At 46.5% G+C, this 49,668-nt stretch carries 52 protein-coding genes; 31 read left to right on the forward strand and 21 right to left on the reverse strand.

Going from position 1 to position 49,668, the window contains the following annotated elements:
* Positions 1-140 precede the first annotated feature (140 nt).
* A complete protein-coding gene (locus O3C58_09825) occupies positions 141-1,892 on the reverse strand; it encodes an ABC transporter transmembrane domain-containing protein (GenBank protein MDA0692155.1) in 1,752 nt (583 codons plus the stop codon).
* Positions 1,893-1,973: 81 nt separating this feature from the next.
* Between O3C58_09825 and ubiA the strand changes: the two genes are divergently transcribed.
* Complete coding sequence (gene ubiA / locus O3C58_09830; protein ID MDA0692156.1) at positions 1,974-2,837, forward strand: putative 4-hydroxybenzoate polyprenyltransferase; 864 nt, start codon at positions 1,974-1,976, stop codon at positions 2,835-2,837.
* A 67-nt stretch (positions 2,838-2,904) separates the two neighbouring features.
* Here the strand turns inward: ubiA and O3C58_09835 are convergent, their stop codons facing one another.
* A complete protein-coding gene (locus O3C58_09835) occupies positions 2,905-3,333 on the reverse strand; it encodes a hypothetical protein (GenBank protein ID MDA0692157.1) in 429 nt (142 codons plus the stop codon).
* The gene (locus tag O3C58_09840; protein ID MDA0692158.1) at positions 3,308-3,571 is read right to left on the reverse strand and encodes a hypothetical protein; all 264 of its coding nucleotides are present in this window, start codon (positions 3,569-3,571) and stop codon (positions 3,308-3,310) included. The genes O3C58_09835 and O3C58_09840 overlap by 26 nt, the downstream gene beginning before the upstream one ends.
* A gap of 172 nt (positions 3,572-3,743) precedes the next feature.
* On the opposite strand from O3C58_09840, the gene mqnE reads away from it, so the two are divergent.
* The 5 genes from mqnE to O3C58_09865 all read left to right on the forward strand — a co-directional run bounded on the left by mqnE (position 3,744) and on the right by O3C58_09865 (position 9,454).
* Positions 3,744-4,844, forward strand: coding sequence for an aminofutalosine synthase MqnE (gene mqnE, locus O3C58_09845; GenBank protein ID MDA0692159.1), 1,101 nt, complete (start codon positions 3,744-3,746; stop codon positions 4,842-4,844).
* A gap of 453 nt (positions 4,845-5,297) precedes the next feature.
* Positions 5,298-5,675 (forward strand): response regulator, encoded by a 378-nt coding sequence (locus tag O3C58_09850; GenBank protein MDA0692160.1) that lies wholly within the window; start codon positions 5,298-5,300, stop codon positions 5,673-5,675.
* A gap of 279 nt (positions 5,676-5,954) precedes the next feature.
* Positions 5,955-6,473, forward strand: coding sequence for a chemotaxis protein CheX (locus O3C58_09855; protein MDA0692161.1), 519 nt, complete (start codon positions 5,955-5,957; stop codon positions 6,471-6,473).
* A 107-nt stretch (positions 6,474-6,580) separates the two neighbouring features.
* On the forward strand, positions 6,581-8,995 hold the full coding sequence (locus O3C58_09860; GenBank protein MDA0692162.1) for a chemotaxis protein CheA: 2,415 nt from the start codon (positions 6,581-6,583) through the stop codon (positions 8,993-8,995).
* A 3-nt stretch (positions 8,996-8,998) separates the two neighbouring features.
* Positions 8,999-9,454 (forward strand): chemotaxis protein CheW, encoded by a 456-nt coding sequence (locus tag O3C58_09865; protein MDA0692163.1) that lies wholly within the window; start codon positions 8,999-9,001, stop codon positions 9,452-9,454.
* A 49-nt stretch (positions 9,455-9,503) separates the two neighbouring features.
* Here the strand turns inward: O3C58_09865 and O3C58_09870 are convergent, their stop codons facing one another.
* Positions 9,504-10,598, reverse strand: coding sequence for a chemotaxis response regulator protein-glutamate methylesterase (locus O3C58_09870; protein ID MDA0692164.1), 1,095 nt, complete (start codon positions 10,596-10,598; stop codon positions 9,504-9,506).
* Between the two features lie 279 nt (positions 10,599-10,877).
* Here O3C58_09870 and O3C58_09875 point away from each other — a divergent pair, with 279 nt between their 5' ends.
* From O3C58_09875 to O3C58_09890, 4 genes are all read left to right on the forward strand, one after another.
* Positions 10,878-11,135, forward strand: a complete 258-nt coding sequence (locus tag O3C58_09875) for a hypothetical protein (GenBank protein ID MDA0692165.1) — start codon at positions 10,878-10,880, stop codon at positions 11,133-11,135.
* 61 nt (positions 11,136-11,196) lie between these two features.
* Positions 11,197-11,721 (forward strand): ACT domain-containing protein, encoded by a 525-nt coding sequence (locus O3C58_09880; GenBank protein MDA0692166.1) that lies wholly within the window; start codon positions 11,197-11,199, stop codon positions 11,719-11,721.
* A 5-nt stretch (positions 11,722-11,726) separates the two neighbouring features.
* Positions 11,727-12,236 carry a peptide deformylase gene (gene def / locus O3C58_09885; protein MDA0692167.1) on the forward strand — a complete coding sequence of 170 codons (510 nt, stop codon included), beginning with the start codon at positions 11,727-11,729 and terminating at the stop codon, positions 12,234-12,236.
* 89 nt (positions 12,237-12,325) lie between these two features.
* Positions 12,326-13,441: a hypothetical protein gene (locus O3C58_09890; GenBank protein ID MDA0692168.1), complete on the forward strand. Its 1,116-nt coding sequence runs from the start codon at positions 12,326-12,328 to the stop codon at positions 13,439-13,441.
* Between the two features lie 36 nt (positions 13,442-13,477).
* On the opposite strand, the gene O3C58_09895 is transcribed toward O3C58_09890, so the two are convergent.
* Entirely contained in the window at positions 13,478-14,581 is a 1,104-nt protein-coding gene (locus O3C58_09895) for a mechanosensitive ion channel family protein (protein MDA0692169.1), read from the reverse strand.
* 143 nt (positions 14,582-14,724) lie between these two features.
* On the opposite strand from O3C58_09895, the gene O3C58_09900 reads away from it, so the two are divergent.
* From O3C58_09900 to O3C58_09915, 4 genes are all read left to right on the forward strand, one after another.
* Positions 14,725-15,882, forward strand: a complete 1,158-nt coding sequence (locus O3C58_09900; GenBank protein MDA0692170.1) for a DegT/DnrJ/EryC1/StrS family aminotransferase — start codon at positions 14,725-14,727, stop codon at positions 15,880-15,882.
* Between the two features lie 30 nt (positions 15,883-15,912).
* Positions 15,913-16,107 carry a DUF2892 domain-containing protein gene (locus tag O3C58_09905; protein MDA0692171.1) on the forward strand — a complete coding sequence of 65 codons (195 nt, stop codon included), beginning with the start codon at positions 15,913-15,915 and terminating at the stop codon, positions 16,105-16,107.
* 41 nt (positions 16,108-16,148) lie between these two features.
* Positions 16,149-16,322, forward strand: a complete 174-nt coding sequence (locus O3C58_09910; protein MDA0692172.1) for a hypothetical protein — start codon at positions 16,149-16,151, stop codon at positions 16,320-16,322.
* A 158-nt stretch (positions 16,323-16,480) separates the two neighbouring features.
* Complete coding sequence (locus O3C58_09915; protein MDA0692173.1) at positions 16,481-17,221, forward strand: PP2C family protein-serine/threonine phosphatase; 741 nt, start codon at positions 16,481-16,483, stop codon at positions 17,219-17,221.
* Positions 17,222-17,253: 32 nt separating this feature from the next.
* On the opposite strand, the gene O3C58_09920 is transcribed toward O3C58_09915, so the two are convergent.
* The 8 genes from O3C58_09920 to O3C58_09955 form a co-directional block, all read right to left on the reverse strand.
* A complete protein-coding gene (locus O3C58_09920) occupies positions 17,254-18,174 on the reverse strand; it encodes an NAD-dependent epimerase/dehydratase family protein (GenBank protein MDA0692174.1) in 921 nt (306 codons plus the stop codon).
* A gap of 194 nt (positions 18,175-18,368) precedes the next feature.
* Positions 18,369-18,917 carry a hypothetical protein gene (locus tag O3C58_09925; GenBank protein MDA0692175.1) on the reverse strand — a complete coding sequence of 183 codons (549 nt, stop codon included), beginning with the start codon at positions 18,915-18,917 and terminating at the stop codon, positions 18,369-18,371.
* Between the two features lie 176 nt (positions 18,918-19,093).
* Entirely contained in the window at positions 19,094-19,222 is a 129-nt protein-coding gene (locus O3C58_09930) for a hypothetical protein (GenBank protein MDA0692176.1), read from the reverse strand.
* A gap of 37 nt (positions 19,223-19,259) precedes the next feature.
* Positions 19,260-20,288 carry an endolytic transglycosylase MltG gene (gene mltG, locus O3C58_09935; protein MDA0692177.1) on the reverse strand — a complete coding sequence of 343 codons (1,029 nt, stop codon included), beginning with the start codon at positions 20,286-20,288 and terminating at the stop codon, positions 19,260-19,262.
* Positions 20,289-20,310: 22 nt separating this feature from the next.
* Entirely contained in the window at positions 20,311-21,387 is a 1,077-nt protein-coding gene (gene hisC / locus O3C58_09940; protein ID MDA0692178.1) for a histidinol-phosphate transaminase, read from the reverse strand.
* Positions 21,388-21,392: 5 nt separating this feature from the next.
* Entirely contained in the window at positions 21,393-22,049 is a 657-nt protein-coding gene (gene gmk / locus O3C58_09945) for a guanylate kinase (protein ID MDA0692179.1), read from the reverse strand.
* A 31-nt stretch (positions 22,050-22,080) separates the two neighbouring features.
* Entirely contained in the window at positions 22,081-22,962 is an 882-nt protein-coding gene (locus tag O3C58_09950; GenBank protein MDA0692180.1) for a YicC family protein, read from the reverse strand.
* Positions 22,963-22,968: 6 nt separating this feature from the next.
* Entirely contained in the window at positions 22,969-25,362 is a 2,394-nt protein-coding gene (locus O3C58_09955) for a sulfurtransferase TusA family protein (protein MDA0692181.1), read from the reverse strand.
* 355 nt (positions 25,363-25,717) lie between these two features.
* Between O3C58_09955 and O3C58_09960 the strand changes: the two genes are divergently transcribed.
* From O3C58_09960 to O3C58_09970, 3 genes are all read left to right on the forward strand, one after another.
* The gene (locus O3C58_09960; protein MDA0692182.1) at positions 25,718-26,437 is read left to right on the forward strand and encodes an isoprenylcysteine carboxylmethyltransferase family protein; all 720 of its coding nucleotides are present in this window, start codon (positions 25,718-25,720) and stop codon (positions 26,435-26,437) included.
* A gap of 390 nt (positions 26,438-26,827) precedes the next feature.
* Positions 26,828-27,229 (forward strand): CBS domain-containing protein, encoded by a 402-nt coding sequence (locus O3C58_09965; GenBank protein ID MDA0692183.1) that lies wholly within the window; start codon positions 26,828-26,830, stop codon positions 27,227-27,229.
* Between the two features lie 164 nt (positions 27,230-27,393).
* Positions 27,394-28,596 (forward strand): cation:proton antiporter, encoded by a 1,203-nt coding sequence (locus O3C58_09970; protein ID MDA0692184.1) that lies wholly within the window; start codon positions 27,394-27,396, stop codon positions 28,594-28,596.
* A 45-nt stretch (positions 28,597-28,641) separates the two neighbouring features.
* Here O3C58_09970 and O3C58_09975 read toward each other — a convergent pair whose 3' ends face one another.
* Entirely contained in the window at positions 28,642-29,052 is a 411-nt protein-coding gene (locus O3C58_09975; GenBank protein MDA0692185.1) for a hypothetical protein, read from the reverse strand.
* Positions 29,053-29,105: 53 nt separating this feature from the next.
* On the opposite strand from O3C58_09975, the gene O3C58_09980 reads away from it, so the two are divergent.
* The 3 genes from O3C58_09980 to O3C58_09990 all read left to right on the forward strand — a co-directional run bounded on the left by O3C58_09980 (position 29,106) and on the right by O3C58_09990 (position 30,985).
* Positions 29,106-29,477 carry a YraN family protein gene (locus O3C58_09980; protein ID MDA0692186.1) on the forward strand — a complete coding sequence of 124 codons (372 nt, stop codon included), beginning with the start codon at positions 29,106-29,108 and terminating at the stop codon, positions 29,475-29,477.
* 263 nt (positions 29,478-29,740) lie between these two features.
* Complete coding sequence (locus tag O3C58_09985) at positions 29,741-30,538, forward strand: NifU family protein (protein ID MDA0692187.1); 798 nt, start codon at positions 29,741-29,743, stop codon at positions 30,536-30,538.
* A 102-nt stretch (positions 30,539-30,640) separates the two neighbouring features.
* The gene (locus O3C58_09990; protein MDA0692188.1) at positions 30,641-30,985 is read left to right on the forward strand and encodes a helicase; all 345 of its coding nucleotides are present in this window, start codon (positions 30,641-30,643) and stop codon (positions 30,983-30,985) included.
* A gap of 3 nt (positions 30,986-30,988) precedes the next feature.
* Here O3C58_09990 and O3C58_09995 read toward each other — a convergent pair whose 3' ends face one another.
* Positions 30,989-31,942: a DUF3108 domain-containing protein gene (locus tag O3C58_09995; protein ID MDA0692189.1), complete on the reverse strand. Its 954-nt coding sequence runs from the start codon at positions 31,940-31,942 to the stop codon at positions 30,989-30,991.
* 129 nt (positions 31,943-32,071) lie between these two features.
* Between O3C58_09995 and O3C58_10000 the strand changes: the two genes are divergently transcribed.
* Entirely contained in the window at positions 32,072-32,395 is a 324-nt protein-coding gene (locus tag O3C58_10000) for an ATP-dependent Clp protease adaptor ClpS (protein MDA0692190.1), read from the forward strand.
* 20 nt (positions 32,396-32,415) lie between these two features.
* Here the strand turns inward: O3C58_10000 and O3C58_10005 are convergent, their stop codons facing one another.
* Positions 32,416-33,705, reverse strand: coding sequence for a citrate synthase (locus tag O3C58_10005; GenBank protein ID MDA0692191.1), 1,290 nt, complete (start codon positions 33,703-33,705; stop codon positions 32,416-32,418).
* Positions 33,706-34,062: 357 nt separating this feature from the next.
* On the opposite strand from O3C58_10005, the gene O3C58_10010 reads away from it, so the two are divergent.
* Together O3C58_10010 and O3C58_10015 are read left to right on the forward strand one after the other, a co-directional pair.
* Positions 34,063-35,298 carry a dicarboxylate/amino acid:cation symporter gene (locus O3C58_10010; protein MDA0692192.1) on the forward strand — a complete coding sequence of 412 codons (1,236 nt, stop codon included), beginning with the start codon at positions 34,063-34,065 and terminating at the stop codon, positions 35,296-35,298.
* Positions 35,295-35,648: a sulfite exporter TauE/SafE family protein gene (locus tag O3C58_10015; protein ID MDA0692193.1), complete on the forward strand. Its 354-nt coding sequence runs from the start codon at positions 35,295-35,297 to the stop codon at positions 35,646-35,648. Before O3C58_10010 ends, O3C58_10015 begins: the two co-directional genes overlap by 4 nt.
* 120 nt (positions 35,649-35,768) lie before the next feature.
* Here the strand turns inward: O3C58_10015 and O3C58_10020 are convergent, their stop codons facing one another.
* The 3 genes from O3C58_10020 to O3C58_10030 form a co-directional block, all read right to left on the reverse strand.
* Positions 35,769-36,191 carry a DUF1566 domain-containing protein gene (locus O3C58_10020; GenBank protein MDA0692194.1) on the reverse strand — a complete coding sequence of 141 codons (423 nt, stop codon included), beginning with the start codon at positions 36,189-36,191 and terminating at the stop codon, positions 35,769-35,771.
* A 132-nt stretch (positions 36,192-36,323) separates the two neighbouring features.
* Positions 36,324-36,779, reverse strand: a complete 456-nt coding sequence (locus O3C58_10025) for a hypothetical protein (protein ID MDA0692195.1) — start codon at positions 36,777-36,779, stop codon at positions 36,324-36,326.
* Between the two features lie 323 nt (positions 36,780-37,102).
* Positions 37,103-37,549 carry a hypothetical protein gene (locus O3C58_10030; GenBank protein MDA0692196.1) on the reverse strand — a complete coding sequence of 149 codons (447 nt, stop codon included), beginning with the start codon at positions 37,547-37,549 and terminating at the stop codon, positions 37,103-37,105.
* Between the two features lie 562 nt (positions 37,550-38,111).
* On the opposite strand from O3C58_10030, the gene O3C58_10035 reads away from it, so the two are divergent.
* Positions 38,112-38,492, forward strand: a complete 381-nt coding sequence (locus O3C58_10035; protein ID MDA0692197.1) for a DUF2203 domain-containing protein — start codon at positions 38,112-38,114, stop codon at positions 38,490-38,492.
* Between the two features lie 3 nt (positions 38,493-38,495).
* On the opposite strand, the gene O3C58_10040 is transcribed toward O3C58_10035, so the two are convergent.
* A complete protein-coding gene (locus O3C58_10040) occupies positions 38,496-39,281 on the reverse strand; it encodes a hypothetical protein (GenBank protein MDA0692198.1) in 786 nt (261 codons plus the stop codon).
* Between the two features lie 227 nt (positions 39,282-39,508).
* Here O3C58_10040 and O3C58_10045 point away from each other — a divergent pair, with 227 nt between their 5' ends.
* From O3C58_10045 to O3C58_10075, 7 genes are all read left to right on the forward strand, one after another.
* Positions 39,509-40,405, forward strand: a complete 897-nt coding sequence (locus O3C58_10045; GenBank protein MDA0692199.1) for a formylglycine-generating enzyme family protein — start codon at positions 39,509-39,511, stop codon at positions 40,403-40,405.
* A 27-nt stretch (positions 40,406-40,432) separates the two neighbouring features.
* Positions 40,433-43,453, forward strand: coding sequence for a fused MFS/spermidine synthase (locus tag O3C58_10050; GenBank protein ID MDA0692200.1), 3,021 nt, complete (start codon positions 40,433-40,435; stop codon positions 43,451-43,453).
* Positions 43,454-43,617: 164 nt separating this feature from the next.
* Positions 43,618-44,397: a tetratricopeptide repeat protein gene (locus tag O3C58_10055; protein MDA0692201.1), complete on the forward strand. Its 780-nt coding sequence runs from the start codon at positions 43,618-43,620 to the stop codon at positions 44,395-44,397.
* A 277-nt stretch (positions 44,398-44,674) separates the two neighbouring features.
* Positions 44,675-45,640 (forward strand): VacJ family lipoprotein, encoded by a 966-nt coding sequence (locus tag O3C58_10060; protein MDA0692202.1) that lies wholly within the window; start codon positions 44,675-44,677, stop codon positions 45,638-45,640.
* 207 nt (positions 45,641-45,847) lie between these two features.
* Positions 45,848-48,037, forward strand: coding sequence for a thioredoxin domain-containing protein (locus O3C58_10065; protein ID MDA0692203.1), 2,190 nt, complete (start codon positions 45,848-45,850; stop codon positions 48,035-48,037).
* Between the two features lie 120 nt (positions 48,038-48,157).
* Positions 48,158-48,442: a hypothetical protein gene (locus O3C58_10070; GenBank protein MDA0692204.1), complete on the forward strand. Its 285-nt coding sequence runs from the start codon at positions 48,158-48,160 to the stop codon at positions 48,440-48,442.
* Entirely contained in the window at positions 48,421-48,720 is a 300-nt protein-coding gene (locus O3C58_10075) for a type II toxin-antitoxin system RelE/ParE family toxin (protein ID MDA0692205.1), read from the forward strand. Before O3C58_10070 ends, O3C58_10075 begins: the two co-directional genes overlap by 22 nt.
* A gap of 135 nt (positions 48,721-48,855) precedes the next feature.
* Here the strand turns inward: O3C58_10075 and O3C58_10080 are convergent, their stop codons facing one another.
* Positions 48,856-49,545, reverse strand: a complete 690-nt coding sequence (locus O3C58_10080) for a class I SAM-dependent methyltransferase (GenBank protein ID MDA0692206.1) — start codon at positions 49,543-49,545, stop codon at positions 48,856-48,858.
* Between the last annotated feature and the right edge of the window lie 123 nt (positions 49,546-49,668).

Below are 49,668 nucleotides of genomic sequence, written 5' to 3' on the forward strand. Positions count from 1 at the left end.
TGCTTCGGTCTCGTGTGAGACAATGTGAAATCAATATAGTTACTCCGATCGATAAGAGCAAGCTTTATTTCTAATAATTTTCAAATACTGCTCAAATATTCTCATAACATATTGAAAATATTTATTTAATAGATGGAAAATTAAACTTCTTGGGGCTTGTCCTGTTCTATCATTTGTAAACTCTTGAGAGTGTAGAGACGGTGATAGAGTCCTCTCTGCTCCATAAGCTCTTGATGATTACCGGTTTCCACGATTTTACCCTTATCCATAACTATGATTTTGTCTGCATTGTGTATGGTGGAAAGCCGATGGGCGATGACAAATGCGGTGCGGCCCTGCATCAGTCTCTCCAGGGCATCCTGTATCAATAATTCGGATTCATTATCCAGTGCTGAGGTGGCTTCATCTAGAATTAACAGCCTGGGGTTCTTTAAAATGGTGCGGGCGATGGCGATTCTTTGCCGTTGACCGGCTGAAAGGCGAATGCCTTTCTCACCGACAACTGTCTGGTACCCGTCCGGGCAGTCCATGATGAAGTTGTGGGCGTTGGCGGCTTTGGCCGCATCGATGATTTCTTCCTGGGTTGCGTTCAGGCGGGCGTATTCAATGTTTTCCTGAATGGTGCCGCCGAACAGAATGGTTTCCTGGGGAACCAGGCCGATCTGGCTCCAGTAGCTGTTGAGGCTGACTTCCCGGATCGGGATTCCATCCACACGGATTTCTCCTGAAACCGGGTCGTAAAAGCGGTGCAGGAGTTGGATGAGGGTGCTTTTTCCCGCTCCGCTGGGGCCTACCAGGGCGATGACTTGACCGGGTTCGGCTGAGAAACTGATGCCATGCAAAACTTCCTGGTCTTCCCGGTAATGGAAGCGGATCTGATCAAACTCGACTTTCCCGGAAATGACTGGCAAGTGTTTTGCGTCCGCCGAGTCGGCCACTTCGGCCTCTGTCTCCAGAATATCGAAAATCCGCTGGCTGGCGCCAATGCCCTCCTGTACACGGGTAAATAAACGCGCAAAACTGCCCATCGGCCCGGCTATGATGGTTGCGTATAATATGAAAGCAATCAGTTCTCCGGGGCTGATGCCACCGGTGATGACTTCCCGTCCTCCATACCAAAGCAAAACCAGGGAAGTGGAAAAGGCGATGAAGCCGATGGTCGGTCCGAAGAATGAGGATATAATCACGCGCTTTTTGGCGCTTTCAAAACTGTCTTCCACGGCACTGGAAAAGCGCTCGGTTTCCAAAGGGGCCCGGACAAACGATTTGACCACCTGGACGCAGGAAATATTTTCCTCCAGAATGGTGGTGGAGGTGGCCAGTTTGTCCTGAATTTCAGTGGAGAGGCGTTTTAATTTTCTGCCAAAGGTCTTTGCGAACAGGACCATGACGGGAGCCAGTATCAGAATCATGAACGTGAGTTTCCAGTTCATGTAGATTATGATAATAACGCCGCCAACCAATCGTATCGATTGCTGGAGGGCTGTGGCGGGTACGTCGGTGATGAGGTTTTCCAGGGTGGTCACGTCATTGGTCATGCGCGACATGATCTCGCCCGTGCGCCGCTTGGCAAAAAAGCTGAGCGACAGGGTTTGCAGGTGCTTGAAGATTCTTGTGCGAAAATCGGTGGTGATGCGTTTTTCGGTCAGGTCAAACAAATAATTGTGGGCCGTGGAAAATAGCAGTTGCAGAAGAAACAACCCGCCGATGTTCAAGGCGATGTTATTGAGCATCTGCAGATCTTTCTTGACCATGACCACATCGACCAGGTCCTTTATCAAAAGAGGGATCGCCAGGTTGGTCAGGGAAGCACCAATGAGGAACACACTGCCAATGATCAAAGCCTTTTTATGGGGCAGAAGTAATTTGAGAAGTCTTTTGTATTTATTCATTTTTTAAGGTATTGATTCAAAACCCCTATTATTGATAACTGTTTGGATGAATACAAGACCTTTCCTGTATATCGAGTTGAGATGACAAACTTTACCAATAAGCTCAAAATAATTTTTTCCGACATCAAACTCCAGCACACCATTTTTGCGTTGCCCTTTGCCATCATGAGCGCATTTCTGGCGGCGGAAGGGCTTCCTCAGGCTGAAAAGTTGTTCTGGATCGTTGTCTGCATGGTGACGGCGAGAAGCGCGGCGATGTCCTTCAATCGCATCGTGGACGCCCGTTTTGACGCTTCCAATCCACGCACCGAGGGTAGGGCGCTGCCTTCCGGAAAAATCCACGCCGGGACGTATATTATATTTCTAATAGCCTCATCCTTAGCCTTCATATTTGCCAGCGCCATGCTGAATAAACTGGCTTTGTATCTTTCCCCACTGGCACTGGCGATCGTGTTCTTTTATTCCCTGACCAAGCGTTTCACGGCGTGGTCGCATTTCTGGCTGGGGATTGCTCTTTCCGTCGCGCCGGTGGGAGCGTGGGTGGCCATCCGCGAAGAAATTTCCCTGATTTCCCTGATCCTCGGTGCGGCGGTGGTGTTCTGGCTGATCGGTTTCGATATCATCTATTCCTGTATGGATGTCAGGGTGGACTCCAAATTGGGCCTTCATTCCATTCCCCAACGATATGGAGTCGAACGGGCCTTAATGCTGGCAAAAGCCGCGCATGGCGTGATGATAGTCTTTCTGCTGGCCTTATTGTGGTCCCCGTTCTTGGGAGGGCTTTATTTTGCAGGGGTGGCGGGGGTGGCAGGATTGCTGTGGTACGAGCATTCCCTGGTCAGCCCTGACGATCTTTCCAAGGTGAACGTTGCCTTTTTCAACGTCAACGGTTGGATCAGCCTGCTGTTGATGGCGTTGATGATTGGGGACTGTTTGTGGGTGTAGGGGAGGGGAACCAAATGAACACCGATAGGACCACGCCTGGCGGGAGTAAAAAAAGTTGAAATCACACTCAGCCCTCTATTGAGGGACTCTCTTTCCTCTTTATTTCACGATAAGCAAGCATGCTCATTAAACCTTCTTCATCAGAAAAAAGCGAAAAAGCATTAATATTCATGAGGTCAAGTTTTGCCAATACCTTATTTCTCTCCTTGCCAGGAATAATATATTTCTTTAATAGATCTTGGTCATTTCCATATTTAACAGATTCATGGTTCCCGTAAATATGGTTTTCACCAGGATCTTTCTTCCCTGTAATAGAATAGGTGTATCGGCTCTGTTGTTGATAATGCCTTTTGTGAGTACGGATGTATGGTCCTAACCCCCAAATAAACGGTTCGCTCAGTGAACTATTTTTCCCATTTCCTAGATATTCCCTGAAGGTGTAAATTGCAACTTCTTTGTCTTCTTTAGCTTCATTGAGGGCGAAAAAAGCGGCCACATATGGTGATACTGTCCAATCTAATATAGTATTGTTTGCATGACCATTCTTTTTTGGACATTCTTTCCAAGGAGGTTAATAATTTCCAATCTGCATCCCCTTGGCCACGAAAAAGAAGATCATCTACGAAAGTCGAATTCTCCTTTTTTTTAAGTTTCTCGCATTCGCTTCGTTCTTCTTCAATTATTTTTTCAAATTCTTCCCAATTTTGTAATTTTTTGGTCCCTGAATCGCTCATTTTAAATCCAACCCAATGAAAATAATATTTATGGAAATGATTATACCAAATTGATATAAAGGAAAAAAATCAAGTTCTGTTCTAACTATTTCAATCCCCCCATCCCCTCCTTGCACCTGAACCGGACCTTCAGGTATAATTACCACTTACAATTTTTACATGGGAATTTTTTATGCTGTTTGAATTTGAAGATAAAGCGTTGGCCCCTTTGGAAGAGAAAGTTCGCGCTCAGGAGCGCCTGTCTTTTGAGGACGGGGTGTTGCTGTGGAATTCGTTTGATCTGTTGGGGGTGGGGTATCTGGCCAACATCGTCCGGGAACGCCTGCACGGCGATAAAACTTATTTCATTCACAACCGTCACATCAATCCAACCAATATCTGTGTCAACAGCTGCCGGTTTTGCGCTTTTGGCGTGAAGGCGGACGATCCCACGGCCTACGAAAAATCTTTGGATGAAATTTTTTCCGATGCGGAAAAATACATGAACGGCAAGGTCAGCGAGTTTCATATCGTCGGTGGCCTGCATCCCGACTGGTCGTTTCAGTACTATATCGATTTACTGCGCGGCTTGAAGGAACGCTTTCCCACGGTGCATATCCAGGCCTTCACCGCGGTGGAAGTGCAATACCTGGCGCAACTTGCGGGGCTTCCCTTAAGGGAGACTTTGATCCAGCTCAAGGAAGCGGGGCTGGGCTCCAACCCCGGCGGCGGTGCGGAAATTTTTGCTCCCCGCGTGCGTAAAAAAATCTGCGGCGAAAAAACCACGGGTGAGGATTGGCTGAACGTGCATCGGACAATCCACGAGGTGGGTTTGCAAAGCAACGCCACCATGCTGTACGGACACATTGAAAATGCCGAGGACCGCACCGATCATCTGATTCGCTTGCGCGAGTTGCAGGACGAGACCGGAGGATTCCTCACTTTCATCCCGCTCGCTTTTCATCCTGAGAATACCCGTCTCGACCACCTGCACACCACTCCGGGGCAGTTGGACTTGCGGGCGCTGGCGGTTTCCCGCTTGATGCTGGATAATTTTCCGCACATCAAGGCGTTCTGGATCATGATCACCCCCAATATCGCGCAACTCTCGCAATCGTTCGGGACCGATGATATGGATGGCACGGTGGTGGAGGAGAAGATCATCCATGCGGCAGGTGCGGCCACGGAGCAAATTTTTCGTAAGAACTCCATCATCGACATGATTTGCGAATCTGGAAGACAGCCCGTCGAGCGGGACACGCTTTATGAACAGGTTCAGGAGTGTCACGTATAAAAAAAATTTCTCCTCCCTCCCCAGAAAAAATCCCCTATCGCATTGAAGTGTTTTTCTCATTTTCCCACTATTTTTATCCCCAGTCCGTAACTTATAACGAAAAATAATCGGTAGTTTTTCAAATGTTTTCCGCCTTTTGGAGGAGGAAAATGAGTTTCGGGGTGAGGGTGGGGGAGCAAAAAATCCTTCCAATTACCATCTAGTCTTTATATAATATCCATATTATAACCTTTAAAAACAAATAGATATTTTCGTTGACAATATTACATTACCAGTTTATTTATAGAGTATGCTTTGGTGAAATTTGGGGGAATCAAGAGTGCTATTTCTTTGAGTAAAAAGAAAGCGCATGATTGCTAAATTCGGCATAAGAAATTTATTTTAATAGTATTTTGTTTAAGGCAAGAATTAATCTTTTTCTAACCATGTGACTTGAAACTGGAGGGGAGAAATATGGCGTACGAAGGCAAGAAGGTTTTAGTGGTAGACGACTCAAACGTAATGCGACAAATCATCAAAAAGACTCTGAAGGAATTGGGATTTGCCGATATTACCGATGCTGAAGATGGAGCCGCAGGTTTTAAGAAGTTGGGGGAGGGATCTTTTGATTTGGTGGTGTCTGATTGGAATATGCCCAAAATAACTGGTATAGAGTTTTTGAAGGCCGTGAGGGCGGATGCTGGGCTGAAGGCTACAAATTTTCTCATGGTTACTTCGGAAGCGGATAAAGAAAAAATTATGGAAGCAGTTACGGCGGGTGTGAGCCAGTATATTGTCAAACCCTTTAATGCCAATCAATTGGAAGAAAAGATTAAGGCAATTTTTAAATAACCAAAATTCCAAGGCATCTGGTTTTTCGACAGGATCGCGGGAATTTTTGATCAATACCTTGATTAAAAACCATTTCGTCCGTTAAGCAACCCAGAAAGAACCGGGATATCAAATAATGCGGGATGAATTTTGTTATTTTAAATTTACATTGACTGTATGTTGATTGTCTGTATAATTATAGGGAATTTGTTTAAGTTTACTTAAATAAATCGATTTTGAAGCCCTAAACCGTTCAATTAAATTATGGATATTAACTGAACAGGAAGAAAAGGATTCGATATGGCCACGAGTGATATCAAGAAAAATGAAATGCCGGAAGTGATCACTGATTGTGTGAGTGGTTCGGTTTCTTCCATATTTAATACGATTATTGGGTCAGCTCCAAGGTTTAAAGGGGATGACAGCGACAAAAAAATCGGGGATGGTGTTGTGGGGATCATCTCCTTTGTTGGCGACGCATCCTGGATACTGATGTTGGCATTGCCGAAGGACTCCGCTGAAAATATTGCAAACACTTTTTGCGGTTTTGAGGTGAGTTACGACAGTCCTGAGATGGGCGATGTCGTGGGCGAACTGGCCAATGTTCTGGCTGGAGATATCGTTGCCCGGCTTGGGGAAGAAGGTATTAAAGTCGTGATGTCCCTTCCTACGGTGATGCGTGGGCACGATGTCGAACCTTTAATGCCCAGGGGACTTCCAGATAAAAAAATGCATTATTCTTTGCCTGGAGGAGACCTCATGGTCAAAATTGCCGTGGCCAATCCAGGAGACATGATGGGGCGGACACCTGGTACTTGAAATCTAGTGTGCGCCTTGAGAGTTGCTCGTTCTGATTCAGGTGGAAAGGGATTATCGTGATTTTGAAGGATTATCGTGATTTTGAAAAAGTTTAATACGAGGATTTAATGGATAAAAACTCGAAATCAAAACCAAATTCTGATTTGGAAGAGGGGATGGAACCCGTTGCCCCCGATATGACCCCGGACTCAATTAATGAGGACGTTGCTGTCAGTGAAACCGGGGCCTCTTCAGACGACAACCTCGAGGAAATGAGTGGTATGGATGCTATTGTTAATGAATTCCTTGTAGAAAGTAATGAAAACCTCGATCAACTGGATCAGGACCTTGTTGATCTGGAGCAAAATCCTACTGAAACAGGCATTATAGCCAGTATTTTTCGAACCATTCATACCATAAAGGGAACTTGTGGTTTTATCGGTTTTTCCAAGTTGGAATCCGTTGCCCATGTCGGGGAAAGCCTCTTGAGCAAGCTCAGGGAGGGGGAGTTGACGATTAATCCGCCCATCACCAGCGCTCTCCTTGCCATGGTGGATGCCATACGGCAGATTCTGTCCTGTATTGAAAACAGTCAAAATGAGGGTGATGTTGACTATTCCGAGTTGATTGGAACGCTTACCAGTCTGCAAAAAGGTGAGAGCGTTGTAACGGCGGTAGCGGCCTCAGAAGCCGCGCCAGGACTTTCTAAAATTAAAAGTACCGAAGAGGTTTCGGAAAGTTTGGATGAAGAAGAGCAAAGTCAACCTCCCGCACCGTTGAGCCAGAGCCCTAAATCGAGTGTCTCGGAAAAACAGGATGATGCTGAAAGTGGAGTGGAGAAAAAACAAGAAGGCCGGGGAGTGGCCGACACCAATATACGTGTGGACGTAAAACTTCTGGATCGGCTGATGAACCTGGTGGGAGAACTGGTGCTCGCCAGGAACCAGATTTTACAGTTCAATCCCAATGATCAGGATTCGACCTATGCCGCCACAACTCAGCATCTCAATCTGGTGACCACGGAACTTCAGGAAGGGGTGATGAAGACCCGAATGCAACCGATTGGAAACATATGGAGCAAGTATCCCCGTGTGGTTCGAGATTTAGCTGCATCCTGCGGCAAAAAGATACGGTTGGAGATGGAAGGGAAAGAAACTGAGCTGGATAAAACCCTGATTGAGGCGATAAAAGATCCATTGACCCATATCGTCCGCAATTCAGCGGATCATGGTATTGAAACTCCAGAAGCAAGAAAAGCCGCTGGAAAACCCGAAGAGGGAATGTTAAAGCTGCGGGCTTTTCATGAGGGCGGCCAGGTCAATATTGAGATCAGTGATGACGGCGGCGGAATTGATCCGGAAAGAATCAAACAAAAAGCCCTGGAAAAAAACTTGATCACCCCGGAAAGAGCGGCGCGAATGAGCGATCGTGAGTTGGTTAATCTTGTCTTCGCTCCAGGGTTTTCCACTGCGGCGAAGATAACCAATGTTTCCGGGCGCGGCGTTGGGATGGATGTGGTGAAAACCAACATTGAAAAAATCGGCGGGACGGTTGATATTCAAAGCACGCACGGGCAGGGAACCACGCTTAAGGTAAAAATTCCTCTGACCTTGGCAATTATTCCCGCCCTTACCATTACGACAGGTGGCGATCGATATGCCATTCCTCAGGTGAACCTGCTGGAGCTGGTGTTGTTGGAGGGTGAGCAGGCCAAAAAGAATGTGGAATTTATCCAGGGGGCTCCGGTGTACAGACTGAGAGGACACCTGCTTCCATTGATCTATTTACACGAACAACTCAAAGTGGAGAAAAAAGAGGCGAAGGACACGATAAACATCGTGGTGCTACAGGCGGATGATCGTCAATTTGGCCTGGTGGTGGAAGGGGTTAATGATACAGAGGAAATCGTGGTCAAGCCTCTGAGCCCGCAATTAAAAGGAATAGCTGCTTTCTCCGGGGCAACCATAATGGGAGATGGAAAGGTGGCATTGATTTTGGATGTGATTGGCCTGGCGCAGACTGCCAAGGTAGTCACTCAGAATCGTGAGCGTGCCAGGGTGGAATCATCCGAGAAAACGCAGGCCGCAGGCAGTGAAAAACAGACTCTCCTCATTTTTGGAATCGGCAAGGAGGGGCGAATGGCCATCCCGCTCTCCATGGTTGCTCGACTTGAAGAGTTTAAACGTTCCGATGTGGAAAGGTCCGGGGCTCAGGAGGTGGTTCAATATCGAGGTGAGATCATGCCGCTCATTTATCTCTCCAAAATATTCAATGGGAACCAGGACTATGCTGAAAAAGAAACGATGCAGGCCGTGGTTTATACTCAAAATGGGAAAAGCGTGGCTTTAGTGGCCGATAAAATCCTCGACATCGTGGATGAGGTCATCACGGTTCAGCGCGGCTCCAACCGGAAGGGAACCCTAGGCACTGTGGTCGTTCAGGACATGGTCACGGATCTTTTGGATGCTGAAGCGATTGTTCGTGAAAATGACCCAACCTTTTATGAAGATCAACCTCTTGCTACCGTACGAATAGGAAACTAAATAATGGCTGAATCGAAACAATTTTGTACTTTTTATCTCGGCGATCTATTTTTTGGTGTGAAAGTGGAAAACGTTCAGGAAGTATTCCGGTACCAGGATATGACCAAAGTTCCCCTGGCGCCTTCGGCGGTTCGTGGTTTGATCAACATTAGGGGACAGATCATCACGGCTATTGATTTGCGTAGTCGGCTTGGCATGGAAGAATGGAAAGAAGACAAGCTTCCCATGAATGTGGTCGTTCGCACTGAGGGAGGGGTCGTCAGTCTTCTGGTCGATGAAATTGCTGATGTTCTGGAGGTTGCTGAAGAAAATTTTGAACGCCCACCGGATACCATCGATGAAATCACTCGAGAGCTGGTCCTCGGCGTTTACAAATTAAAAGATAAGCTGTTGCTGATTCTGGATACGAAAAAAACGGTCCACGTCGGTCCAGCTGAAAGCCTGGTGGCGACTCACTAGGAGATTTTGTCCCTTTGTTCCCGTTTCGTGGCAGGGGGTAGAGGGGGGGCTAGCGCCCCACTTTAGCAATTCTGATGATTTCCTGGCCAATTTGATTTAACGGCAGCACCTTATCTGCCAAGCCTGCCTTGGCAACAAACCCTGGCATTCCCCAAACGACACTACTTTCCTCATCCTGTACAATCACCTGCCCACCAGCGTCTTTTATGTGTTCACAACCGATCATTCCGTCCTGACCCATTCCCGTTAATATGACTCCGAGAATGTTGGGTCCGTAAAGGTTTGCCACAGATCTAAAAAGGACATCCACCGCCGGGCGGCAGGAGTTTTCAGGGTGGTCCTGATTGGTTTCAATTTTGACGTGGGTTCCATTTCTTCGTAGCACCATATGGTAGTCGCCGGGGGCGATCCAGGCTTTTCCGTTTTCCAAAACCTGTCCGGGGGCTCCTTCAGTAACTGTAACTTCAGACTTGGAGGATAGTCTGTCCGCCAGCAGTTTGGTGAAAAATGGCGGCATGTGCTGAACCAACACAATCGGTACCGGGAAATCTTTTGGAAATACCGGGAACAGTTCCGCCAGGGCATTGGGACCCCCCGTGGACACGCCAATGGCGACGATATCTATTTTTGCATTGGCAGGTGACCTTGAACCCGTTTTAACAGGCGGTCTAATCCTTGGCGCAACTTTGACTGTCGGGCTTGGTTTCCCCGTGAGTGGTGGTTTTAATCCTGCCTTCTCGGCGCAGAACATTTTAACCTTCGGAATGAGCTCATCCCGCACTCTTTGCATGGCGATGGAGACACTGCCTACATTAGCCGGCTTGGTTACATAATCCGTGGCGCCTAAAGATAAAGCTTCAAGGGTTTTGGCCCCGCCGCGTTCCGTCAGGGTGCTGAACATGATGACTGGAAGGGAAGGGTACAATTTCCGGACTTCCACCAGTGTTTGCAGGCCGTCCATTTCGGGCATTTCTATGTCCAGAGTTAAAATATCTGGATTTATTTGTGGGATCTTTGCCAGGGCAATCCGCCCATTGGCAGCTACGCCGACAACATCGATTTCCGGGTCGGAAGATAGAACGTCCGTCACAATTTTACGGACAACCACGGCATCATCGACAACCAGAACCCTTATTTTTCTCATATCGTTTTCTTGGAAATATAGAGTACATTTGATATTATTCGATCTAATAAATCGAGAAAATCGGATCAAAAAATATCGGATAAAATGAAATTAAAAGTTAAAAAACCATTACGAATCAAATAGTTATTGGCATTATCCTAAGGTAACTTAAATTTGTTAGTTTTACCAGCCTTATTTGAAAGCGTTCTTGAGGTTTGGGATGAATACGGTATATATGATGGGCGGTTAATTTAGGGATTTGGAGTTGGTTTTAAAGGTAAATATTTTGAGGAATAGACTATGGTAAAACTGATGAATAAAAATGGGATGGAAATCCATAATTCAGCAAAACATGTTTTTGATGAGCTGATGCGTGGCACGGGATGCGTTATTGCCGATAAATCATCTATTTTTATAGAAACTGAAAATTTTAATGAAAAACATATCGTAGTCTCCAGAGTCCCGGAACAGCAGGGGCCGGTGATAGCAAAAAAATTCCCATCCTCTCATTTTAAGGATGCCTGGGAGGTTTTTAATAATTGGCCAGAAGCCAAGTAGTTTCAGAGCGCTGGAGTTGATGGTAAATTATCTCCAAAACACTTTTTCTGAGAAATCCGTTATGAAAAACTGGTTCATGCTCACTCTTGTGGGTAAAGATCACGCTGGCATCGTTGCAACAATCACCGAAGCCTTATACCTGAATAATTGTAATCTTGGCGAAGCCTCAATGACACGTCTGGGGGGGAGTTTCACGATCATGCTGATGGTTCAATTTGAAGGAAAGGCGGAAGAACTGGATCACACTCTTCAAACCGTGTGTGATTCCCTGAATCTTCGCCATCATGTGGATAAAATAGAGGGGGAACTGCACCATCACCTGGAACCAAATGTCCGGTTAAGCGTTCACGGATCTGACAGATCGGGAATCGTGGCTCAAGTCACTCGTGTTTTGGCTGATGCAGGGCTAAGCATCCTGAATCTGGAGTCAGATGTAGGGGGCACAACCGACAAGCCCCTGTATATCATGCATATCGAGGGAATTGCGGCAAAGGGTGTTGACGCTTTGCAAAATGCGTTAAAGGTGTTTGAAAGCGAAAATGATATCGAAGTGCATCTTTCGGAACTTGAAACTCTCAGGGGTTAAGTACGATGGCTGTTTTAGAGATTCTTGTTTATCCAGATGAGCGGTTGAAACAAATATCCAAACCCGTCGAGAAATTTGATGAATCGCTTTTGAATTTTGTCAGCGACTTGGAAGAAACCATGCATGCCGGACCTGGGAGCGTGGGTATCGCGGCGCCGCAGGTCGGGCGCTTTGAGCGCATCGTTTTGGTCGATGTTTCCTGCAAGCCTAAAATAAAAAGTCATGGCCACCTGGTTATGATAAACCCCGAAATCACCGACAAGGAAGGTAATGTTGTCGGAAGGGAAGGGTGTATGTCGGTTCCGGATTATACCGGCAATGTTGTGCGCTGGGAGTTTATTCAAGTGAAGGCTTTTGATAAATTTGGCACCTCTCACAATTACGAAATGGAAGGTTATGAAGCCCGAGCGGTTCAGCACGAGATGGATCATCTGGACGGATTGTTGTTTCTCGACCGGGTGGTGAGCCGCCGGGACGGTTTGTTTCGGCGCAAGGTTTATGACAAAAAATCTTAAAAAAACTGATTCGGTCTTGAACGGCCCCTTCCCCCTGCCTCAAAAATTTTGATCAAGAATCCACTCAACCTTCTTTAAAAGGTTTAATAATGGCGCTGAAATTATCAAATTCCATTCGGTCGGGGAGACGGATAGCTGTAAAGCTTTGTTTTTTTCTCGTTGTCTTTTTATTGAGTGGTTGTTCCGGCTTGGGGCCTTCAACGTTAAAAGGCAACCGGTATAACTACAACACCACCATCCAAAGGTCCAACGATCAGCAGTTATTGCTGAATCTGGTTCGCCTCAAATACCGGGATACTCCCTATTTTCTTGAGGTCAACAGCGTTGCGGCCCAGTTTAAATTTCGCGCCAACGCCGATGCCGACGCCACCCTTCAGAATGGCGTCAAGGGCCTTTTCGGATTTTCGGCTGGGGCCAGTGTGGAGGAAAATCCAACTGTATCTTATGCGCCTTTGCAGGGCGAACAATTCATTCAACGTTTTTTGTCACATATCCCCCTGGAGAACATATTCCTGCTGACCCGTTCGGGCTGGAGCTTTGAACGGATTTTACGGGTTTGCCTGGAGCGAGTCGGCAATTTGAAAAATGCTCCCACAGCCTCTGGACCGACTCCGGAAACTGCGCCTGTTTATGAGGATTTTGCCCAAGCGGCTAATTTGATCCGAAAATTACAGCTAAAGGATGCCCACACCTTGTCTCTGGGAGCCAGCGGCAACATCCCGGAATTGATTTTTCAGTTTGAAAAGACGGAAAATGGTTTTCCGGAGCTTCAGGAGTTGAACGTTCTTTTGGGATTGCCCCCGGAAAACTTGCGGTTTGTTTTGACCCCGTACCCTTCTCCCGATGACCCACAACACATCCGGGTGGAAACGCGCTCCCTGCTGGGAATGATGTACTACCTGTCCCACGCGGTGGAAGCTCCTGAAGAAGATCAAATGGGCGGCAAGGTCACGTTGACCCGCTATTCATCCGGCAAGCCGTTTAACTGGGCGGATGTCACCGGAGAACTTCTTAAGATTCACTCCCAGTCTACTCAGCCCGCTCAGGCGGCGATGGCCGTGAATTATCGGGATAGTTGGTTTTATATAGACGATTCCGATCTCCAATCCAAATCCACTTTTTCCCTGCTGGCACAGATATTTTCGCTGCAGTCAGGGAACGCGAAGGACAAGGGACCCTTACTGACCCTGCCTCTGGGGAATTAGCTTTCCATCCGTTGAGTGGGCTTGACGGAGAGACGATTATTTTTTCCTCTGCGGGGGGCTCAGCATTTCATTTTCGAGCGGTTTTGCCAAATGGATGGTCGAGGTGGGAAAGGCTATTTCAGCCCCCTGGCCTTCAATAATTTTTATGACCCGGAGCAGAATTTCCTGCTTGACCTCGTGAAAATGAACCCAGTTCGTGGTTTTGGTAAACGTATAGATAAAAAAATCAAGGGAGGAGGGGGCGAAGGAGTTGAAGTTGACGATCAGCGTTTGCTGAGAGTCGATTTCAGAGTGATTCTGGAGCATCTCTTTCACATTTTGAATGATAGAGGGAATTTTTGCCGCATCCTCGTAACGGATACCGATCGTTTCATAGATCCTTCGATTTTTCATTCTGGAAGGATTCTCCACAGCGATGGTTGTAAAAATCGAATTAGGAACGTATAGCGGTCTTTTGTCGAAGGTCCGGATACAGGTCAGTCGCCATCCGATTTTTTCAACGGTACCTTCTATTTCCCGGTCGGGTGAACGAACCCATTCGCCAACCGCGAAAGGCCGGTCCAGATAGATGGTCAGTCCGCCAAAGAAATTTGCCAGTAAATCCTTGGCCGCAAAGCCGATGGCGATACCGCCGATACCGCCAAACGCCAACACGCCGGAGACACTGTACCCCAGAGTTTGCAGGACAACCAAGGCCGCCGTTATGAAAACTGATATGCGAAGCAGTTTGGAAAAGGCATCGATCGTAGTGTGGTCAACATCCTTTTCCTTTTCGATATAGGTATTTTCAATATTATTGATCAGCCGGACGAGGAACCAGGCGAGAGCCGCAATGATTACGGTATCTCTGACAGGTTGGACAGCGCTGAAAATAACAGCTTTAGTGGATTTCTGAATGATTTCCGCCGCCAGTGAGATTCCGGCGGCCCAGATGATGACACTCAGGGGTCTCCTGACTGCGGCGATCAAGGCGTCGTCCCATCTATTTTCTGTTTCCTCCAGCCGTTTTTGGAGTCGTTTTAAAATTCGCCGTTGAATGTAGTCAATGATGAGAGAACCGAAAACAACGATAAATGCCTGTATCATATAACTGTTGTTTGCGATTAAGATGTCTTCCAGAGTTTTAAAATTCAGATCCATAATTTATAAGGGCTTTATGTTGGAGTTGCTTTGCAAGTGGTTCAAGTTGACAATATTAGCAATATGGAACAGAAAAATCCATACAAGTCCTCAATCGCTCTCCGTAAAGGGTGTGAATTAATAACGACTATAGATGGTTTGATATGAACATAGACTTACCCTTTCACCGTGCCTGGCTGGATGAGGATGACATCAATGAGGTTGTGGATACTCTGAAGTCGGGCTGGTTCACGACGGGTCCTAAAACCCATCAGTTTGAAGAGGAGTTCAAGCAATACATCGGTTGCAAACACGCTTTGGGGCTGAACTCATGTACAGCGGGACTTCATCTCTCTATTGTCGCCAGTGGGTTTCCGGAAGGGAGTGAAGTGATCACCACTCCCATGACATTCCCGGCTACCGCCAGCGTGGTGGTGCATGAACGCTTGCGGCCCGTCTTTGTGGATATTGAACCGGGGACGCTGAATATCGATGTCAGTAAAATTGAAGCAAAAATCACTCCGAAAACCCGCGCAATATTTCCCGTCCACTTTGCCGGTCATGCCTGCGATATGGATGCCATCGAAGCAATTGCCGAGAAGTATAACCTGGCTATTATCGAAGATGCCGCGCATGCGCTGGAATCCTCGTACAAGCAAAGAAAAATCGGCAACCTGGGGCATCTGACTTCGTTCAGTTTTTACGCCAATAAAAATATCACCACCGGAGAAGGGGGCATGCTGACCACCAACGACGATGCGCTGGCAGATAAAATCCGGGTACTGCGATTGCACGGTTTGAGCAAGGACGCCTGGAAGCGGTTTGGCAAGAGCGGCTATTCCCACTGGCAGCTTCATGCTCCCGGCTATAAATACAATATGCCGGATATAAGCGCCTCCCTTGGCATTCATCAGCTACGAAAAGTGCATCGATTTTATGAACTGCGAAAACGCTATGCAACGATGTATGACGAGGCGTTTAAAAATATTCCCGAAATAGAAACTTTGATTACTAAAAGTTATGCGCAACCCGCTCATCACCTTTACATCATCGCTCTCAATCTCAATCAATTGTCAATTTCACGGGACCAGTTTGTCGACGAAATCCAGTCACGGGGAATCGGCGTGGGCGTGCACTACGTGGGTTTGCACTTGCAACCTTTCTACCGAGAAGAATTCCATACCCGCCCGGAAGATTACCCGGTAGCCACGAACTATTCAGAAAGAGTATTGACCTTGCCCTTATACCCTAAAATGACACTGCAGGAGGTGAACCGAGTCATCGAAACGGTCTCAGACATCATCATCAAGTCGCGCCGTTGATTTCCCTAAACTAATGAGGAGGAAAATATCATGAATACCAAAAGACGTATCCATGATGGAATCGTCGGAGCCGTAGTTGCGGCGGGGTCGGCGTTGGGATATTGGATCGACCCTGTCTGGTTGCTTGTGCCGGGAATTCTGGGCGTCACTCTCCTGCAGAGTGGGCTCACGGGATTTTGTCCTTTATATTTTATCCTGGACAGAGGCTGTGCGGACGACGGATGAAGAATTTGAGAGTTGCTCAGAAAATTTTATAGGAGGATTCGATGTCGGCAAATAGTGGCCTGCGTAGTATTTTTATTATATTCTGGGTCATCGGATCGATCTTTTGGGTTCTGATTGGCGCGTTGGATGGGAATTTTATTCGCAGTGTGATTTATATTGGCATCGGATGGGTGGTGATTTTTGCCTATCTGAGCATCAAAGATACCCTTAAGTAAGAAGAAATGAAAATTTACTGAAATCCATCCACTATTGCCACGACTTACTAGCTATTAAGATTATTTATTTTGATACCTGGTGAAATTCTTGTTCTAATAACAATTTCCAATAAGACGTTGGTAAGTTTTTTCCATGTTCTGAGTTTTTCAGGGAGAATATGCAGACTATTCATTGTTCTGAAGTTTGGGGTGGTAATCATAAAATCGACACGGAAGTTTGCGCTGGAGCCTTGACGGCCAGTCTTTTTTCCAGGGGGACGGATGGTGAAAAGGGCGGCGATATCTATTATTTGAGTGTCTGCGGCCGGGAAATGCTGACCCGAATTGCGATTGCCGATGTTACAGGGCATGGACAAGCCGTCAGTTCCACCAGTCAGTGGCTTTATCGTTCCATGGTGTCCCATATGAACGATTTGGAAGGGAATTTAATCCTCGGGGACCTGAATAATTTGGCTAAACATGAGGGGACGCAAGCTCTGACAACCGCTCTAATCATCACTTTCGATAAGGGGGATTCCAATCTTCACTTTTCATCTGCGGGGCATCCCCCCGTCCTGATTAAAAAGGCTGGAGAAAACCAGTGGAACAAGTTGACGCTTAAAAATCCCACTCGAAAAGCCAATTTGCCTCTGGGAGTGATAGCAAATGCGATCTATGACAGGGAATGCGTGCCCTTAAATGCTAACGATTCTCTATTTCTTTATACCGATGGTGTTCTGGAAACGCGAAATGAGGAAAACCAGTTATTCGGCATGGACCCGCTGATCGAAGTATTGAACAGGAACTCTCATGGCAGTGCCCAGGAAATAAAAACCGCAGTGCTGGATTCTTTATTGGAGTTCTCCGGAGGAAACTTTGACCACGACGACGTGACTATGATGGCATTGAAAGTCCAGTAATTTAAAAAGAAGAAGAAAAATCTTCTTTGATTTCAACTCTGTTGCGAGAAGAATTCATAAGTTTCTCCCAACCCCTCCTTAAGAGAGACCTTTGGGATCCAGGCCGTATTTTTTCGGAACTTTCCTGAGTCAATAACACTTCTTTGCAGTTCTCCCTTGCGGGGCGCGTCATGTTGGGGAGTGACTGCGTTGCCTGCCATGTTGGCGATATTTTTCAGCAGTTCATTGACGGTGGTTTCTTTCCCAGTGCTTACATTGAAGATACCCGTGAGAGAGCTGTTGAGAGCCATCACATTTGCCTGTGCCACATCGAGGACCGATATGAAGTCGCGGGTTTGTTCTCCATCGCCATAGATGGTGGGTTGTGACTTTTTTAAAAGTTTCTGGCAAAAAATAGCGACTACACCTGCTTCGCCATGCGGGTCTTGGCGTGGGCCATAGACATTGCTGTAACGCAGGGTGATGGTGTTCAGTCCGTGGACTTTTCTATAAAAATTAAGGTAGTTTTCCACTGAATACTTTGAAATGGCATAAGGGCTTTCCGGTCGGCAGGCATGGTTTTCGTCTGCCGGGAAGGAGTCCTGCACGCCATAAATAGCGCCCCCGGTGGATGCGAATATAAATTTTTTCACGCCGCAGGATTTGGCCGATTCGAGCAGTTTGATACTTCCCATAATATTGATATTGGCATCTTCAAGTGGGTCGGTCACCGATTGGATTACAGAAATCTGGGCCGCATGATGATTGATAACCTCTATGTTTTCATCCTTTAAAAGCTGCACCACTTTAGGGTCCAAAAGATCCATTTCATAAAAAACGGCTTTAGGGGGAATGTTCTTCTTTTTCCCTGAAGACAAATTATCCAGAATAACCACCCGATGCCCCAGTTTCAGGTAGGCATCGGAGATATGAGATCCAATAAACCCGGCCCCGCCAGTAATTAAAATATTCATTGTTTATGTTTTATTTATTAAAATAAGGTTTATGACTTTAGGGATTCCCCTGTGGGGAAAGTATTATAATACAATATCTTAATAAGATTTACAGTGAAAAAAGGCAGGGGACGGCTAGAGTCCAGAAATTCAGAGGTTTTCCTGTCCGGAAGAAAGGGTTTGTTGAAACGCTATTTCTTTTTTGGCGATTGAGCCTATTCGTTTCCAGTTTTTTTGAACTGATAATAGCGAATCAGGATCGCCACCGCCATGACTCCTGCCAAAGCTGAAGCAAGAATAAATCCAGGAATAATGAGAGCTGCGGAAAGCGGGGTGTTCTCAAGGACCCATGAAACCACTTTTTGCAGTCCGTACCACGATTCAGGATTTGTAACCCATGAATGCAGGGCGGTGCTCTCAAATAGAAAGTTGAAAACCATAACAAGAGGAAATTCCGTCCACACTCCGTCGATAAGCCAGAGCAGGGTTTGATACCCGATCAGACAAACTCCGGAAAGAACGATCAAGGAGGACAAAAATCCAAATAGCGCGTTCAAACCACCACAAATAAAATCCATGGGGGTGGATTTAGAAACGAAAAATTTGATTTCTTTAATCCCCTGGGTCAACCCTCTATTGAATAAAATTTTACCAGTTTCCCAAACCTCCCCAAAAAACGCCTGTGCGTGGTCCAGAGAATTTGATAAATGTTTCAACCATTGCGAATGGTCAAAATTCTGATTTTGAAAATTTTCTTGATTCATAATACGACCTCCTTCAACCAAATTGTTGAAGAGTTAATAAAATTAAACCTGAAGAAGATTTAATCACACTCTCTTAACGTATCCCTGTTTTCCATATTTTTAAAGGGGTCAGATTTAAAAAAACAATCCGGTCGATATGGGAAGGGGGAGTCATTTAACTTTCAGAACCGAATGATTTAAAGGAAATACCAGATCCCGACAATCATTCCAATGGCGGCCAGAAGCTTGACAAGCATTCCCGCATGGATGAATGTGTTGAAAATGGGGCTTTCATTGTAGTTGAACCATCGGCTCTTTTTCGTCATTGGACTTTATCCTGTGGACTGTTGTGTGAGAGTGCGATCATTGCTGAACCCGGGTGGCAATTCTCCTCAATTGGTATTTTTGAACGGCCCGATTGTGGTCAATTAGATTCGAAGAAAATTGATGACTTCCGTCCTTACGGGATACGAAGTAGAGATAGTCCGTGTCATTGGGGGCAAGGGCGGCGAGAATAGATTGGAGGCCGGGGCTGGCGATGGGGCCAGGGGGCAACCCGCCATATTTATAAGTATTGTAAGGGGAGTCGATGGATAGGTCTTTTTTGCGAATGTTACCATCAAAATTGCTGATGGCGTAAATGACGGTAGGGTCCGTTTGCAACCGCATGTTTTTTTTCAATCGGTTGTGGAAGACGGATGAAATAATTTTTCTTTCCTCGTCGATGCCGGTTTCTTTTTCGATCAGAGACGCCAGCGTAACGATCTGATGGAAAGATAGGTTCACTGCTTTGGCCCGATCCATCAACTCTGGGGCCGCAACCTGTTCTTTGAACGTATTCAGCATTATCTGAATGATTTTTTGTTCAGAGGTGTTTCGGCTGAAATGGTAGGTTTCCGGGAACAAATAGCCTTCCAGAGAATTTCCTGGAATACCGGTGGATTGAATCAACTCTCTATCCTGGGTTTGCCGGATGAATTCCTCTCGGTTGGCCAGTCTCCTTTCTTCCAAGAGAGCTGCAATTTCCGTGATCCGGTATCCTTCCGGAATGGTAACGGTGTGCAGGACCGTTTTGCCAGACGTGACTTTTGCCAATATTTCTCTGGGTGTCATGGAAGGCGATAATTCATATTCGCCTACTTGAATTTGCCCCTGTTTTTTTTGCAGATGCGCCAGAAGTTGAAATGAAATTGCACTGCGAATCAGATTTTGTTCCGCAAAATACGTGGAAATTTTTTTCAAGGGCATTCCCGGGGCGATGTTCACAATTTCAGGATGAAATTTTTCAGAAACCGAATGCGTTGCCTGATAGTAAAAAACACCACCGCAAATCCAGAATAAAACCAGGAATGCTCCGAAAGAACTCAAGGCGGCTTTTTTGAATTTGCTCATCGTTTCAGGCTCGCAACATTAATTATCCTGTCCCCCTTATTTTACCTAAAATGGCTAAAAAGCGGTCATTTTCTTTTGCTGTGCCGCCGGTCACTCGCAAACAGTTTTTTAAGAGGGGATGGGCGCTCAAATTGCGGACAAGAATGCCATTTTCCATCAATTCTTCAAATAATTTATCGCCCCCATCGTCGACCCGAAAAAGGATGAAATTGGAATCCGAAGGAAACACGGTTATGAAATCCAATTGCGAAAGGCCCTGTATCAAACGGTCCTGTTCCGCCAAAATTGTTTTTATTTGTTCACGTACCGGCTCAAAATTTCTAAGAAGCAGGGTGGCAAAATCCTGGGAGATGGTGTTGGAGTTGTACGGCAGACGCACTTTATTGATTTGTTCGATAACAAATGGATTGGCCATTCCATAGCCCACGCGCAACCCGGCAAGCCCGATTTTTGATAAACTTCTCAGGACGATCAGATTGTTGTGTTTATTGATGGACTGGTAAAAAGTTTTGTTCGCAAAATCAAAATAAGCTTCATCCAGAACCACTATTCCCTGAAAATTCTCGATGACCTTTTTGATTTCCTGTTCAGAGTAACAGTTCCCGGTGGGGTTGTTGGGGTAACTGAAAAACACGACTCTGGCATTTTTCTCGGCCAAAAAATCCAGATAGTCGTCCGCTTTAAAATCCCAGCGTGCATCCAAAGGGAAAGGCTGGGGGACGAGCCCCATGCCTTCACCAATGATCGAATACATTCCAAAGGTCGGGTCTGGAAAAGAGTAGGACTCTCCGGCGTCGCAAAATATTTGCAGGATCAGTTGAATAAGCTCGTCCGACCCATTGCCAATGACCAGAGATTCGGCAGAAATATTATTGATATTCGAGATAGCGGCTTTCAGAAGATGACAATCCGGGTCCGGGTAGCGGTTTAACTGGATATCTTTAAAACTCTCCTGGAACTTGCGCGATAGTTCTTCTGGCGGGGCAAACGGGTTTTCATTGGCGTGGAGTTTGATTGCGCAGTCGATATTTTCGACATGATAGGCTTTCAGGGATTTGATTTTCTCCCGAATCAAATCTGTGAGGTCAACGGTGGACATTAGATTTACCTTTCCTTGCAATCCAACAAAGCCTGAATATCCTTTGCTGGCGGGATAAAACGGGCGGTTCTTAATTTTTCTGCGTTAATGATCGAGATGAGATTGTCAACCGTTTCCTCGACCTCCCGATTTGTCAAAATGTAGTCATAGGTGAGGCATTTTTTTATTTCCTTCAATCCTGTTTCGAGCCGAAGGTTTATTTTCTCTTCCGATTCTGTCGCTCTGTTTTTCAATCGGGCCTTTAATTCTTCAAGGGAAGGTGGAAGAATAAATACAAAAATCGCCGGATATTTTAGCTCACGCAGAGATTCAGCGCCTTGCACGTCCAATTCCAAAATAAAATCCTGCCCCATCTTGTGAGATGCTTTTACTGAACCAAAAGCGGTTCCGTAAAAATTTCTGTTAATTTGGGCCCATTCAAGGAAGTCTCCTCGATCTCTCATAGTATTAAATTCCGTTTCCGAAATGAAAAAATAATCCTCTCCGTCGATTTCTCCTTCTCGTGGAGGGCGCGTGGTATGGGAAACAGTGAACTTGAGATCGGGCAGTTTTTCCATCAGCCGATGGCAGAGGGTGGTTTTGCCGGTTCCGGAGGGGGCTGAAAGTACTAACGCGATCCCTTCCTCTTTTGAAAATGATGGGTTTTGCGAAGAAGAGCTCATTTGACGGGATTAGTACCTTTTTTATCGAGGGTCACTCAATATTCTGTAATTGCTCTCTGATTTTTTCCAGGTCGCTCTTAATTTCTATCACCATTTGGGAAACCTCTGAGTCGATGGTTTTGGAGCCGATGGTGTTGGTTTCCCGGTTAATTTCCTGAATGAGAAACTCCAGTTTTCTTCCCATCGGTTGTTTGGTTTCCAGGAGGCTCCTGAATTGCTTGATATGACTTTCCAGGCGAATAATCTCTTCGGTGACGTCACAGCGGTCGGCCATGATGGCGGTCTCCTGAGCCAGGCGCTGAGGATCGGCTTCCACCCCATCCGTAAGCACTTTGATCCGCTCTGCGAGGCGTTCTTTGTAGCCGTTGATGGCTTCGGGTTGCCGGGTCTTAATGGATTCCCCATGTTTTTCTATAGAGTCCAATCGGGCTAATATATCCGTTTGCAGGTTTTCGCCTTCTTCTTCCCGCATTTTTATGAGGACTGACAAGGCATTGTCCACCGTATCCAGGATCAACTCTTCTCTGGAGGGGTCCAGAGCCAGCGGCTCAACCTGGATCATATCTTTCATGGTCAGCAGGGATTTGATATCGATCCCGCCTTTCAGGCCGAGGTGGTCCTGGATTTTTTGAAACGCCTGATAGTATTGCGAAGCCAGGTTCAAATTGGGTTGAAGAACCAGATCTCCTGCATCGTCATTTAATTTTTCAATCGAAATGTTAAGGTCAAATGACCCTCGGGCGCAACGGGATTTTATCCGTTTCTTGAGGGCCGCTTCCAGGGCCATCATGGATTTTGGAATCCGGGTGTTAATTTCAATATAACGATTGTTTACAGATCGAACTTCCGCTTTACAGGAATAATCTCCGTTCTCAGATTCGTGCCGACCAAAGCCGGTCATACTTTTTAGCATTCCTCTTTAAACCTTTTCTATAATCATTTTGAAGTGGCCATTATCTTTTTCTAGCGACACCAGTTTATGCCCGTCATTCTGGACACTTCTGGGAACATTTTCTGCCGGTTCGCCATCGTCCAGAAGAACTTCCAGTGTGCTCCCAGATTCCATGGTTTCCAGTTTAAGTTTCGTTTTGACGTAGTTGAACGGACATTTCACTCCCAAAAGATCTATTTTGGCGGTTTCCTTTTTACCGTTTGATTTCTGTGGCGCCGATGCTTTCTTATCGGAAGGAGCCACACGAATTCTTAAGGTTTTCTCGGTCTGCATTTTGTCATTGACCCCTTTGCATTCTTCCAAGAGATCATGGGTTTCCTTGAGCCACCAGGCGGCCTTTTCCTGATCCGGGGATTCGAGGGCGTCATCATAATGATCGATCAGATCGGCATATTTGGGAGAGACGATTTCCATGTCCACGATCAAGGATTGAAACTTTGTCAGACACTCGCGGTCTTTATTGAAATCGATGCCTTCCGTTGCCAATAAGGCTCGAGAGCAAGCGACAAGCGTCTTGCAGGCTTTTTCCTGGGCATCCAGGTAATTTTCTTTTTCAAGGCTCAGTTTGCCCTGGAAATTTGCCCGGTCGGCATCAGACAACAGGTTTTGAATCAAGTCCGTCATCGCACCAGCGCATTCCCCCTGGCCTCTGTCTTCAAGGGAAAATTTCTGCGTCGAGCCGTAATCGATATAGCTTTCAGGGGACTCTTCAATAGAAGGCAATGACAGTAATGGCGTTAGCAATTCCTTAAAATATTTTTTACCCTGCCGGTCGAAGTAATCACCGAAGGCTTCGCCTTCCTTTTTCCCGGCTTTAAAATCATCGATGGTCATTCGCACCACATCGGGGCCGCGTTTTGCGGGAACCTTGATGACCGGAGTTCCAAACACCGCTCCATCCTCTGAAATCCGCCCGCCCAGAAAAATTTCGTAATGAGGGGTGAGCACGTCATTGACCTTTTTCGCTCCGCCATGAAACCCAATCGATGCGATATGATGCTGGCCGCAGGAATTGGGACAACCGCTGGCTTTGATGGACATGTGCTCCAGATCATCGGAAAAAGTAAAACCATTATTGTCCAGTTTGTCATTCAAATCAGCCACCAGACCTCTGGACGCGGTGATTCCTAAATTACAGGTTTCCGAACCCGGACAGCAGGTGATATCTCTGATTTCTTCCGTACCGGATCTGTGCAGGCCGACTTTTTTTAGCTCTCCATAAATCGCGCCCATGACATCTTCTTTGACCCACGGGATCATCATGTTCTGATTGACGGTATTGACAATTTCTCCGCCGGCATAAGTTTCCGCAATTTTAGCGATGGCGCGGGCCTGAGGAATGTCCAGATCTCCGAGAAGCAATTTGATTTGCACGTTGAAAAAACCGGACTGTTTCTGCGATAAGGAGTTGCGTAATTTCCAGGCCAAAAACTCCGGATCGTTGTTAAATTCCGAATTTGGGGTGGAGGCCGGAATATTGGGAATGCTTTCCTCGGGCACTTCGATCGGAGCATAGGGCTTGCCTTCCAGGGCGGCGTATTCCTCTTCAAAAAGTTCCTTGGTTTTTTCCAGACCCAGTTTATCCAGAACGAATTTAAACCGGGCTTTGTTGCGGTTCACTTTGTCGCCATATTTGTCGAATACGCCGACGATGGCCTCACAAAGACTCAGCAGGTTGTCTGCAGGAACAAAGTCCGTCAACAATTTCGCCGCGTGGGGAAAGGAACCGAGTCCGCCGCCAAACCACACCTTGAAGCCACGCACGTCTTTGCCATTGTCCTGCTGAATGACGGCTTTCAAGCCGATGTCGTGAATGGGAGCCAGGCCACAGCCTGCACATCCGCCGAGGCTGATCTTGAACTTACGCGGCAGATTTTGGGTGAGCTGATGGCGCAATAAATATCTATAGACCGCGTTTCCGTAAGGGGTGACGTCGAAGGCCTCATTGGAGCAGGTTCCCGCCTTATGGCAGGCGGTGACGTTACGTACGGTGTTGCCGCAGGCTTCGCGGGTGGTGACACCATGATCGGCGAGATCCTGCAAGCCCTGAGGTACATTCTTAATTTTTACATAGTGAAACTGAATGTCCTGCCGCGTGGTGACGTGCAAAATCCCATGCGAATATTTATCCGCGAAATCCGCCATACAGACTAACTGGTCAGAAGTAAATTTCCCCAGCGGCAGTTTGGTTCGCACCATCTGCTCTTCGTCTTGCCGTTGGCCGTAAATGCCTTGCTGAAGTCGAAACCGCTTGAACTCATCCTCAGGCACTTCGCCCCGGGTGCGCCGTTCGACTTCCGCTGCAAAATCTTCAATTTCCCTTTTGACCACTTCGGGAATATTTAATGACTTAATATCCATTACTTACCTCTTTGGTATCTTAATGATTGAATGCTTCAATCGGTAGTTTAATATAATTTAGACAAGATGTGAGGCCGAACTCTGACTCCCCTTGATTGTACTCCAAGGTCGGAGCCTGAAGAACTCACATTTGGATGAATAGTTGTCTATCTTATAACAAAAATGCCCTAAAAAACAATCAAATGCAGATTTGAAAGTAAGAAAAATCCTTAAAAATTAAGCATTTGTGCGATTTAGTGCCATGCATCTTCTAAAACTCAATGGTAACTTGAGAATATACAGTAAAATATTTGAAAACTATAAGCTATGGGGAAATTATTGACCTGTCGAACTGAATGGGTCATTGGATGAAATTATGGCATCGTTCTACATAAACCTCAATTTCGGAATCTACCTGGCCGTGTTCGGCTGGGCTCTGATCCGCAATTTCAACTTCAACATCATTCTGGTGGGTTGTATTTATCTGGCCCCGTTGATTCCTCTCGGGCTGACCCCGGAAAATGCCGACCGTTTTCTTCTGGTGTCGTTTTTTAATACGATTTTTGGCGTTATAGAATTGATAATTTTCGTTGTCACCGTAAAAAAAGAGGATGTGACTTTTAACCGGCCGTTTATCGAGCAATTGTTCGGTCACTCGCTACCCATCGGCGCGGCCCTGATCGGTTTGTCCTATGTTGCGCGAATGACCGCCATTCCCGTTGCCCCGGTCGAGTTGACTTTTATCCTGGCATTGTTTGTCGGGGGATCGTTGATGCGTGTGGCGGCGGTTTACCAGTTGGGGGCTTTGGCGTTTAAATTCGACATTGCCTTCAGGGATAAGCAGACTTTGAAAACCGATCAGTTGTACGGTCTGATGCGGCATCCCTCCTACACGGCAATGATGATCGTCATCCTCGCCTTTGCCGTAACCACCCATTCCTGGCTGGCGGCCATTCCTGGCATATTGTCCGCCTGGTTCGGGTTTCAGTTTCGTATTCATCATGAAGAAAAAGCCCTGGCCGAACAATATGGCCCGGACTACGAGAACTTCCGCTCCAGAACGGGGATGTGGCTGCCAGGTGTTAGCAGAGGATAAATTATTTTTAACAAAAGCCGTTCAACCCCTCCATGAAGAAAAACGGTCCAGCCTTAAATCCATTTTTCAATTTTTACACGACTTACTCAGAATCATCAGGGGAATAAAACATGAATGAGAAGGGTCTTACATTCAGGAGTTAGTTTAAGTTTAATCAACCAATTAAAGTAGGGGGAAACGCCATGAGCGCTCCATTTTTTGCCCATCATGGAATTCGATACTCTGCTGACCAGGCGGGTCAAAACAGGTTTCCGCAGGAATCCCTTTTTCATAAGATTTGGATCACTTCTCTTCTTGTTGTATTTTTTCTGGTCCTGCTTCTTTTTTTGTAGTTTTTTAAATTCGCCTGTTTGGTGCCATTTTATAAATTTTCTTCAAGAGGTGATTGCTATGAAGACCAAAAAGGCCTCGGAAATAATGACTAGGCCGGTGGTGGCCGTTAAGGAAAATGCCTCAGCCCGGGATGTGGTTCTGCAATTAATCACAGGCCTTTTCAGCGGGATGCCGGTAACCAACGATGAGGGGGAGGTAGTCGGGATCATCACCGAAATGGATATTTTGGCGGCTGTCGATGATGGCAGAGAGCTTACCAGAACAACGGTCAAGGAGATAATGACTCGCGATGTCGCAAGGGCCAATCCCGAAACAACCGTTGAGGAACTCATTAAAATTTTACGGGAATTTCACCTCATTCGGGTCCCAATCGTTAAAGATAATCGATTGGTCGGTATTGTTTCCAGGAGTGACATCCTGAGATGCCTTATTGAACCTGAATTTGAAACGTATATGTGATCCTCCATCCCTTCTGGAAGAAGCGCCGCTTATAAGTCAGAATTGGCAGTGCTGAGCCTTACCCTTTTTCTTTGTCATTCGGTCGAAAATGGCATATCAATACTTGGAAAAGGTAGCGTGGTTGGTCGCCGGCCAAATTTTTTCTGATTGATTGAAAGTCGAAAATGGACCCTGTATTCAAGCATCTCTTGATTCTGATGGTGGTGGTATGGACCGTGGCGGTGGTTCTGCGCCGCATTGGTCTGCCCACCATTTTTGGCGAGTTGGTTGCGGGGGTGACTTTAGGCCCTGCGGTTCTGGGCTGGGTGCAACCCAATGAGATCATAGAAGTTCTGGCCCAGATGGGGATTTTCTTTCTGATGCTCCATGCGGGCGTCACCACGGAACCGAGGGAATTTTTTAAAGCGGTAAAAAGTTCTATCGGTGTGGCGGTGGTGGGCGCGCTGGTTCCTTTTGCGGTGAGTTTCTCCGTCGCCAGGGCTTTTGGCCTTTCAATAGAACCGGCGGTGTTCGTGGGTCTCACCATGACGGCAACGGCTGTGGTCGTGACCCTGAAAATTTTTCAGGACCTTAACCTGCATAAGACCCGCCTGTCTCGCCTGGTGGTTGCTGTGTCCGTCGTCGATGCCATGCTGACCCTCCTCATTTTCAGCATCGTGATAAGCATTTTCAATGGAAAATCCATAAATGCCGAAGATATTCTTATCATCGTCGCCAAGGTGGTAGGTTTTTTCGGGTTGGTGATAGTTACTGGAAAATGGTTTTACCCATTCTTCAAGCATCCTTTTCGGCACCGCGAGGGCAAGGGGTTCACCTTCGTTCTCATCCTGGGCCTCACTTTTGGATTGCTGGCTGAGGCCATCGGCCTGCACATGATACTTGGGGCCTATATGGCGGGCCTTTTCTTCCGCGAAGAGGTCGCTCACAAAATCCTGATCGAAAAAGTTGAAGACCGGCTTTACGGGATCGCCTATTCTTTCCTGGGCCCCATTTTTTTCATATCGCTGGGTTTCCATGTGACCTTTGATGCGCTTCAAGGGCAGGGGTTGGGGTTTGTGCTGGCGCTCACCTCGGCATGCGCTGTGGGCCAGATTGTCAGCGCCGGAGGCATGGCCCGCAGGGAAGGGTTTTCCTGGTTAGAATCCCTGACCGTCGGCGTGGGAATGATGGGGCGGGCTGAGATGGCTTTCGTTCTTGCCGCCCTCGGGCTCAGCATGAATGCGATCAGCGAAGACGTGTTTTCTATCCTTATCTTCGTCACCTTCCTGATGAACATGCTGGCCATCATCGGTCTCAAGGTGTGTGCCATCTACCTGAAAAAGGAAGGTCTTGCAGGGGACGATAAAATACTTGAGGGAATCGGATAGGCGGCGATGTCGAGAGAGTTATTTGGTTCCCTCCCACTTAAGTGGTCAGGAGCCTAACACCGCAAGAAATTCTTCCGACTGAAAATAATCGGCGAGCAAAAGGATCAGGATCAGGTAGCTGTAACTGGCAAAATAAAACAGCGGCTTGTTGATTGTTATGCCGGCATACTTTTTGTTTCCCGGTTGGCTGAAGGATTGGATGCGAAAATAATTGGCTATAGCCGCGATGAAAAACAGGATAAAAAACTGATAATGCAAAATGGCCATCAACCCTGCGGATGGCACTGCCACAGCAAACATGACGGGTATTTTTATAACGCTATTTTTGGTAATATCATCGAGCACGTTCAGGGCGGCCTGATAACACACAAGATAAAACAGGCCCGATAGTGCGAGCCAGATCAGGAAGGATGCAACGCCTGCTCCTCCGGGGATATCGTCGAGTCCAAGAATCATGCGCGAAATAGTAGCAGGCGAAGAGGGGAGAGGCAAACGGGATTTAAAACTCTATGACCAAAAAACGTCTGGATTTTGGCAAAAAAGGTGAACAGGCCGCCGCCTCTTTTTTGAAGAAGCAGGGCTACCGCATTTTGAAGAAAAATTTTAGCGTCTCTATCGGGGAAATTGATCTCATCGCCGAGCACAAAGATGTGCTGGTTTTCATCGAGGTCAAATCGCGCACGGATCATTCCTTCGGTCATCCTTCCATGGCCGTAACTCGGGCAAAGCAGAAAAAGATCGTGCAAACCGCGCAAGTCTTCCTCATGAAGCATCCCATCAAAGGCCGGCAAGTTCGTTTTGACGTGGTTTCCATCCTGCCCGGTAAGGAAGATCCGGATTCGTTGCGGGTTGAAGTGCTTCAGGATGCTTTCCGTGTATAAATAATTATTCGCTATTGCAATATTTAGAGGTGATGGAACTTTTCCATTCCGCCTAGGCTGTTTTTAAAAATGTGGGCAATGAGATGATGGGGCGGCAAAATAAATCTTTCTCAGGCTTTATTCCTCTAATAACTGAAAAAGGCAGTAATTGAGCTTATTTCCAGTGGGCTTGGAGTATTTGTTTAGATAAAGTGCTATAAACTTGCATTTGATCAAAGAAGTCATAATTTGTACCCATTAAATAATTTTAGGAGATTGCCATCGTGTCTCTGGTGAAAAAATTAAAGAATATTTTTGCGGGAAGCGAACCCGCCATAGATGAGAGCAATTCCACCCCTACGGTGGATACGGAGGTCAGTGCTTCCGCGGCCCCTGTGGAAACTGCCGATGTGCCGGCCAATTTTCCAAATCTGCCCAAGGAACGCCGGGTGATCAAGGCTTCTATCATTGACGGAAATGCGAATTCTCAGCCGTCGAGTGAAATTCTAATTAAAGCGCAACCGTCCGTCACAGGAGACCAATGCGTTTTTATGGTGAACCGAACGCTGATGGAAGGACATTCCTGGTTTTTTGCAAGTTTTGAACATGCGGCGGAATCGACTTTGGCTGAGGCGTTATTCAGCCTCGATGACGTGGAAACAGTGCTGGTTCTGGAGTCCACTCTTACAGTGACGCGCAAGGATAAAACCATTGTCGACTGGCGACCTCTCGCTGGGGATGTGGGAACGGCAGTGCGCGGGGTTCTGGAGCAGGGCGGCGCGTTGATTGCTGAAAAAATTATCAAGGAATTGCCTACGGAAGAGTCCATCCGTGAAGGCATCCAAAAAGTGATCGATGCGGAGGTCAATCCGGGAGTCGCCGGACATGGAGGCAATGTCACTTTACTGGACGTGAAGGGAAACACTGTGACCATTAAGATGGGAGGCGGTTGTCAGGGATGCAGTGCCGCAGACTTGACTCTCAAACAGGGGATTCACACCTCTTTTCGTAACGCGGTTCCAAAGGTGGGGGCGATTCTGGATGAAACGGATCACTCCGCTGGCGTGAACCCTTATTTTTAATTGCCGCTACAGGAAGGCAAACTCAGCATCAATAGGATTTTGTTAGCTATAAATCCATAATACAATAATATCTCCTCCAGCGGTACGCTGGTGAAATGAACCATGCCTAAATTGAATAATTTTAAGGTAAAAATCGAAACGGGGGATCAGGGAACGCAGGGACCCGTGCAGTTCAATATCAATAATCACACCTTACCCTTTGAAAACCCCACGGGTGAAACTGGGGCGGGGGGTGTTTTTGAGGGCGGATTTAATGTCAACAGTTTTGCCCACAGTTTGACCCTGGTAGGTCCTCAGGAGGGCCAATGGCATATCAAAAGGGTCCAGGTCGATTTCGATTGTGAAAGCGTGAAACCGTACTCTGTGACCTTTGGCGAAGTGACACTCGATGATGCCAGTCAGTTGGATATCTGGCAGGACCCGCCTCTGCCCACGTTTGACGTTTAGGTGTTACTGCAGGGTGGGTAAGAAGGTGGATGCAGGAGTGATTCCGGTTCTTTCCGAACGCTGATCAATTCGTTCTTTGAAGGTGACATGAAGGTCGCCAAGAAAGATATAATCTTTTACCGTGGATTCGATGGGAATAAAGTGATTGGAAGCCCAGAGCCGAATTATTCCTGATTCGGTATTAAAAATACTTTTGGGGACCACGATATCGACCAGAAGATCCTCTCCCGATTTACTTCCTCCTGCTTTCCTGACGTTATTTTCCTCCCCATTATCTCTTACATGGATGGTAATTTCATCGAAACCTTTCTCGGGTATGGTTTTGATGGTGTACTTTTCTCCTTTGCGGATGAGGCCGTAGACCCCATTGCGAAAATTATAAAAGGCGGTCAGTACATCGTCAAAATTGGTTTCCGGCGGGATTTTCTCTTTCTCTGATTCTTCTAAGTCTCCATTTTTGTATTGCGACCACTGGTGTTCCCGTGTTTGATAGTCAAAAAAATGGTCCGCCCTTTCTACATTGCCGCCTTCAATGACTTTTCTCATAAACTTTTTGGCGCGGACCCGCTTGCCTCCATCGATAATTTCAAAGTTGGCTTGATAAATGTGACGCCGGTAAGCGGTGAAAAATCCGACAAATCCTTTGGTTTGGGCATCCAGATAAGCATAATAAACGCCATTTTTTTCATAAAATCCTACATAGGCCGTGGCGGCATTTTCAAACCATAAAAAGCTGATATCAAAATACAGGGTTTCTCCAACGAATCGCCGAATATCCCCCTCTGGTTGGAAAGAGGCATATTGTCCATAAGGTAGAGAATTCTTTGGGTTGGATTGAGCTTCAAAGGGAAAGCGGATAATAAAAAATAACAAAAGAATACTGAACCCTGCGGCAAGGATTTTTTTCCCTGAAGCCAGTCGAAAGAAAGAGATTGTTTGACTAAACAATTGAAACATAATAAGTTTATTGTAAAAATAACAAAATATTTGAAAATCTTATTTAGACCCACTACTATATTTTATAGTATAAACAGGGTTCCGACAGAATTTTGATAAGAAAGCAGATTTATTTTAAACAGGTCGTCTATGACAACAGAAACATTACCATTTGCTCCAGGCATTGACGAAGAAACGGGTCGTTCCACCGATAGAGCGTACCTCCCACAGTATAACGTTATTATGTGGAATGACGAAACCACCACCATGGAATTCGTCGTTCGTGTTTTGGTCAACCTGTTCAGCAAAAGTTACGAAACAGCGGAAGAGTTGATGTATGAGATTCATCATAAGGGATCATCTCGTGTCGCAACCATGCCTTTGGAACAGGCGGAGTTTAAAGTGGAGCAGGTTCACATGGCCGCTTCAATGGAACAATTCCCCTTTACCTGCACGATAGAACCCGCCTCCTAGAGTTTCCTTTTCCGACGTTTTCATTTTCTTTGTTCAATTGGGAGGTAATCCCGTTGAGCATGGCCTTTGTATATTTGACGGGGACGCCCGATCTTAAAACTTTTGTCTTCCTGTAATTCCTTCCATTGGGCGATCCAGCCCGGCAACCGTCCCATTGCGAATAGCACCGGGAACATATTAACGGGAAAGTTCAGGGCTTTATAAATGATTCCAGAATAAAAATCCACGTTGGGATAGAGTTTCTTTTCCACAAAATATTCATCCTTGGTGGCGATCTCTTCCAGTTCAAGGGCAATTTCCAGCAAGGGTTCCTTGGTTCCCAGTTTCTTCAGAATTTCATGGGCCAGTGTTTTTATGATCCGGCTTCGCGGGTCGAAGTTTTTATAGACGCGGTGGCCGAATCCCATGAGACGAAAAGAATCCTCCGGGTCCTTGGCTCGCTGAATATATTTTTGAACTCCACCCTCTCCATCATGAATTTCCTGAAGCATTTCGATCACCGCCTGGTTCGCGCCTCCATGCAGGGGGCCCCAAAGAGCGTATATCCCTGCGGAAACGGAGGCAAACAGATTGCACATGGAACTGCCCACCAGTCGCACGGTGCTGGTGGAACAGTTTTGTTCATGGTCGGCATGCACGATCAATAAAACGTCCAGAGCTTTTGCGGCCAGAGGGTCTACTTCGTAAGGCTCACAGGGAGTGGAGAACATCATTTTTAAAAAATTAGTGGTGTAGTCCAGAGAGTTGTCCGGATAGGGCAGGGGCTGGCCGATGGACTTTTTATAACTGTATGCGGCTATTGTAGGTAATTTTGCGATGAGACGATGGATGGTGATTTCAATTTCCCGTTCATCCCGAACGTTCAACTGGTTTTCGTAAAATGTTGCCAGGGAACCGACCACGGCGCTGGTTACGGCCATGGGATGCGGGTTGTTGGGGAATCCGTCGTAAAAATTCTTCATGGATTCGTGCAGCATGGAATGATGGGTGATGTGAAAATTAAAATCATCCAGTTCTCTTTGAGTGGGCAGGTCTCCATAAATTAAAAGATAAGCGGTTTCCAGGAAGGTGCTTTTTTCCGCCAGTTGTTCGATAGGAATGCCCCGGTGCAATAAAATCCCCTGATTGCCTTCCAGAAAGGTGATGTTGCTCTCGCAAGACCCGGTGCTGAGAAATCCTGGGTCCAGGGTGATCAGACCCGTATCCGAACGCAGGGTTGAAATATCGAAAGCTTTTTCTCCGCAGGTTCCTTCTACTACTGGAAACTCATAGGTCTTTCCCTGATAGGTGAGCTTGACGGTTTCTACCATGATTTACCTCTCAATTGGTGGGCGACTGGATAAAACTTTAGCACGTCTTTCTTGCTTATTTCAAAGATACTTTTGCTCATCCGAAATGTTCCGCATCTAATTAAAGTAAGGGGGAACTTACTAATTCAGGAATCACTAAGCCTTGTCCGCATTGAGAAATTGTTTTACGATACCTGCTTTCGTAGCGCTAAAAAATTTATCTTACGATAGGTTTGGAAATTGTTAATTGTCTTTCAAAAAAATTGTGATTAACCCTTTGCCTCTTGCATGCCGAAAAATTAAGAGAATGGTTTTACCCTGTTAGCCTTTAGCCCCTGCAAGTATTCAGTCCTTTAAAGAGAAATGGCATAATTCAAAATGAAAAATAACAATTTTCTTTTATACCTGATGCTTACGGGGATTGCCTCCGGGGTGATTTGTGGGTGGTTTTTTGGCCAGGAAATGCAGGCGGTTGCCTGGATCGGGGAAATTTTTCTCAAACTCCTCAAGATGCTGGTGATTCCGCTGATCATTTCCTCGATAATCGTGGGAGTCTCCGGTCTTGGAGACATCCGCAAGGTGGGCATGACGGGAGCCATCACCCTTGCCTATTTCACGATCACTACCGCTATTTCCGTCAGCCTGGGACTGATCGTGGTCAATATCATTAAACCGGGTGCAGGTTTGAAAATGGTTTCGGATGGACTGCCGGCTAAAGTAGCGGAAAAGGAGGCGGTGGGAATCACCGATATCCTGCAAAGCTTTGTTTCGGACAACCTGGTGCACTCCATGGTCCAGATGGAAATTCTTCCTATCATCATTTTCTCGCTGGTGTTTGGTGGCGTTCTGACCACGTTGGGAGAAAAGGGAAAACCGGTCATCGCTTTTTTCGACGGCGTGAATGAAGCCATCATGAAAGTGGTGCATTTGATCATGGTTGTGGCTCCTGTCGGTGTGTTCGCCTTGATTGCTTCCAAATTGGGAGCGGCGGGGGGAGGGGACTTATTTTTGGCAGAATTGATGAAGCTGGGAAAATATACACTGACGGTAGCTTTGGGCCTGCTGATTCACGCGGCGGTGGTTTTGCCTCTGATCCTTTATTTTGTTACCCGAAGAAACCCCTTAGTCTATTTAAAAAATGCCAGCGAGGCGGTGACCACGGCCTTTTCCACGGCGAGCAGTTCAGCGACCCTGCCGGTAACGATAGAATGCGCCGAGGAGAAAAATAATGTTTCCCGTAAAGCCTCATTATTTGTGCTTCCTCTGGGAGCGACCGTCAATATGGACGGGACGGCCTTATACGAGTCGGTAGCCGCTCTCTTCATTGCGCAAATGTTGGGGATCGAGCTGGGATTTGGAGAGCAAATGATTGTTTTTCTGACCGCCACCCTGGCGGCCGTGGGAGCGGCTGGAATTCCCGAAGCGGGTCTGGTTACTATGGTCATGGTATTGCATGCTGTGGGGTTGCCGCTGGAGGGCATTGGTATGTTGCTGTCCATCGATTGGTTTCTCGACCGACTCCGCACGGCCACCAATGTCTGGGGCGATTCCATTGGCGCCGCAGTCGTGGACACTTTGGAAGCGAAATACGTAGAGGGAGGGAATAAAAATTGATCATCAAGATTGTGCTGGGATTTATGGTTGGAATCCTTTCATCCGGTTCCGGGTTGGGGGGAGGGTTTCTGGTGGTTCCATTTTTGGTCTATTTAGGCCACGAGGCGAAAATCGCGGTGGGAACTTCTGTTCTTTTTGTGGCGCTGGTAGCGGTTTCCTCACTCTGGGCGCATTCCCGGTTAGGAAATGTGGATCTAAAAACCGGCCTTTTGCTTGCCGCAGGAGGAATTTTGGGTGCCCAGCTGGGGCCCCAGGTATTGGCGAATATATCAGATCAGAATTTTAAAAGAGGATTTTCATTTCTTCTCATCGCGACGGGGATCTGGTTGCTCGTCAATTCCAAATCATGATCGTTCCTCCGCGGAGGGCGAGTTTGCTCACGCCGGATAACGGTTTTTGGTTTCGGTTCGAAAATTTTTGCTTCAGGTCCATGAACCGGGGACTCTTCGGGTTCCCGAAATCCCCGGATATCAGGATTCCTTCCGGGTTCCCCGCACCAGCCTGACGGCAAAAGGCCCTTCCCCAAATTTATTGATCCAGCTTGAGCGACCCTTCACCAGACTGAACATCATCGCGCGTTCTCCGTTGATTGTATCCGTCCAGGTGCTGTCTGCGCATCCCGGTTCAAAGGCAGGAGGGATGTGGATCTCATTTTTACCAAAGTCCATGAGGCTGAAGTTGTTATCGAAAATGGTTTTTATATCTTCCAATTTCGGCACCCGCCAGTCATCAAAGCCGCCAAATTTCGCGGCGTTTTGCTCGGCGGCGAATTTTTCAGACTTTTCAAGATGCATCCACTTTCCACTTATTTGCCGTGAATCTTTTTTAAACCAGGTCAAGCCGGTTTCAGTGTCGGTGATTGTTTCGTTTTCATTATCTATGAATCTGGACATAAGCTCTCATCCTCTATTTAATAAATTAAGGTTCCACAAGTATATATTAAATAATTCCGAAAAAATGGGTGGAATAGGTGAAGGAATTTTAATCGGTTGGTATTTTTGGTTCTATTTATTTCGAGGAAGCTTTTATTTAAGAGTGAAGAACTCCAGTCCTTGAAACTTGTACTGCATATGGGGAGGAAGTTTGGCGGTGAAAAATGTTTGGTCATAGGGGGGAGTGAAAGCATCAGCAATTTTTAATTTGTAGTCATAGGCGCTTTCTTCGCAGGATTTAAAGAAGCACCAGTGAATATAAATTGAAACATCTTTTTCTCGTTTTAATATAATTCCGTAGATATTTTTTCCATCGGAAAAAAATTGCAGAATAAAATCTGAGTGCGTCACCTGATACGATTTTCCGTGGTCCATTTTTGTCAAATCCATCGGGTTGGGAAAAGGAAGGGCCAATTGGGGATAGGTTTTTAAGGAGATGATTTCGGGTTCATTGGAAAGGCTTAGTGAAGGGCTGAAAAATAAAACCATTGCCAGAATTAACAAGCAAAGCTTGAGTTGCGGAAAGAGAGAGGTTTTTTTTTTCTGCATAAACAAATAACCTTAAATCAAAAGAATTCCTCGTAGCTCTGCTACGGGGTTTCCTTTCACATTCCCCTCCTTTGCAAGGAGGGGTTAGGGGAGGTTATAAAAAAACTACCTTTAAATACCCCGCCCCTTGGGGCGGGGATCATTTATTGGAAATTCTGCCCTCTAACTAGTTTAAACGCACCTTTTGGGTAATGGAACCCGGAAAAGGTGATACTTCCGAAGTTTGAAAAAACAGACAAAAAAAACCGATAGAATGAAACATTCTATCGGTTTTTAAATAGTTTCAAGGGCGGGAGAACCCGCCCTCAAAGCTTAAATTAAAATTACTTCAAAGTCGGATGGACTTCTGCACATTGTGCTTGAGAAACCAGATTTTCCTTCATGTATCCATCTCGGCTTTGGCCCATTTGTTTTCGGTATGCATCGCTGGAGTTGTCGCCTCGGCAGTCGCCAGGAACGAGACCGACAACAACGCCTACATCTTCTACTGTCTTCCATTGTTTCCAAGACTGGTCGGATTGAGATTGACCGAATTGATGGTCCGTATTAACCGCTGCGCCGGGTGCGTTCATAATGGTCCGAGACATTGCATTGACTCGGTTAGTAGCGGCACGGTCGCTGGCGCCCATTTGCATCATGGTCCGACCCACGCCCATAACACTTTGATCTACATTGACACCCGCTCCTGGCAGTACTTCATCAGCAGATGCTACAGAACCCAAGCCCAAAATAGCCGCACATACTATTGCTGAAACAACTGATTTTTTCATTACCCTAGCCTCCCCAGTAAATGTTTGGAATAACTATTCCTTAAAAAAATCTACCTTCATCCAGACAAAAAAATTATCACACAGCTGCCGAGTAACTTCTGGCCACCCCCCCTCGTGCATCCGGGTTATTTATATTTGCTTTGAAAAAGTACCTGACCATTACTCACATTTATTAATAATTATGATGAAATCATCATCGTTAGTTTCCGTTCAGGTTGCCAGAACTTATAATCTTATGGCCTCTTTGTCAATAAAAAAACAACATTCCTTTATTGGTTTTGGGAGGGAACAAGGGATTCCGGGGCTTGCCTTTACCGAGATTTAAATTCTGCCTCCCGATCTTTACGGTTGATAATACAGTTCAATCAATGAAATTTTTGAATTTCATTTGTATATCATTGATAATATTAATGTTTTAATAACTCAACACTTTCTTACTCCTGAAAGTTAGACGTTGAGAAAGTGCTTTTAGTTAAAATATAATGATTGTCAGGTGGTTTGTCGAGTCCAGCTTGAAAAAACACCATTAATTCTTGAAATCGTGGTCGGGAGCCGTTCTTTTATGTCGCAAAAAAAATATTTTACACTTGAAGAAGCCAATTCCATAGTCCCTCAACTTTTAAATGAAGTCCCGCGCATACAGACCCTGGCGTCGGACTTACAAAACAAATATCCCGATGTAAAAAATGCCTGGGAAAAACATAAATACAATGGCGGTAGTGTTGAGGGAACCTTGTATTTAGGGACGGCTTTGAGGCTCAATAAAATCATGAGTGACTTGGAAGGGAAAGGATGCATTGTTAAAGGTATCAGGGAAGGGTTGGTGGATTTTCTTGCCATTCGCGAGGGTCGGGAAGTCTATCTTTGCTGGAAGGCTCCAGAAAAGGAAATTCAATTCTGGCACGAAATCGATTCCGGGTTTGCCAGTCGGCAGAGAATCTGACTTCTACCCTTTTTGCTTTTTGCTCTCGCTATAAAGTTTCCGCACCTGTTGGACCAATTGCGGATTCCCCGAAATGGCGGTTTCTTCACAAATGCTGGATCGGTTTCCGGAAAAATTCGCGAATTTTCCTCCCGCTTCTTCGACCATGATTTTACACGGCGCATAATCCCAGATATAGGCGAGCGGGTCCACCATCACATCCACGGCTCCTCTAGCGGCCATGAGATGGCCGAAAGCGTCCGGATACGTGCGGATAATATTTGCTTCCTTGCTTAACTTGTTAAACAGCCCGGTGCATTTTTTTTTATGGAAACAATATAGATCCGCTGTGGCAATAAAGGCTTGGGACAAGTTTTTACAGGAAGAAACGTTTAAACGGGTTTTTCCGCAATAGGCCCCTTCTCCCTTTACTGCCCATGAAACCTCTCCCAGGGCGGGTAGAGAAATGATACCCATGACAGGTTCGCCACGATGAAGAAGGGCGATCAGGGACGCGAACAGGGGCAGTCCCCTTATGAAAGACCGCGTTCCGTCTATAGGATCAATGGTCCAGACCCATTCCGCGTTGCTGTTTTCTTGGCCAAATTCTTCGCCGATGATCCCGTGGCCGGGAAAATCTTTTGCAATTTTTGCGCGGAGAACCTCTTCAGCATTTTTGTCGGCAATGGTTACCGGGCTGAGGTCGGTTTTTTTTTCAACGGAAAAATCTTTGCGGTACCATTTTATTATTTCCGCATCCGACGTTTCCATGTAGGTCAAAGCGGTGTTTTTAACTTTCATCAAATTCATTTATTTAAACCTTGAAAAGTTTAAATGCCTTGGGGACGTCTTCATCGCAAAGCTCAAGAATGCCGTCTGAAACTCTCTCAAACAGAACCCGGATAGGCCAAATGGCTCTATTATCAATTGATTGGGTCGAAATAGGCCATCGCTTTTTGTTTGCTTTAATATGCGATTAAACTATAATCAAATTCCAAACTTTTCCAAACACATTTATTTGCGATGATTGATATTGTATGAAAGATAAAAACCTGATGATAGGCATCATCGGCTGTTTTGCGATAACCGTATTATTTCTTCTGGTGATTATATGGGAAATCAAGAAATCCGTTGACCACGATAAAGTCGTTGCCAAATTGGCTGTCAAAGCCAAAAACGTCGAAATTGATGATAACCGGGACTTCAGTATCTTTGAAACCCTGGTGGGTGATGACGCCAGAGAAATGATTCTCATTCCCGAAGGGGTCTTTACCCGAGGGTCGGACTCTGGTGGGTTCGATGAAAAGCCCCAGCAGGAAATCTACCTCGATGCTTTTTATGTTGATAAATACGAGGTGACTGTTGAGTCCTACAATAAATTCAGAAGAGCCGCCAACTACATAGAACCTGCAGTTCCCTTTTTTCAGGGGGACCATACCGTTTTGCAAACTCCTGGCTTTCCGGTGGTCGGAGTTTCATGGCTTGATGCTGTAAACTTTTGCAAGTGGGCGGGCAAGCGTTTATTGACAGAAGCGGAGTGGGAAAAAGCGGCCCGTGGAACCCACGGTCTGGTTTACCCGTGGGGAAATAAAATCTTGCCTAAAAGAACAAATTTAGCCGGTAAGGCCGATGGTTTTGAGTTTATGGCCCCGGTTGGTAGTTTCCCCATGGGACGTAGCGTTTACGGTGTCTATGATATGGGCGGGAATGTCTCGGAGTGGGTTGAGGATTGGTACGATCAATTTTATTATCAGACAGCTCCTCTCATGAACCCTACCGGGGTGGATAACAGCAAAAACAGGGTATTTCGAGGTGGCTCCTGGGATTCCCGAACGGTCGATATTCGGGCCGCAAAACGGTTTGCTGCAACGCCGGGCCGCAAAGACGCTGTTGTCGGGTTTCGCTGTGGCCGCTCCAAATCGGCTTCCGAATAACCCGCTTTTACTTAAAAGTTGTCTCCATTGAGTCCCATTTCCAGAACCTGGGTTTTTCTCTTTTTTTTGATCTCAGGCGCCACGGGTCTGATTTACGAGGTGGTCTGGACGCGTTTGTTGACCCTCGTCATGGGCAACACGCATTATTCCATCGCCACAGTTCTCACCACCTTTATGGGCGGCCTTGCCCTTGGCAGTTATGTGGGTGGCAGAGTCATAGACCGTTTTTTTAATCCCCTTGCCTTGTATGCAGTTCTTGAAGCGGCCATCGGGTTGTATTGCCTGGCCATTCCCAGTCTCATTGACTGGGCGTTTCCCTTGTTCAAGTCCATTTATCTGAGTTCGGAACTTTCCTATTCGTCATCCAGTTTTTACCGCTTTTTAGTCTGCTCGGCCATTCTTATCATTCCCACTTCCTTTATGGGAGCCACGCTTCCCGTTCTCAGCAAATTTGTGTCCACAAAGCCCGAGTTCGTAGGCCGGGATGTGGGGACACTTTACGCCATAAACACCTTTGGCGCGGTTTTTGGAGCCGCTACCAGCGCTTTCGTTTTCATGCGACTCCTAGGCCTCAATGCGACGATTGGGATCGCAGCGGCGTTCAACATCGGGATCGCCGCCGTAATATTTTTTATCTTCCGACCGCCGTTGAGCCGGGTGCATGAAAATATGCAAACTCCCAAGGAAACTGAAACCGGACCGACTCCCTGGAAGGAAGGGTTCATTCTTTTTGGATTTGCGATTTCCGGTTTCTGTGCCCTGGTTTATCAGCTCACCTGGAACCGGATTTTGTCCCTGCTTTTGGGGTCTTCCGTTTATGCATTCAGCCTGATTCTGGCAATTTTTATCCTGGGCCTGGCGCTGGGGACGGTTTGCTTTTCCCGCTGGATGACGCGGTTTAAGGACCTGATCAAGGTTTTTGGCTTTCTGCAAATTGGAATTGGGATTTCGGCACTTGCCGCCCTGCCTTTTTTTGGCGAAATACCCTTTGTGAACCGTTGGGTCTATCAGAATTGGGATGTGGATTTCACGGTAGTTCAGTGGTCCAACTTTCTGATTATTTTTTCGTTGTTGTTTGCGCCTACCTTTTTTATGGGCGGTCAGTTCCCGGTTGTGGTGAAACTTTTAACACGCGGAATTTCCAATTTGGGTCGCGATGTCGGCAGGGTGTATGCCTCGAATACAGTGGGGACCATCATCGGCTCTTTTGTGGGCGGTTTTCTCATGGTTCCGGTGCTTGGCATTCAGAACTCGGTTCTTACGGCAGTTTTAATCAACGTCCTGCTGGCGGCGGTCCTGCTCTGGCTTGCTCCCAGTTTGTCCCCCCGGCTGAAATACTATGGTGTGCCTTTCCTGGTGATTTTTTGTATATGGGGAGGCCGTTCCATGGATGCCTGGGATAAAGCCGTCATTTCCAGCGGGTCCTTTATGCCGTACCGGATCAAGGATCTGCATGAAGCTGAAAAAAAGTCCAACAAGATTCTGTACTATAAAGAAGGGACCCATACGACGGTGACCACAGAGCTTGCCGTGTCGGGAAATATTTTCCTGCGCGTTAATGGCAAAACCGATGCCTCTTTGGCGCTGGATATGCGCACTCAGTTGCTCTCCGGTTATCTTCCCATGTTTTTGAAGGAGAACCCGCAATCCGCTTTGGTGATAGGGCAGGGGAGTGGCATCACCCTGGGGGCGGTCGAGCAGTTTGCCGTCAAGGATATCGATCTGGTGGAGATTTCACCGGCTGTCATCGAGGGCTCACGCTATTTTGGTCCATTCAATCACCAGGCGTTGGACGATGAGCGCTTGACCATCATTCTGGAAGATGGGCGCAATCATGTGGCGTTGAGCGACAAGAAATATGACGTCATTATATCCGAGCCTTCCAACCCCTGGATTTCGGGTGTTGGCGCCTTGTTTACCATCGACTTTTTCCATTTACTCAAAGCAAGATTGAGTGTGGATGGCGTGGCCTGTATCTGGGTGCATACTAATATGTCTCCAGACAGTTTTAAATCCATCACCCGGTCCTTTACGGAAGTTTTTCCTTACGTGACCATGTGGGAATCCATTGTTGGAGACGATTATCTATTGATCGGCTCTTCCAAAGAGTATGGCCTGCCGTATGAAAAGGTGGAAAAATTTCTCACTCAAGAAACCATCGGACACGATCTGAAACGCATCGGCATTCAAAGCGTGAGAGACCTGTTCAGCCTGATGCTCATGGATCGGGACTCGATCGTTCAATTCAGTGGCGACGCTCCCATTCATACCGATGATAATTCCCTGCTGGAGTTCAATGCTCCCAAATACATTTACCGGGATGAACGGGATGTGCTGGTGCGGCAGTTAACCCCTTTTATCAAGGTGGACAATGGGTTTATTAAATTCAGTTCTCTTGAAAGCGATCAGCGTGCGAGTGTTCTTGAGAAACTGTCTACTCTGGATCGGTCTGAAAGCCAGGTGGCGGAGATCAAGCGGCATGCGCGAATCGATCAACTTCTGGATATGGCGGTGAACGAAGTCAATTCGGGCGATCCTGTGAAGGCTCTGGGCTATTACGAAGATATCCTGAAAATGGACCCTGAACATGTGATGACTTATTTTAACCTGGGAAATGTCTTCAACTCTCTCAGTCGCTATGAGGAGGCGGAAAGGGCGTATCAAAAAACATTGTCTCTCAACCCTTACTATGTATTTGGTTCGGTAGCGCTCTCAAAACTTTATATATCCACGCGCAGACCTCAACAGGCGGTGGAGGTTTTAGAGAAAGTTCTTGAATGGTATGTTGGCGACAGTGAGGTCCGGCTTTACCTGGGATTAGCCTATTCGTTACAAAAAAATTCCCAACGTGCCGTGGAGGAAATGGAAAAAGCTCTGCAATTGGACTCGGGTAATTATTCGGCCCACTATTATCTGGGGATACAGTATCAAAGCATCAATTCCAGGAAAGCAAAAAAGCATTTGCAGGCGTTTATTGCCCAGGCCGAAGTTGAAGGTGGAAATCAGAAAATGATTGCCACGGCAAAAAATTTATTAAAGAAACTTTGATCCGCAAAATAGATAACGTTATACTCCCCTCATCTTGAACTCAAAGATAGCGATGCCATCGTTTTTCTATATTTGGTCCGCCCTCTGGCATGAGCCGGGAGAGCCTTCATTTTAATTAAATAAATGGACTTGATGATTCATTATTACAAATTCAGAGGTTTATCATGCCCACCAAGGTAAAGATACTGTGGGTTTTCTGCAATATCATAATTGTGCTTGGCTTTATTGAACTGTCTTATAGTAGAGAGATGGGGAGAGCCAGAGAATACGAGGAAACTCAGGAGAAAGTGGCCCTGGAAAGGGCGCAAGAGGGTGCAGTTATCAGCAAAATGAAAAAAGAGCAACCAGCCCCGCCGCCTGCCGATCCCCTGAAAGTGATCAAAGATCTCAATGCCCAGGGTAAATATGAAGAGGCCGCGAAACTGGCACAGAGCCTGTCTGAAAAGAATCCAAAAAATTCCGCGCTTTATAGCTGGTGGGGAATATCCCTGGTTAAATCGGGACTAAGAAGCGCGGCCATCGAAAAGTTTGTAAGGTCCACCCAGTTGGATCCGACTAATTCTCAAGCGTTCCTTTACTGGGGATTGACTTTAGCAATGGATGGTCACTATCAGGATGCCCTTGAAAAATATAAAACGGTAATCCAATTGACTCCTGAAAACGGTAATGCGTTTACTTATATGGCGGCTTCTCTCGATCAATTGGCACGGTACAAAGAAGCGGTGGAAAGTGCCAACCAGGCTCTGGAAATCAATCCATCGAATTCTGCGGCTTTTGAAGTGTTAATAGAGGCCCTTCGCCATTCGGAAGATTATCAAGGTGCGTGGGAAATTGTGGATCGGGCCAGGGAAGCGAATGTTGATATTTCGAAGAAAATAGTTGATGAATTGGCTGAAGCTCTGCCGAGAACCATAAAAACCCCTGAAAATAATGCGGATAACTAATAAATTGTATTATCTTTAATTTGGCTATAGACGTTTCTTAATCAATCCTTTATGCTGTGATATGGTATGTCGATTAGGTTTTATTTGTGAGGCATCTTTTGGTATAGTTACACCGGAATCGTGGTTCCGTAGAGGAAAGCCCAGTCTTAATCCCAAAAGAGGGTTGTCCCCTGAATAAATCAGTTTTATACGGGAGGTAAAAGTGGTTAAAAGGTTGCGGGAAATTAAGGTTACTGGTTTAACTTTATGCCTTATGCTTCAATTGGTCGGTGTTCCTATGTCGGCGAATGCCAATTCCCTTCTTGATTCTCCAGAACCCAGGCATTTGGTGCAATCAATGCCGCAGTTCGTGTATGAAGTAGATGGAACCCTTTTAGCTCAAACCTCCGAAATCACCATATTGCTAGAGAAAAAAGTTTCCCCTGGAGATATCAAAAAAGATATAAAGCCGGAAATTCCTGAGGAAAAGAAGGTTTCCAAGAGTGACGATCTGGAGTCTGCTGAATCGGACCCGGAAAATGTAAAAAACTCCGAAGATATCGGGCAAATGGCTTCTGCCCTGGAAACAGCGCCATCCGCTAAATTTTATGAAGAACTGGAAGATCCTTTTGGTCCGCCAAAAAAGAATGGGTTTCCTGAATTAAAGGATCCATTTGAAGGTTACAACCGCTTCATGTTCAACGTCAATGAACACCTCTACGATTACCTTATGGAACCGGTCGCCCGTGGCTGGAGGTTTGTCCTTCCTGAAGATCTTCGGATTGTGATCCGCAATGCGTTTGATAATGCTCTGACTCCCGTAAAATTAGTCAGCACTTTGGTCCAGGGAGAGTGGGAAAAATCTGGACGAGTATTGAGCCGGGTCTTAATTAACACCACGGCGGGATTGGGAGGAATGCTTGACGTTGCGGGTCAAGAATATGGCATTGAAAATGTTGATGAGGACTTTGATCAGGCTTTGGGGCATTACGATATTCCCACGGGTCCTTACATTGTTCTACCCTTTTTTGGACCTTCCACAGCCAGGAACGTATCTGGACGCGTGGTCGATTCCATTCTCAGCCCTACTATATTTTTCTCACCGGGATTTCTTGTCGGCGCTGGAATCACCACTGCAGAAACCACCAATGACATCTCGTTTATCATTGACGACAAAAAAGCGCTTGAAGAAAGCGCCATCGACGAATATGAAAGTGTCCGCGATTTTTACCATCAATATAGAGAAGGTTTGTTAAAGAAATAATATCGTTTCCCTGTCATCTGATTATTGGCGTTGATCGCCCTTATCGGTTCGGGGAATATTTTTTTTCAATTCCACCGTCCTTATATTTCATCTTCCTGTCTCTTTGGGGTTCATTCCTGAGCCCACATTCTGTATCCTGTTGACATTCTAATTTATGGTAAGCAACCAAACTCGGAATAAACTTTTATTCCCTGAAGGAGTGTATTTGTGGAAACGCCCAAACACGAAAACCGGTTGATCACCGAAACCAGCCCTTACCTTTTACAGCATGCGCATAACCCTGTGGACTGGTACCCCTGGGGGCCGGAAGCGCTGGAAAAAGCCAGACAGGAAAACAAACCCATCTTTCTCAGCATCGGTTATTCCGCCTGCCATTGGTGCCACGTGATGGCCCATGAATCTTTTGAAGATGAAGAAACTGCGAAGCTCATGAATCAGTGGTTCATCAACATTAAAGTAGACCGTGAGGAACGTCCGGATGTCGATGCTGTCTATATGAAAGCTCTGGTCGAGTTAACGGGGCACGGCGGGTGGCCGCTCAGTATTTTTTTGACGCCGGAGCAGGAACCATTTTATGCGGGGACTTATTTTCCGCCTTCCAAAAAATACAACCGGCCAGGATTTTCCGAAATTTTGCAGCAGGTGCATGAGAGATTCACTGGCCAAAAGGATGAGATTCAGTCGCGGGTAAAAACCATCATGAGTAAACTCAATCAAAGTCCAGCCGTAAAAAGTGGTGGTCAACTTCCGGGCGTGGATTTGATCGATCAGGCGTTTGCGATGCTGGAAAGCCGGCACGATTCCGAACACGGCGGGTTTGGACAAGGCATGAAATTTCCCGAGCCGATGGTATACACTCTGCTACTGAGACATTGGCAGAGGACGGGGTCGCAAGAGGCGATGGAGATACTGGATAAAAGTTTGACCTGCATGGCTGAGGGCGGCATCTACGATCATTTGGCTGGTGGGTTTCATCGTTACTCCACCGACCGGGAATGGATAGTTCCCCATTTCGAGAAGATGCTTTACGACAACGGTCTGTTAGCCAAATTATTCGTAGAAATGTTTCAGGCCACCAAACAGGAAATTTATAAAGTTACCGCTATTGGAACATTGGATTATATCCTGCGAGAAATGACGTCTGCCGAGGGGCCATTTTTCGCCAGTATGGATGCGGACACCGCAGGCGGGGAGGGCGAATATTATGTCTGGGAATTGAAAGAAGTTCTTAACCTTCTTGGTCCCCAGCACGCAAAGATATTTGCCCGTGCGTATGGCATCACGCCGTCAGGAAAATTTGCAAAGAAGAATGTGCTGCATATTAAAGAGTCCATGGAAAAAGTTTCCGAGGCGGAGGGCAGAGCTATTTTTGAAGTCCAGCACATTTTGAACAAGGGCAAGCAAACTTTATGGGATGCCCGGAAGAAACGCGAGAAGCCCGATACAGATGAAAAAATAATCACCGCCTGGAACGGGCTCATGATCACTGCTTTCAGTAAGGCCGCTTCCGTATTTGGCGAGAAGAAATATTGCGAAACCGCCAGCCGATCCGCACAGTTTATTTGGGAGCATCAATGGAGCGAGAAAGGCCTGTTAAGAATCTATAAGGACGGGCAAAGTAAGATAGCCGGATGTCTCGACGATTACGCCTACTTTCTGGAAGGGCTGTTAGCGCTGTATGAGGCTTCGTTTGAGTATGGATGGATCGAGAAAGCCCGGCAGGTGGCCGATAAAATGATCGAAGAATTTTGGGACGAAACAGACGGCGGGTTTTTTATGACCGGCAACAGCCAGCAACAATTGATCGCTCGTCTCAAAAACCCTGCCGATGAGGCGGTCCCCTCTGCCAACGCCATCGCCGCGCATTCCCTATTACAACTCGTGCATCTCACCGGTAAGAAGGAGTACCGGCAAAAAGTGGAGGCCATGCTGAAAGCCTATCAACCAAGAATGGAAAGAAGTCCGGCGGCGCATACCGGGTTACTATCAGCGTTGGACTACTATTTGGCATCACCCACGGAAGTGGTGTTTGCCGGACCCAAAGACGATAAGGCGTTTCAGGAAATGCGGGACACCGTGCAGGAGGATTTCCGTCCTCATAAAGTTTTGCTTTGGAGCGAGAATGAAAAGGTTCAAAAGGAACTGCCGCTCACCGAGGGGAGGTCGGCAGTCGGTGGCAAGGCCACGGTTTATCTGTGTCAAAAGCAGACCTGTCATCCACCTGTCCATTCGGGCCAGGCTTTGATGAATCTTCTGGAACGGCCACAGGAAATCCGCCTTAATATTTTTGATCTGGATAAACGCGCCGCTGAGATTCAGGCTAAGGAACAGGATAAATTTTTTAGCGCCATGGGCGAGATCTTCAAACACTCCGGCCTGGGTGGGAAGAAGCAATAGCCTGTAAGAAAAACGTAGATGCAGTCAGGGAATGATCGGCTCCCTTTACTTTTTGGTAGTTTTTTTGATGATATCGAGGTATTCTGGTTGCGATAGGTGCAACCGGAATAGGTTTTTATTATGAGTGACAAAACGACAATGGGTGTGAAGCTGGATGAAGCAACCCGCAACCGACTCAAGAATCTTGGTAAAACCAAGGATCGTTCGCCTCATTGGCTGATGAAGGACGCCATCTCCCGTTATCTGGATAGAGAGGAAGAGATTGAACGTCGTAATCATGAGGCCGACGAGGCTTGGAAAGAGTACCAAAAGACCGGCCAGTCTGTTAGCCACGAAGCCATGATGGAATGGTTTGATACCTGGGGAACAGATGAGGAAGGTCAATGCCCGCCAACAAAAAGCTGATTTGGACGCTTCCCGCCCGAGAGGATATTATCCGGTTGCGGGAGTTCATCGAGCCGCACAATCCTGAAGCCGCCCGCAGAGCCGCTGAAAATTTAAAGAAAGCGGCGTTGCTTCTTCTTGAGAATCCACATATAGGAAAGCCCGTCGAGCGCAGGGAGGATAGAGAATTGATCGTTCCTATCGGGAGGCGGGGTTACGTTATCCGCTATCGCGTTATGGGTGATGAAATTATCATCCTGCGCGTGTGGCACGGTCTTGAGGAAAAAGGAACAACTTGACTTCTTACCCCCTTTTTAGACAGGATTAACGGGATGTGCAGGATGGAAACCGCGGCCCAATATATGGTCAACCCCCTCAAGGGTTTTTACAATCTCCTCTCCCTTCACTATAGGGAGAGGTCGGGTGAGGGTGCTTCATACCCGTTCAAAAATGGCTTTGATGTTTCCGAATTCCGAGGACCAAACTAAAACCTCTTTAAACCCGTGAGCTTCTAAAAGCTGTTTCAAATCCATTTCGGAATACAGGCAGACCGGTTCATGAATCTGATGCTTTAAAGCTATTTCCTTGTTCAATGGCGAATAGCGGTCGTGAACCGCTTTTTCCCGATCCCGATAACCGACAGCAAGTTCCGTATCGATCCCCGATGCCGATAGGAACACCCGCCCGCCTGTCTCCATTTTCTCTGCCATCATCTTGATTAACGCCTCCGCCTCCTCGAATTTCAAGTAGTGAATGAATCTCTGCGAGTACAGAATTTGAATCTTTTCAGGCAGGTCTTGTGGCAATAAAAGACGGGCGTCTTTTTGCAGAAATTTGATGTTTTGCAGATTCAACAGACCGGCGCATTGCGCAACCCTGTTTCCTATATCATTGGAATCGATGAGCAGGGTTTTGATGCCTGTAAGGGCAAGACGAGTTCCCTGAACTCCCAACCCGCATCCCAGATCGACCGCCGCCAGGTCATCGGACTTTTGCTCCAAGGCGAACTGAAGACATTTACGGTCCAGATCATCCATCCGCTGAGAAGAAATATCGACCCCTTGCGTTCCCGCGAGGTTTTGCATCTTGTCCCCATATAAATTTAGAATTGAATCATCGACCATTCCATATCCCCTGAGCCTTTTTGAAAAACCTGAAGAGAATCTATTTTATGATGGGCATCTCTAAAAATTAGTTTTCACAGAAAATAGACTCGTGTGCAAAATTTACTTAAATCAGTGGCACGG

This window comes from Nitrospinota bacterium (assembly GCA_027619975.1).
GTDB lineage: Bacteria > Nitrospinota > Nitrospinia > Nitrospinales > VA-1 > JADFGI01.

Coding starts and splice junctions, on each gene's coding strand:
- O3C58_09950 (MDA0692180.1), bottom strand. CDS start 22,962: ATGCTAAAAAGTATGACCGGCTTTGGTCGGCACGAATCTGAGAACGGA.
- O3C58_10025 (MDA0692195.1), bottom strand. CDS start 36,779: ATGCAGAAAAAAAAAACCTCTCTCTTTCCGCAACTCAAGCTTTGCTTG.
- O3C58_10010 (MDA0692192.1), top strand. CDS start 34,063: ATGAAAAATAACAATTTTCTTTTATACCTGATGCTTACGGGGATTGCC.
- O3C58_09870 (MDA0692164.1), bottom strand. CDS start 10,598: ATGAGAAAAATAAGGGTTCTGGTTGTCGATGATGCCGTGGTTGTCCGT.
- O3C58_10030 (MDA0692196.1), bottom strand. CDS start 37,549: ATGAAAAAATCAGTTGTTTCAGCAATAGTATGTGCGGCTATTTTGGGC.
- O3C58_09900 (MDA0692170.1), top strand. CDS start 14,725: ATGAACATAGACTTACCCTTTCACCGTGCCTGGCTGGATGAGGATGAC.
- O3C58_10035 (MDA0692197.1), top strand. CDS start 38,112: ATGTCGCAAAAAAAATATTTTACACTTGAAGAAGCCAATTCCATAGTC.
- O3C58_10055 (MDA0692201.1), top strand. CDS start 43,618: ATGCCCACCAAGGTAAAGATACTGTGGGTTTTCTGCAATATCATAATT.
- O3C58_09840 (MDA0692158.1), bottom strand. CDS start 3,571: ATGAGCGATTCAGGGACCAAAAAATTACAAAATTGGGAAGAATTTGAA.
- O3C58_09905 (MDA0692171.1), top strand. CDS start 15,913: ATGAATACCAAAAGACGTATCCATGATGGAATCGTCGGAGCCGTAGTT.
- O3C58_09850 (MDA0692160.1), top strand. CDS start 5,298: ATGGCGTACGAAGGCAAGAAGGTTTTAGTGGTAGACGACTCAAACGTA.
- O3C58_10070 (MDA0692204.1), top strand. CDS start 48,158: ATGAGTGACAAAACGACAATGGGTGTGAAGCTGGATGAAGCAACCCGC.
- O3C58_10075 (MDA0692205.1), top strand. CDS start 48,421: ATGCCCGCCAACAAAAAGCTGATTTGGACGCTTCCCGCCCGAGAGGAT.
- O3C58_10005 (MDA0692191.1), bottom strand. CDS start 33,705: ATGGTAGAAACCGTCAAGCTCACCTATCAGGGAAAGACCTATGAGTTT.
- O3C58_09990 (MDA0692188.1), top strand. CDS start 30,641: ATGCCTAAATTGAATAATTTTAAGGTAAAAATCGAAACGGGGGATCAG.
- O3C58_09955 (MDA0692181.1), bottom strand. CDS start 25,362: ATGGATATTAAGTCATTAAATATTCCCGAAGTGGTCAAAAGGGAAATT.
- mltG (MDA0692177.1), bottom strand. CDS start 20,288: ATGAGCAAATTCAAAAAAGCCGCCTTGAGTTCTTTCGGAGCATTCCTG.
- hisC (MDA0692178.1), bottom strand. CDS start 21,387: ATGTCCACCGTTGACCTCACAGATTTGATTCGGGAGAAAATCAAATCC.
- O3C58_10000 (MDA0692190.1), top strand. CDS start 32,072: ATGACAACAGAAACATTACCATTTGCTCCAGGCATTGACGAAGAAACG.
- O3C58_09855 (MDA0692161.1), top strand. CDS start 5,955: ATGGCCACGAGTGATATCAAGAAAAATGAAATGCCGGAAGTGATCACT.
- O3C58_09960 (MDA0692182.1), top strand. CDS start 25,718: ATGGCATCGTTCTACATAAACCTCAATTTCGGAATCTACCTGGCCGTG.
- O3C58_09920 (MDA0692174.1), bottom strand. CDS start 18,174: ATGAATATTTTAATTACTGGCGGGGCCGGGTTTATTGGATCTCATATC.
- mqnE (MDA0692159.1), top strand. CDS start 3,744: ATGCTGTTTGAATTTGAAGATAAAGCGTTGGCCCCTTTGGAAGAGAAA.
- O3C58_10045 (MDA0692199.1), top strand. CDS start 39,509: ATGAAAGATAAAAACCTGATGATAGGCATCATCGGCTGTTTTGCGATA.
- O3C58_09895 (MDA0692169.1), bottom strand. CDS start 14,581: ATGGATCTGAATTTTAAAACTCTGGAAGACATCTTAATCGCAAACAAC.
- O3C58_09915 (MDA0692173.1), top strand. CDS start 16,481: ATGCAGACTATTCATTGTTCTGAAGTTTGGGGTGGTAATCATAAAATC.
- O3C58_09865 (MDA0692163.1), top strand. CDS start 8,999: ATGGCTGAATCGAAACAATTTTGTACTTTTTATCTCGGCGATCTATTT.
- gmk (MDA0692179.1), bottom strand. CDS start 22,049: ATGAGCTCTTCTTCGCAAAACCCATCATTTTCAAAAGAGGAAGGGATC.
- O3C58_09875 (MDA0692165.1), top strand. CDS start 10,878: ATGGTAAAACTGATGAATAAAAATGGGATGGAAATCCATAATTCAGCA.
- ubiA (MDA0692156.1), top strand. CDS start 1,974: ATGACAAACTTTACCAATAAGCTCAAAATAATTTTTTCCGACATCAAA.
- O3C58_09825 (MDA0692155.1), bottom strand. CDS start 1,892: ATGAATAAATACAAAAGACTTCTCAAATTACTTCTGCCCCATAAAAAG.
- O3C58_09890 (MDA0692168.1), top strand. CDS start 12,326: ATGGCGCTGAAATTATCAAATTCCATTCGGTCGGGGAGACGGATAGCT.
- O3C58_09995 (MDA0692189.1), bottom strand. CDS start 31,942: ATGTTTCAATTGTTTAGTCAAACAATCTCTTTCTTTCGACTGGCTTCA.
- O3C58_09980 (MDA0692186.1), top strand. CDS start 29,106: ATGACCAAAAAACGTCTGGATTTTGGCAAAAAAGGTGAACAGGCCGCC.
- O3C58_09930 (MDA0692176.1), bottom strand. CDS start 19,222: ATGACGAAAAAGAGCCGATGGTTCAACTACAATGAAAGCCCCATTTTC.
- def (MDA0692167.1), top strand. CDS start 11,727: ATGGCTGTTTTAGAGATTCTTGTTTATCCAGATGAGCGGTTGAAACAA.
- O3C58_10080 (MDA0692206.1), bottom strand. CDS start 49,545: ATGGTCGATGATTCAATTCTAAATTTATATGGGGACAAGATGCAAAAC.
- O3C58_10060 (MDA0692202.1), top strand. CDS start 44,675: ATGTCGGCGAATGCCAATTCCCTTCTTGATTCTCCAGAACCCAGGCAT.
- O3C58_09970 (MDA0692184.1), top strand. CDS start 27,394: ATGGACCCTGTATTCAAGCATCTCTTGATTCTGATGGTGGTGGTATGG.
- O3C58_09975 (MDA0692185.1), bottom strand. CDS start 29,052: ATGATTCTTGGACTCGACGATATCCCCGGAGGAGCAGGCGTTGCATCC.
- O3C58_09925 (MDA0692175.1), bottom strand. CDS start 18,917: ATGAATCAAGAAAATTTTCAAAATCAGAATTTTGACCATTCGCAATGG.
- O3C58_09965 (MDA0692183.1), top strand. CDS start 26,828: ATGAAGACCAAAAAGGCCTCGGAAATAATGACTAGGCCGGTGGTGGCC.
- O3C58_10020 (MDA0692194.1), bottom strand. CDS start 36,191: ATGTCCAGATTCATAGATAATGAAAACGAAACAATCACCGACACTGAA.
- O3C58_10040 (MDA0692198.1), bottom strand. CDS start 39,281: ATGAATTTGATGAAAGTTAAAAACACCGCTTTGACCTACATGGAAACG.
- O3C58_09880 (MDA0692166.1), top strand. CDS start 11,197: ATGAAAAACTGGTTCATGCTCACTCTTGTGGGTAAAGATCACGCTGGC.
- O3C58_09910 (MDA0692172.1), top strand. CDS start 16,149: ATGTCGGCAAATAGTGGCCTGCGTAGTATTTTTATTATATTCTGGGTC.
- O3C58_09860 (MDA0692162.1), top strand. CDS start 6,581: ATGGATAAAAACTCGAAATCAAAACCAAATTCTGATTTGGAAGAGGGG.